The 43,632-nt window shown below is 48.2% G+C and carries 30 protein-coding genes and 2 pseudogenes (1 of these 32 running past the window's edge); 22 read left to right on the top strand and 10 right to left on the bottom strand.

What is annotated here, in order from left to right; translation table 11 throughout:
• From BMW94_RS08510 to BMW94_RS08520, 3 genes are all read left to right on the top strand, one after another.
• Window positions 1–119, top strand: partial view of a DUF1593 domain-containing protein gene (locus BMW94_RS08510; RefSeq protein WP_090996960.1) — the end only. 1,516 nt of this gene lie to the left of the window's left edge; only the last 119 of its 1,635 coding nucleotides appear in the window; its start codon lies off the left edge, out of view; it ends in the stop codon at window positions 117–119.
• 188 nt (window positions 120–307) lie between these two features.
• Window positions 308–1,114 (top strand): alpha/beta fold hydrolase, encoded by an 807-nt coding sequence (locus tag BMW94_RS08515; protein WP_090996962.1) that lies wholly within the window; start codon window positions 308–310, stop codon window positions 1,112–1,114.
• 25 nt (window positions 1,115–1,139) lie between these two features.
• Window positions 1,140–2,123 (top strand): sensor domain-containing diguanylate cyclase, encoded by a 984-nt coding sequence (locus BMW94_RS08520; RefSeq protein ID WP_090996965.1) that lies wholly within the window; start codon window positions 1,140–1,142, stop codon window positions 2,121–2,123.
• A 78-nt stretch (window positions 2,124–2,201) separates the two neighbouring features.
• Here BMW94_RS08520 and BMW94_RS08525 read toward each other — a convergent pair whose 3' ends face one another.
• Window positions 2,202–2,690: a hypothetical protein gene (locus BMW94_RS08525; RefSeq protein ID WP_175480627.1), complete on the bottom strand. Its 489-nt coding sequence runs from the start codon at window positions 2,688–2,690 to the stop codon at window positions 2,202–2,204.
• Between the two features lie 127 nt (window positions 2,691–2,817).
• Between BMW94_RS08525 and BMW94_RS08530 the strand changes: the two genes are divergently transcribed.
• Both BMW94_RS08530 and BMW94_RS08535 read left to right on the top strand, forming a co-directional pair.
• Window positions 2,818–3,474, top strand: coding sequence for a DUF2625 family protein (locus tag BMW94_RS08530; RefSeq protein ID WP_090996968.1), 657 nt, complete (start codon window positions 2,818–2,820; stop codon window positions 3,472–3,474).
• A gap of 42 nt (window positions 3,475–3,516) precedes the next feature.
• Complete coding sequence (locus tag BMW94_RS08535) at window positions 3,517–3,972, top strand: SMI1/KNR4 family protein (protein ID WP_090997116.1); 456 nt, start codon at window positions 3,517–3,519, stop codon at window positions 3,970–3,972.
• A gap of 118 nt (window positions 3,973–4,090) precedes the next feature.
• On the opposite strand, the gene BMW94_RS08540 is transcribed toward BMW94_RS08535, so the two are convergent.
• A complete protein-coding gene (locus BMW94_RS08540) occupies window positions 4,091–5,434 on the bottom strand; it encodes an MFS transporter (RefSeq protein WP_090996970.1) in 1,344 nt (447 codons plus the stop codon).
• 154 nt (window positions 5,435–5,588) lie between these two features.
• Complete coding sequence (locus BMW94_RS08545) at window positions 5,589–8,240, bottom strand: cation-translocating P-type ATPase (RefSeq protein WP_090996973.1); 2,652 nt, start codon at window positions 8,238–8,240, stop codon at window positions 5,589–5,591.
• A 264-nt stretch (window positions 8,241–8,504) separates the two neighbouring features.
• On the opposite strand from BMW94_RS08545, the gene BMW94_RS08550 reads away from it, so the two are divergent.
• The 3 genes from BMW94_RS08550 to BMW94_RS08560 all read left to right on the top strand — a co-directional run bounded on the left by BMW94_RS08550 (window position 8,505) and on the right by BMW94_RS08560 (window position 12,245).
• Window positions 8,505–10,118 (top strand): helix-turn-helix domain-containing protein, encoded by a 1,614-nt coding sequence (locus tag BMW94_RS08550; RefSeq protein ID WP_090996977.1) that lies wholly within the window; start codon window positions 8,505–8,507, stop codon window positions 10,116–10,118.
• Window positions 10,119–10,232: 114 nt separating this feature from the next.
• Window positions 10,233–11,207: an ABC transporter substrate-binding protein gene (locus tag BMW94_RS08555; protein WP_090996980.1), complete on the top strand. Its 975-nt coding sequence runs from the start codon at window positions 10,233–10,235 to the stop codon at window positions 11,205–11,207.
• Window positions 11,208–12,245, top strand: a complete 1,038-nt coding sequence (locus tag BMW94_RS08560; RefSeq protein WP_090996983.1) for an NAD(P)/FAD-dependent oxidoreductase — start codon at window positions 11,208–11,210, stop codon at window positions 12,243–12,245.
• 303 nt (window positions 12,246–12,548) lie between these two features.
• On the opposite strand, the gene BMW94_RS08565 is transcribed toward BMW94_RS08560, so the two are convergent.
• Window positions 12,549–13,319 carry an isoprenyl transferase gene (locus BMW94_RS08565; protein WP_090996986.1) on the bottom strand — a complete coding sequence of 257 codons (771 nt, stop codon included), beginning with the start codon at window positions 13,317–13,319 and terminating at the stop codon, window positions 12,549–12,551.
• Window positions 13,320–13,601: 282 nt separating this feature from the next.
• Between BMW94_RS08565 and BMW94_RS08570 the strand changes: the two genes are divergently transcribed.
• The 3 genes from BMW94_RS08570 (at window position 13,602) to BMW94_RS08580 (ending at window position 17,416) form a co-directional block, all read left to right on the top strand.
• The gene (locus tag BMW94_RS08570) at window positions 13,602–14,144 is read left to right on the top strand and encodes a CueP family metal-binding protein (protein ID WP_090996989.1); all 543 of its coding nucleotides are present in this window, start codon (window positions 13,602–13,604) and stop codon (window positions 14,142–14,144) included.
• A gap of 231 nt (window positions 14,145–14,375) precedes the next feature.
• On the top strand, window positions 14,376–15,371 hold the full coding sequence (locus BMW94_RS08575; protein WP_090996991.1) for an ABC transporter substrate-binding protein: 996 nt from the start codon (window positions 14,376–14,378) through the stop codon (window positions 15,369–15,371).
• On the top strand, window positions 15,368–17,416 hold the full coding sequence (locus BMW94_RS08580; RefSeq protein ID WP_090996994.1) for an iron ABC transporter permease: 2,049 nt from the start codon (window positions 15,368–15,370) through the stop codon (window positions 17,414–17,416). Before BMW94_RS08575 ends, BMW94_RS08580 begins: the two co-directional genes overlap by 4 nt.
• Window positions 17,417–17,547: 131 nt before the next feature.
• Here BMW94_RS08580 and BMW94_RS08585 read toward each other — a convergent pair whose 3' ends face one another.
• Window positions 17,548–18,732, bottom strand: coding sequence for an aminotransferase class I/II-fold pyridoxal phosphate-dependent enzyme (locus BMW94_RS08585; protein WP_090996999.1), 1,185 nt, complete (start codon window positions 18,730–18,732; stop codon window positions 17,548–17,550).
• A 514-nt stretch (window positions 18,733–19,246) separates the two neighbouring features.
• On the opposite strand from BMW94_RS08585, the gene BMW94_RS08595 reads away from it, so the two are divergent.
• From BMW94_RS08595 to BMW94_RS08605, 3 genes are all read left to right on the top strand, one after another.
• Window positions 19,247–21,154 carry a carbohydrate-binding protein gene (locus BMW94_RS08595; protein WP_090997005.1) on the top strand — a complete coding sequence of 636 codons (1,908 nt, stop codon included), beginning with the start codon at window positions 19,247–19,249 and terminating at the stop codon, window positions 21,152–21,154.
• 78 nt (window positions 21,155–21,232) lie between these two features.
• The gene (locus BMW94_RS08600) at window positions 21,233–23,296 is read left to right on the top strand and encodes a beta-xylosidase family glycoside hydrolase (protein ID WP_090997008.1); all 2,064 of its coding nucleotides are present in this window, start codon (window positions 21,233–21,235) and stop codon (window positions 23,294–23,296) included.
• Between the two features lie 283 nt (window positions 23,297–23,579).
• Window positions 23,580–23,885, top strand: a complete 306-nt coding sequence (locus tag BMW94_RS08605; RefSeq protein WP_090997011.1) for a hypothetical protein — start codon at window positions 23,580–23,582, stop codon at window positions 23,883–23,885.
• A 596-nt stretch (window positions 23,886–24,481) separates the two neighbouring features.
• Here the strand turns inward: BMW94_RS08605 and BMW94_RS08615 are convergent.
• On the bottom strand, window positions 24,482–26,767 hold the full coding sequence (locus BMW94_RS08615) for a helix-turn-helix domain-containing protein (protein ID WP_090997016.1): 2,286 nt from the start codon (window positions 26,765–26,767) through the stop codon (window positions 24,482–24,484).
• A 348-nt stretch (window positions 26,768–27,115) separates the two neighbouring features.
• Between BMW94_RS08615 and BMW94_RS08620 the strand changes: the two genes are divergently transcribed.
• From BMW94_RS08620 to nagZ, 8 genes are all read left to right on the top strand, one after another.
• A complete protein-coding gene (locus tag BMW94_RS08620; protein WP_090997019.1) occupies window positions 27,116–27,790 on the top strand; it encodes a hypothetical protein in 675 nt (224 codons plus the stop codon).
• A gap of 879 nt (window positions 27,791–28,669) precedes the next feature.
• Window positions 28,670–29,638, top strand: coding sequence for an ABC transporter permease (locus BMW94_RS08625; protein WP_090997022.1), 969 nt, complete (start codon window positions 28,670–28,672; stop codon window positions 29,636–29,638).
• A 13-nt stretch (window positions 29,639–29,651) separates the two neighbouring features.
• Window positions 29,652–30,521, top strand: a complete 870-nt coding sequence (locus tag BMW94_RS08630; RefSeq protein ID WP_072734581.1) for a carbohydrate ABC transporter permease — start codon at window positions 29,652–29,654, stop codon at window positions 30,519–30,521.
• Between the two features lie 48 nt (window positions 30,522–30,569).
• Window positions 30,570–32,129, top strand: coding sequence for an extracellular solute-binding protein (locus BMW94_RS08635; RefSeq protein WP_090997024.1), 1,560 nt, complete (start codon window positions 30,570–30,572; stop codon window positions 32,127–32,129).
• 68 nt (window positions 32,130–32,197) lie between these two features.
• Complete coding sequence (locus tag BMW94_RS08640; RefSeq protein ID WP_090997028.1) at window positions 32,198–34,474, top strand: Ig-like domain-containing protein; 2,277 nt, start codon at window positions 32,198–32,200, stop codon at window positions 34,472–34,474.
• A 39-nt stretch (window positions 34,475–34,513) separates the two neighbouring features.
• The gene (locus tag BMW94_RS08645; RefSeq protein ID WP_090997031.1) at window positions 34,514–35,296 is read left to right on the top strand and encodes a glucosamine-6-phosphate deaminase; all 783 of its coding nucleotides are present in this window, start codon (window positions 34,514–34,516) and stop codon (window positions 35,294–35,296) included.
• Window positions 35,297–35,298: 2 nt separating this feature from the next.
• Complete coding sequence (locus tag BMW94_RS08650) at window positions 35,299–36,468, top strand: N-acetylglucosamine-6-phosphate deacetylase (RefSeq protein WP_090997120.1); 1,170 nt, start codon at window positions 35,299–35,301, stop codon at window positions 36,466–36,468.
• Window positions 36,469–36,484: 16 nt separating this feature from the next.
• The gene (gene nagZ / locus BMW94_RS30900) at window positions 36,485–39,991 is read left to right on the top strand and encodes a beta-N-acetylhexosaminidase (protein ID WP_254790177.1); all 3,507 of its coding nucleotides are present in this window, start codon (window positions 36,485–36,487) and stop codon (window positions 39,989–39,991) included.
• A gap of 373 nt (window positions 39,992–40,364) precedes the next feature.
• On the opposite strand, the gene BMW94_RS08660 is transcribed toward nagZ, so the two are convergent.
• The 4 genes and pseudogenes from BMW94_RS08660 to BMW94_RS08680 all read right to left on the bottom strand — a co-directional run bounded on the left by BMW94_RS08660 (window position 40,365) and on the right by BMW94_RS08680 (window position 43,529).
• Window positions 40,365–41,228, bottom strand: a complete 864-nt coding sequence (locus BMW94_RS08660; RefSeq protein ID WP_090997034.1) for a type II CAAX endopeptidase family protein — start codon at window positions 41,226–41,228, stop codon at window positions 40,365–40,367.
• 295 nt (window positions 41,229–41,523) lie between these two features.
• Window positions 41,524–42,244: pseudogene (locus tag BMW94_RS08665) on the bottom strand (SDR family NAD(P)-dependent oxidoreductase).
• 44 nt (window positions 42,245–42,288) lie between these two features.
• Window positions 42,289–42,465: pseudogene (locus BMW94_RS08670) on the bottom strand (winged helix-turn-helix transcriptional regulator); the annotation flags it as partial.
• 275 nt (window positions 42,466–42,740) lie between these two features.
• Window positions 42,741–43,529, bottom strand: a complete 789-nt coding sequence (locus BMW94_RS08680; protein WP_090997037.1) for an ankyrin repeat domain-containing protein — start codon at window positions 43,527–43,529, stop codon at window positions 42,741–42,743.
• Window positions 43,530–43,632: the final 103 nt, after the last annotated feature.

Raw genomic sequence — 43,632 nt, forward strand, 5'->3', positions numbered from 1 at the left:
CGTTCAACGTACCTGACGATGCCAAATCGGGCGATACCATTCATATCGTAGCCGAAGTACAGGATGATGGGGAGCATCAGTTGAAGCATTATCAACGTGTGATTCTCACTGTAAAATAGCTAAGGATGAAAAAATAAGAAGAAAGAGCCCTTTCATGATGAGAGGGCCTTTTGGCATACAGAGTGGATCGTTATTTATGTATCCAAAGTAATGAAAATTAATATTTCTTATCCATATCCCAGCATTTTCCGATATAATAACCAGATGGATCAAAGCAAAAAGATACTACCTCAGAGAGGTGATTTGGATGACGATTGACGTCCTCGTGCGTAACAATGTGAAAGTGCTGGGAGCAGGCAGCCAAACGATTATGTTTGCACATGGGTTTGGATGTGATCAGGATATGTGGCGCTATATTGTTCCGAGTTTTACGGAGAACTACCGGGTTGTTTTATTTGATTATGTAGGCTCGGGTGAATCCCAAATTAACTATTATGATGCAGACAAATACAGCAATCTTCAAGGATATGCCCAGGATGTGCTGGAGATTATGGAAGCGCTCGACTTGAGAGAAACTATATTTGTAGGGCATTCTGTCAGCAGTATGATTGGCATGCTCGCTTCCATTCATGAACCTAAATACTTCAAGCAAATTGTCATGCTAGGGCCCTCCCCGCGTTATGTTAATGATCTCCCGAATTATTACGGTGGTTTCGACCGACGCGACATTGATGAGTTGCTGGAGATGATGCAGATGAATTTTATCGGGTGGGCCAGCTATCTTGCACCGATTGTTATGCAGAATCCGGAACGGAAAGATCTGACGGAAGAGTTGGAAAAAAGCTTCTGTTCGAGAGATCCTCATATTGCGAGACAATTTGCAGAAGTGACGTTTTTATCCGACTGTCGTGTCGATCTGGATCAGGCTTCGGTACCAACATTAATTTTGCAGTGCTCCGATGATAGCATTGCTCCGGTTGAAGTAGGAAATTACCTGCATGCTCATCTGAAAAACAGCAGGCTTCAGCAGATGACAGCCAAGGGACATTACCCGCATCTCAGTCAACCGGAAGAAACGATCCGATTAATCAAAGATTATTTAACGATTGCATAAAACTCGGAAGAAAGGCAGTTCATCCATGGATATACAATTAGATATGGCACCCTGTGGATACTTCTCCATTTCTGACTCGGGCATCATAAAAACGGTTAATCAAACCCTGCTGACCATGCTGGGGTATGAACGCAATGAGCTGTTGGGACGGCATATCGAGTCCACCATGTCAGTGACCAACAAGCTGTTTTTTCATACGTATTTCTCCCCCTACATTCAGTTATATGGACATGTGGACGAGATGTACTTTACGTTCCGCACCAGCGATCAGAAGGATGTTCCGGTTATGCTTAACGGGATTCGCCAGACTCGAAATGGAGAAAGTGTAATCGACTGTGTCGTGGTTGTCATGCGCAAACGAATTGAGCATGAGAAGGATATTATGAATACCAAAACGAAGCTGCAAGAGTTGTATCAAGCTACAAATGAGGCGAACAAGGAGCTTGAACGACTGCACGAAGAATATAAGGTGAAGCAGCAGGCGCTAATCAAAGTAAATGATCAGTTGGAGACGATGGCTTCGACGGATCTGCTTACCGGACTCAAGAACCGCAGGTTTTTTCAGGATAAAATGCTTGAAAGCCTGACACTCTTCCGGGAAACTCAGTGTGTATTCTCCCTTCTCGTCGTTGATATTGATCATTTCAAGAGTATTAACGATACGTATGGACATCCGATTGGAGATTTGGTGCTGGGCAATCTGGCAGGCCTGCTGCAATCGGTGTCACGGAGCACGGACGTGGTGGCGCGTTATGGGGGAGAGGAATTTGTCATTATTCTTGCAGATTGTGATCGAGAGCAAGCTGTGATTACAGCGGAGAGATATCGTTCACAGGTCGCCTCTGCCGATTGGGGCGAGTATAACATTACAGTGAGCATTGGTGCGGCTACGGCTTCGCAGGAAGATACAGATCAGTCTTTGTTTCAAAAAGCGGACAATGCGCTCTATGCCTCCAAAACGGGTGGTCGAAATCGGGTAACTCATGCGGCAGCGCTTGTAAGAAATTAAGGGCTGGGTTAATTAGTTAAACAGGAAAGCATTAAGGAGCCTGCATCATACGGGAAATGCCCCTATGCGCAAGCTCTTTTATTTTGTGTGAGCGAGGACAAGCTGACTTGAATGGGATGTTCTTCTTCGGTATTCATTATCGCGGTGCAAGATAGCCGTATCCTTCGGCGAAAGAACCAGTTCGACTTCAATCAAACCCTCTATGCCGCGTACCGACAGACCTTCACCATCAATGATGGCTTTCTCTTGAGGATAGCTGGAAAACAGGGTTGGATTACCCGAGGAATTACCGCTGCGAGTGATTTTGACCTTTTGGTGATAGACACCTTCCCGCAAATAAACGGTGCTTCCCGGGGTAGCATGGTCGGCAGCATGCTGCAACGTTTCCCAGGGAGATTGAAGGGTTCCTTTGTTCAAATCGTTTCCTTGTGGTGATATGTAATACATCTTCTGGGTATCCGGAACCTGTACAGTCTCGGGAGAATGGACGGGTGAAGCCTCATCCTTCTGACAACCGGTTGCGAACAGGATTAGGGCCAGGAGTGCAATTGTAGCTATAAGATACAAGATGATTCCTCCTTCATAAATAGCTATGAAGTTCAATTATAGCAGATTTGAAGGGTGAAATAAGGCGTGATATGCTCATAAAAACAATCATGTGTGGGGGAATAGCAGCCGGAAGGGAGCAATGATCATGCATCAATTATCCATAAGCGAATTAGTGGATCGGGAACATCACGCTTGGGGGGAGCTCAAGGAGCTGTTGGACCATGGACAAAATAAATACACTTATGTTCCTGCACAGCGGGAGGCCGGAGAGGATGCGCTCTATCACCTCCAAGTAAGCACCAAATCCTATTTGGGAGCCGTTGCTTATGAGACAGAGGGAATGGTGTTGGATGATGGCTGGATTACGTTACTTGGATCGGGTGGTGATTGCATCTTTGGGAGTCTGACCCGTTGGAATGGTAAGGGAGACAAGCCGTGTGTGCCAGCACTGGAAGGCATGATGGTCGTCGCCTACGATGCGGCGGGTGGATTTTTTGGAATGGATATGGGCAAGTATGGCCGTACGGGACATGTATACTATTTTGCACCTGACACGCTGGAATGGGAATCGACAGAACTGGCTTATTCAGGCTTCATCAACTGGTTGGCCAACGGTGATCTGGAGCAGTACTATCAGACCTTTCGTTGGAAGGGGTGGCAGAACGACGTGGGACAGCTTCAGACAGGACAAGTATTTGCGTATTATCCACCGCTTTGGACGGAGGAGGGCGGCGGCGAGAGCAGCAGCAAATCTCCTGTAGCGGTGGAGGAAGCCTGGAAAGCAGCATTGGGTGGAAAATGATGTGCGATGACAGGGCTGTATAGGAGGGAGCGTGTGAATAATATGCAGATCGATAACATTCAGAAGCATTACGGCATTGTGTTTCCGCACGAATATCTGGAGTTTCAACAGCAGGCCGACGGTCAAGCATTTGATATGATTGAAAATGGAGAGGTCGTCGATTGGGGAATTCGCTTCTCTGCTCTCGATGATCAGTTCATTGCGAATAACATCAATCTGGTAGACGACGTGAATCCCGATCCACGCCGGATTATTCCAATTGCTTGGAGTGTCAGCAGCGGCAACAACTATTTATTGGATTACCGAACGAATTCAGAATCTCCTGCCGTACTGGTTATGGATCATGAAGAGGCGATGGTGCGCGAAGATGCTGAGTGTGAATCAGAGACACCGGAGGAAGCCCAGCAACTGCTGGAGGAAAATGTACGAGAGATCGCTTCCAATTTCAATGCATTCATAGCTTGTTTAAAAGCCAGACCGAGTGATCCAGTGGAGTGATTCACCGTTTGAATATCCCCGCGAACGACAAAAGGCTCGCGCTATGCGCGGGCCTTTTACTCAAACGAATACATGCATGTTTTGATTGAATGATATAGAATACATCCTTGTTTCCAACCTATCCAGTCTCAGTCATCGTAACCGTAGAAGTTGATCGTGCAGCTCTGTTATGCCAGACCACGATGACAAGCGAGGCCAGACAGACCAAGAGCAGACATCCATATACAACATGATAGGCTTCCTCTACCGGAACACCCGGAATGCCGTGCAGCATCAGCCCGCAGACAGCGACGGATACCGAACCGCCAAAAAACTGGATCAACTGTAACAAGCCCATACCGGAACCGATTTGCGCTTTGGGCAGCACCCGAGACGCTTCGTTATTCAGCGAAGCTATGGAAGCCGAGAGTGCCGGGGAGAAGAAGAGATATCCGCCGGTGATGATCAGGGCAGACTGATTCAGTCCCAGCATGAACAGAGCAAGCACTGCGGCAAGCAAAATATGCCCGATCATCAGAAAACGTATATTGCCATAACGATCGATCCAGCGACCTACAAAACGGGTACAGAATGCCGAGACGATGGCTCCAGGGGCAATCAGCAAACCAATAGCCAGCGACGAACGTCCGAACAGATCAGCGAGTACTAGCGGCATCAGGAACAAATTGCCCAGATTTACGACCAGAACACAGAAGCCGATGATCAGCAGCCGGGTAAACCCGGGTGTTCGGAATACATGTGGATTCACAAAAGGAAGGCTCGCCCTGCGAATATACACGATGTGCACAACAAGTGAAATGACACCGATGGTCAGCCATAACCATGACTGCTGAGTGATGGCAACCAGAAGGGTGGTTGCATTAATCACGGTTAATGCTGCACCGATCATATCAAAAGGATTCTCCGGTTTGGCCGTTTCACGCGGGAGAAAATAGAGCAGTACGGGCAGCGCAAGCAGGACAAGCACCGTAATAGCGAAAAGTCCATTCCAGCCCCAGTACTCACTAATGAGTCCGCCGACAATGGGACCAAGCCCAAACGCCATGGCACTTCCTGATGAGATCAGTGCGATGGCAGCTCCGCGTCGTTCCACTGGGATATAACGGCTCGCGATGACAAGTCCAAGCCCGGCCATGACCCCTGCACCCGCAGATTGCAAAATGCGTGTCAGCAAAAGGATCGCAAAGCTGTGCGCAAATAATCCGAGTAATGAAGATAAGCCTAAGATCAGCAAGCCCACCGTCAGCAGTTTGCGTACCGGAATACGGTCAGACAATCGACTGTAAATCACCGTCGACAAGGCATAACCAATCGAGTAGCTTGAGATGACCCAGGACCCCAGGTCCGATGTAATCTGAAGATCATGAATAATAACGGGTAAAGAGACGTTAAACATGGTGGTATTCATCACAACGATGAACAGGCAGCAAGTCCAGAGAGGCATTACAATTTTATCTTTCACGTAACCATTCCTGTCTATGAATTCAATAAACCATTTTACGCTCAATCTATGTATATGGCAATAATGTCATACGAATTCACTGGGTGGTTAAACAAAAACGGCGTCCTGACCCAGGACGTCGTTTTTGCACATGAGCATTTTCATCTGTTTATTTTTAGGACGCAGCAGCTGGTGTGCCACGATTGCGAATCCACTTGATAACATCCATCAGAATGACCGCGGTAAGAGCGAGTCCTCCTGCGATGAAGAACTCATTCCAGCCAAAGGCTGCCGGGATGGCGAAGATGCTGCGAACCCCTGGAATCAGCGTGATTCCATACAGGCAGAGACAAACCAGGATGGAGCCGAGAACATATTTGTTAGTGGTGAAGCCGACCTGGAAAATCGTCTGTGTGTTGGAGCGAGCTGCAAAAGTTTGCAGACTCCGTGCCAGAATCAGGGTTGTGAAGGCCATCGCCACACTCATTTCCTCTGAGATCCCAAGTCCAATATATTGGGACACGATGACAGCCACCCCGATCAGAACACCACGTGTGATAACAGCCTGCAACGTTCCGCCGGCAAAGATGCCTTCGTTGATATCCCGCGGTTTGCGCCGCATGACATCCGGTTCAGCTTTTTCCGTACCCAGTGCAATAGCTGGCAGGGAATCATTCACCAGATTGATGAAGAGCAGCTGTAGGGCCGTAAATGGATTTACCCAACCGACTACTAGTGCAAACAAAATGGCGATAATCGCCCCAAGATTTCCTGCAAACAGATACGCAATGGCTTTTTTGATATTATCGAATACCATCCGCCCGACACTGACTGCATTCACGATGGAGACAAAGTTATCATCCGTCAAAATCATGGCTGCCGCATCTTTCGCGACATCCGTCCCGCTGCCCATCGCTACGCCGATGTCTGCCTGTTTCAGTGCAGGGGCGTCGTTGACACCATCTCCGGTCATGGCTGCAATCTTGCCTTTGCGCTGCCATGCACGCACGATGCGGATTTTATTTTCAGGAGATACACGTGCATACACCGAGATATGTTCGAGCTGCTGATCCAGTTCTTCATCCGACAGTTTGTCCAGTTCTGCTCCGGTGAGGGCCAGGTCGTCCGGACCTGCAAGTCCGATATCGATACCGATCGCTTGGGCTGTTGTTTTGTGGTCGCCCGTAATCATGATGGTGCGAATGCCTGCCTTCTTGGACTCTTCGATGGAACCATATACCGCTTCACGAGGTGGATCGATCATAGCTGTCAGACCAACAAGCGTTAGATCATGTTCGTCCTCTACCGTGACCTGATTTTTGTCATCAAACTTTTTGTAGGCGTAGGCCAGCACACGGAAGGCACGTTTGGAGAACGCTTCGTTCTTCTCTTCAAATTGCGTGCGAATCTCAGGTGTCAATGGCTGAACTTCTCCGTTCATAAACACATGACTACAGCGACTGAACAGCACATCCGGGCCACCTTTGGTCAGCAAAGCCGTCTGTCCTTCAAATGTGTGCACTGTACTCATTAATTTCCGATCCGAGTCAAAAGGAAGCTCGGCTTCACGTGGAAACTGGTCACGAATTTCATTGTAATCCTTGTTCACCCGGTTGCTGAAGGCAATGAGCGCCACCTCGGTTGGGTCACCAAGTTCCTTGCCTTCCTGGTTAATATTCGAATCATTGCAGAGTACTGCAATATGTAACAAGCGCCGTTCCTCTGCAGACCACTGTTTGGGATCATCGGGGAATTGGTCTTTCGTGCCATGGGGAATGTAATAGTCCACCACGGTCATTTTGTTTTGAGTAAGCGTTCCTGTTTTGTCGGTACAGATAATGCTGGCAGAACCCAAAGCTTCCACGGCAGGAAGACGTCTGATGATGGCGTGCTGCTTGGCCATTTTGTTCGTTCCCAGAGACAATACAATCGTTACAATGGAGGAAAGGGCTTCTGGAATGGCTGCGACAGCGACGGCAACTGCGAACATGAGGGCATTCACAATGGATGGCCCGATATTTTCCGTTCCTTCAGTTAGCCAGACACGTCCTGCTTCGATGGCAAAAATCAAGATCGACAAGCCCAGGATAAAGAAGCCCAGCTTCTTGCTAAACGATTCCAATTTGCGTTGCAGCGGGGTTTCCTTCGCTTCTGCATTTTCAATCAATTCGGCAATCTTGCCGATTTCCGTTTTCAGCGCTGTACCCGTAATGACGAGCGTACCCCGACCATATACCACCAGTGATCCACTGAATGCCATATTGCGACGGTCACCGATCGGAGCTTCTTCCGGGATGGCATCTGCGTGTTTCTCGGCTGCTTCGGATTCTCCTGTTAGCATGCCTTCGTTGATTCGTAAGCTGCCTGATTCTAAAATGCGGCCGTCTGCAGGGACATAGTCCCCTGCATCCAGCAAGACAATATCGCCGGGAACAAGTTCCCGCGCGGGGATCGTTTTTTTCTGCCCGTCACGAATGATTTTGGCTTCGGGAGCAGACATTTGCCGGAGTGCATCCAGAGAACTTTCGGCCTTTTTGGTCTGTACAACGCTGATTACCGCATTTAACAGAATGACGAGAAAAATGATTAGTGATTCGATCAGGTGTCCGAGGACGATCTGAACAGCGGCTGCGATCAGCAGTACGATCACCATGGGATCTTTAAAATTTTCAATAAATAGCCTCCAAATGGGGGTTGCAGCTTTTCCTTTTATCTCGTTATAGCCTTCCGTCTCCAGTCTCTTCGCAGCCTCAGAGGTTGTGAGCCCATTAGTGGAACTCTGAACGTCTTGAAGTGTCTCCTCTGCACTGTGTCTGTAATATTGCAAATGACCAGCTCCTTGGATCATAGATTTCAGATATTAGATTTCTTTGTGTATATAACCTTGCAGGCGCCTAAGAATCAGTGAAACTTTATCAATTTGATGAACTCCATAGGTAGAATCTCCGCGTCTGGCGAATCTCATTCGTTTTGTAAGCTAATTCGAATAGGATATATCCGATTTGAGTTTTGCATCATTACGGTGAAATGCATTCCATTATACAATGTAAGAAACGGAATGAATCTAAACCCATTAAGAAAGGATAACAAAATGCCCAATAACTTAGAGTGGATGGCTCAATGGAAATCAACTAAGCCACTGACAGACCCATGGATGACTGGGGGCAAGCTGCATCACTTTTCAAGTCATGCCTTACTACTTATTCTCGACGGGAAAGCGATCTGGAATATTAATGGTCAGAGGGTCCAGGTAGCTTATGGAGAGTTAATTGCTGTGCAAGAAAACTCTGTGATTGAAGTGATTGAGGGTGGTAATCTGGATCTGGCCGGATGGCTTGTTCAGTTCGATACATACGCGATGTTCCCTGACCGGAATGAAGTGGAGAAATATGAATGGCATGTACCGTCAGGAGACACGTATCAAAAAGTAGAATTAACCGGTGGCACACTGGTGAGTCTTAGCCAACATTGGAATGAAGAGGGTTCTCCTGATCCCAATGCCATCCGGGTTAGAAATCAGCATCTGGTGTATGAACTGCTGCAACATGTATACCGTGAGTTGATGGAAGAGGAGCCGACAGTTGAACAAGGCGTTCTTCGTTCTGTGGATTACATGCAGCAGCATTATGAACAGGTTATCACACGAAAGCAATTGGCTGAGATCGCAGGCATCAGTCCCTGGCATTATTCCCGCAAATTCAGTGAGCGTTATGGAAAGCCGCCTCTGGATTATCTGGCTCATTATCGAATCTATCGTGCTCAAGAGGAGCTGTTGTTAACAACGGCAACATCTCAGGACATTGCGAAGAAGACCGGATTCGAGGATGCTCATTATTTCAGTCGTCGTTTCAAACAGTTAACGGGTGTGTCCCCGAGAAATTATGCACAAACGTTTCCCCAGCGTAAAATCGTATGTCTTTCCCCGCTTTGTGCGGAAGTATTGATTCACTTGGGGATTAATCCACATGCCGTTGTGGTAACTCCCTTGCTTTTGCCTGAACATCAACATGATCTATTTGAAATGTATCAGGTGAAGATGCTGGAAGTGTCGCAATATGAGCTGGATGTGGAACAGATTCGGCAAGTTCAGCCCGAATGGATTGTGGGAAATTTTTGCACAGAAGAGATCAAGCAAAGGCTGCGCACAATTGCACCCATCATAACTGGTTTAAATAACGATGTGGAGACTCTGCTCTATCAACTGGCTGGTTTGTTTCACCGAGAAGATACAGCCCATAAACTTCATATGCAGATGAAAATGGAAGTAAGCACAGCACAGCAGCAACTGCAGCATTTTGTCCAATCTTCCTCTACCGTGATGGTGCTGAGGGTAGAACCGTTTGGTTATCGATATTTGGGTGGTCATTCTAATGGGGTATCCCATTTACTGTACGAACAGCTCCGTTTAACTCTGCCACAGCCGCTGCAAGCAGGGGAGGCGTGGTTTAATCCTTGCTCACTCGACTTGTTGGCCAAAGCCAATCCCGATTACCTGTTTGTGGAGCAACGAGTCATGCAGCACTTTAGTGCTGAAGAAAATATGAAGAAGTTAGTGGAGAGCTTCCAATGGAATGACTTGAAGGCTGTAAAAAACAACAGGGTATTTTTCGTGGATACTCGCCTGTGGGTGGATGGCCGTGGAATTATGGGACACCAAATGATTTTGAATGAAATAGTGAATAGTCTGGTCAGCAATGTATGGTAGAGCACAATAATCCAACTGAATACGCACCATCTCCTATGGAAGGAACGCTTCCTATTTGCTAGTATTTGATAATAATTATCATTATCAATATATTGCATAAGGGGCGAGTAGATCATGTCACGAAGGTTTAAGGGTTTTGGAGTGGTGCTGTTGGCACTAAGTTTGGTGCTCTCCGCCTGTTCCGGTTCTTCTGATAAAGAAGTGGAAGGTTCAGCAAAAACGACAGAGAAAAATGAGACGAAGGTTGTTCGGGATCAGTTTGGAGAGGTGACGATTCCTACGAATCCTCAAAATATGCTTGTACTGGACTCCATCTATGCCGAGTACTTGATTGAGATGGGCGTTACACCGCAGATGGTTATATTTGTTCCGGAGATTGAACCGGAATATCGTGCGTCGTATTTTGAGGAACACGGGGTCCAAATGATTGAAGCGGAACAATATCAATATAATTATGAACAATTGCTGACGTTGTCACCAGATATGATTGTTAGCGCGGGCGAAGGTATGGAACAAGGCGTATATGATGAACTATCCAAGATTGCTCCAACGGTGGCTCTGGATTCCAACAGTGAAATGCAGATTGCCATGCCGAAGCTGGCTGCTATCTTTGACAAGACAGAGGAATCTGCCAAAGTGCTGGCTAAATTTGATGAGAAGGCGAAGCAAGCACAGGAGAAAATCGCTCAGGCCATCGGCGACAAAACCGTACTGGTTCTTCGAGTGGAGCACAATCGTTACCGTTTCATGGGTCCCAAAGGAGGAAGCAGCAGTGTCTTTTTCTATGAAACCTTGGGTCTGAACAGCCCTGAAGTCATCAAAGACTCTACCGACTGGTTTAGCCAGTTTTCCCTGGAATTTTTGCCGGAAATGAACCCGGATTATATTTTTCTAGAGGACAGGACGCTAAAAGGCTATGATACGAAGGAATCCATGGATAATCTGAAAGAAAGCAAAGTGTGGGCGAGTCTGAATGCAGTGAAAGACAATCATGTCTTTCCGCTGAAAACGAGTGATTTTGTAACAGGTGTAGGTCCGATTGGGTCGGCCAAGTTGTTGGATTATGTCGTTGGAAAGTTGGTGCCCTAGATGAATACTGGAGCGGAGCAGCAATTGGACATTTACGATATAACGATCGTTGGTGGCGGACCTGCGGGAATGTATGCTGCATTTTACAGCGGGATGAGAGCCATGCGTACCAAAATCATTGAAGCCAAAGAGGAATTGGGCGGATTTATGCGCACGTACCCGGAGAAACTGGTCTGGGATGTAGGTGGAGTTGATCCGATTCGTTGTGAGAAATTGATCGATTCCCTGGAAAGACAGGCAAGAACCTTCGATCCAACCATTGTATTCGGCCAGGAAATTGCTCAGATGGAACGACGCGATGATCAAGTGTTTGTACTCACCTCAAAGACAGGGGAACGTCATTACACGCGTACGATCTTGTTATGTGCAGGCAGAGGCATGACCCAGGTTCAGAAGCTGGATATTGAAGGTGCGAATCGGTATGAGCTGACGAACCTGCACTATACCATTACAGATCTGTCCAGATTCAAGGATAAGCGTGTGCTGATCTCTGGAGGCGGGGATTCAGCAATAGATTGGGCGAATGAGATGGAGGGATTGGCGCAGGAGGTCATCGTGGTGCACAGACGACAGGATTTTACAGCACATGAGCTGCCTGTTGCCCAGATGAAAGCTTTTGCCCAAGTCCTAACCCCTTACAGCATCTCTCGCTTATATGGTACAGGAGATAAAATAGGCCGAGTTGAACTCGCCCACGTAGACAATGGGGAAGTCCTGCCGATTGAAGTGGATGAAGTGGTTGTAAGTCATGGATACGATCGTGATTTTGGTAACCTGGTCCATTGGGGATTGGAACGTGAAGATTACGGTATCTCGGTTGATCCGCGAATGTGCACAAGTCAGCCGGGGATATTCGGAGCAGGTGATTTCATTACCTATGGAAGCAAAGTCCGTCTGATTGCTGGTGCATTTAATGATGCCGTACTCGCAGTAAACAGCGCCAAGCTCTATCTGGAGCCGACCGCTTCCGATATGGCAGGGGTGTCGTCCCATAACGCAAGGTTCTTTGAGAAAAACAAAGCTATTTCTACCCTGTAGATCAGCATGTGTAGAACGTGAAGTAATAGTAAGAAGTCCGACCCGTGTTGAGAATAATTTCTCGAACATGTGTCGGGCTTTTTTCAGTGATTAATTTGAATCAAGATGTTTCCCTCGCACCAGACACCATGCCGATAAAATTTTGCAATCATTGGGTTTGAGAGATTATGTAGCTTCGGAGATTGTACAACAAACCCATGGCGTGTTATATGATGATTATGTGTGGATTCGATTTTCTAATGAGGAGTTGATCTGTGCCGATGTCCATCCCCGTTTTGCAGGTGAATATAATAAAAAGTTGAATTACTGCGTTACATCGTCTAATGCCCTTTGCTTGCGCTGCTGATAATCCAGAATGGATTCGTATAACAATTGTTCGTTGAAATCCGGCCACATCACGTCCGTAAACCAGAGCTCTGAATAAGCGGCTTGCCATAATAGAAAATTGCTTAACCGTTTCTCCCCACTGGTTCGGATCAGCAGATCGGGTGCAGGATTGAGTCCGGTATACAAAAACTTTTCGAATTCCGCCTCTGAGATTTCCGAGGTTTCTTTGTTTTCTTCATTGTTTTCTACAATGTACGTTTTGATCGCTTGTACAATATCGTTTTTACCCCCATAATTCATCGCAAAATACACAGCCATCCCGCTGTTCGTTTGGGTTAGTTCCACCACTTTGCGCATCGCTTCCTGTGTTTCGTCTGGGAATTTTGAGATATCTCCAATAAAATGAACTTTGATATTATTCTGATTCAGTTCCTGAACGGTTGTATCCTGTACAAATTCGACCACCAGACTAATGATGTAGTCGACCTCTTCCTTGGGCCTTTTCCAGTTTTCCGTAGAAAAGGCGTACAGCGTGAGAGAGGCAATCCCGTTTTTATGGCACATGCTTATCGTTTCCCGCATCGTCTGCATTCCTGCATAGTGTCCGGCACTTCGAGGCAGCCCTTTTCTTGTCGCCCATCTTCCATTTCCATCCATCATAATGGCGATATGCTTCGGGACCAATCCGTTCCAGTCGATGGAATGTATGGTATTAGGTTTTTCTTTATGTACACGGTGCCACTTCAATGATAATTCCTCCTGCTCCTCAAGCTAGAATAAGTTAGACACGTATAATGAATTCAATTGCTCAAAATGATTTCCAGAATTTATAATTATTATATAGGATTGCATAGGGATAAGCCATGATATTTTTACTACATCTATATCGTGCAAAACATGAGTTGACCGTCGTATTCCGGGATTTTTTATATCAAAACCTTTACATTCCAGCTGTATGTGTTTATTCACTTAAATGTTGGTGTATTTTCCCTTATAATGAAATAAGAAGGATAAGGAGATGAGGACTTAATGAAAAAAACCATTTGGATTATTGCCAGTTTTGTTGCTGTGATTGTACTGGGAACGGTCCTGATTGCAAACCTTGTGGGGAAGGAAGAAGCAGGTAACGCGGAAGCACCCAATATTAAGAAATTAGTAGAAGACATCAGTACAGGCAAGGAGAAACCGGAATCGGCCTCCATTAATGCCACACAGTTAATCGTCACGGATAAAGGTAACCAAACCACAACCTACGACTTGCCTGAAAAGGAGTTTTTCCTTTCCATTGCACCCTATGTGGATCAGACTCATCCTTGTGCAATTCATAGCTTGACCGGATGTCAGGGCGAAATGAAGAATAAGAAGTTCATTGTGACGATCCATGACTCCGAAGGGAATACGCTCATGAAGGATGCTGAGATGAAGGCCGGCTCCAACGGTTTTATGGATTTTTGGTTAGCCAGAGATAAGTCATACCTCATTCGTGTGGTGCATGATGGGAAGGTTGCAGAGACACAGCTATCTACATATGAAGAAGATAATACGTGCATCACAACGATGCAGTTGAGTTAAAACGTTGTACACTGCATTCTATCATTATTTCAAAACACTCCATGTGACCCAGGCCCGCCTTGAATGCGGGTTCTTTCATTTTTTTCTGTTAATGCTGTGACAGGGAAGATATTGCAAATGAAAAATAATCACTTTTTTGAATTGACAAAATGGCAATCCTACGGGATAATCCATTAGTGATAATGATAATTGTTATCATATAAATACATATAAATAGGGGAGAAGTAGGATATGAAAAAAAGCTTAAACGGATTTATACTGCTGACGGTTTTGGCGCTTGCTCTGACAGGCTGCGGTAAGGCCAACAGCACAACAGATACAAATGAAAATGTTTCTTCCGGCAGCACACCGACTGAAGAGACAGCAGGTCCTGTTACAGTTAAGCATAGTGGTGGAGAGCTCAAACTGGACAAACCGGCTAAGAGAGTTGTTACGCTGGAATGGACATATACGGAAGATGTAGTTGCACTGGGTGTTCAGCCAGTAGGTAGTGCAGACAACGCCAACTATAAAGTCTATGTGACTCCCGAAGCAGCTCTGGATGACACGGTAACGGATGTGGGAACACGTGACGAGCCCAATCTGGAGGCGATTGCAGCTTTGAAGCCGGATCTGATTATCGCGAATTCGAATTCGAACATCTATGATCAGCTCAATGCCATTGCACCAACGCTTGAATATGATCTGTATGCAGGTGATGGATATACTTATGACAAAATGACGGAAACGTTCAATAATATCGCGGTTGCTCTTGGAAAAGAAGACCAAGCGAAGAAGGTACTTGATGAACTCGATCAGCATTATACAGAAGCCAAAGATAAACTTGCTGCTGCGGACAAATCGGAATTTCATTATGTTCTGACACAAGCATTTACGTATCAAAATGCAGCAAGTCTTCGCATGTTTACCGATAACGCTGTCGTAATTGGCACGTTGGCGAAGGTTGGACTGGTTAACGACTGGAAGCCTGACAAGATTGAAGGATATGGCTTCTCAACGGTGGGTATCGAATCCCTGCCTGCTGTTCAGGACAGCAACTTCATCTACATCACACAACCGGATGATGACGTTTTTGGCACAGCAATGAAAGACAATTCAGTATGGAAAGGTCTGAATTTTGTCAAAGATAAACGCACTTATCAACTGGATAGCACAACATGGACGTTTGGTGGACCTATCTCGTCCAAAGTTCTGGTTGATGGGGTTGTCGGGGCGATTACCCAATGAGTTCGGTCCAACATTCCCGACCAGTGTTTAACTGGCGCACATTAAGCATTTATGGGGGCGGTCTAACCGCTCTCATCGTGCTTTTTTTTGTAAGCCTGTGTTATGGAGAAGCTTCAATTCCACTCCATACGGTTGTGGATTCACTTATGGGCCGACAGGACACACTGGAACATAATATGATCTGGGATCTGCGCATGCCACGTACGGTAATCGGTATACTCGCCGGAGGGGCACTTGCTGTTGCCGGTTCGTTGTTACAGACGATTACACGCAATCCACTCGCGGCGTCGGACACACTCGGCATCAATGCGGGGGCCTATTTTGTCGTGGTGTTGGGAACGATTTTTTTTCCAGGTTTGATGCAGCAATCGCCTTTCCTTTTCGCCGTACTCGGCGGATTACTGGCAGCTGCCGCAGCCTACTTCATGGGCGGGGGGAGAACGTCAAGTCCGGTGCGACTTGCGCTGTCCGGCATGATTGTATCGATGGTGCTAGGTTCTTTTACAAGCGCGCTGCATATTTTCTTCTCTCAGGAAACGCAGGCATTATTTCTATGGGGCTCCGGAACGCTTGTTCAGAATGACTGGAGCGGTGTAATTTACGCATGGCCTTGGGTCATTGGAATTACAATCGTTGCGCTGGTTTTGTCCCGGCAGTGGGATATGTTGGAACTGGATGAATCAACTGCTTCCTCACTTGGGCAGAAAGTAGGCATGGCCCGTGCTACTGGGTTGATTATTGCTGTGTTGCTGGCTGCGATCATTGTCAGTGTGATTGGGCCAATTGGCTTTGTGGGTTTGGTGGCTCCTCATCTGGTTCGATTAAGTGGAATTCGTTCCAACCGATGGTTACTGCCTGGTGTTTTCTTGTGGGGTGCAGCACTGTTGGTCGGTGCAGACGTACTTGCCAAGATGGTTCATAACTCCAGTCTGGAGCTGCCGACAGGGGCCGTGATGGCGATCATTGGTGCACCATGGCTGATCTGGCTTGTACTTACACGCATGAAGGCTGCAAATGGATCAGGCATGTCTACCTCAATGAGTACAGGAGCACGTTCGCGTCGCTGGGCATTCGGCCCTATCGCTATTATCTTTACGGTACTAACGTTAGCATTGGTTCTCCTTAGTACGATGTTTGGTGGGATGCGCATTCCAATGGCCGATCTTCTGCCAAGCCTGTTTCAATCCGATGGGCTATACTCGGCCATTGTGCAGCTTCGCATTCCGCGTACTCTTGTCGCCGCAGGTGCAGGTGCTGCGCTGGCGATCAGCGGTGTGCTTATTCAGATGGCCGTTCGCAACCCGCTGGCTGACGCGTCCATTGTAGGCGTGTCGTCAGGAGCAGGCTTGGGTGCCATGATGGTCATTATCCTGTGGCCTGGTCTTCCGGTGTTCTTGCTGCCCATAGCGGCAATTGTTGGCGCAGGAATCACTGCAGCAATTGTATTCTCCCTGTCCTGGAAGAAGGGTCTCAATCCTTCTGCAGTTGTATTGCTGGGTATCGCCATGTCTGCGATTGCAGGCGCAGGCATTCAGGTTCTCATCGTTCGCGGGGCTGTATACGGCAGTAGCGGCTTTATCTGGCTGACAGGCAGTACCTATGCACGCACGTGGGATCAAGTGAAGATCATTGGAGTGTTTCTGTTGATTTTGATCCCGCTTGCGTGGTGGCTGGCACGAAGATTCGAATTGTTGGTATTCGACGATAATAGTGCTTCAGGTCTTGGCTTGAATGTTCGTCGAACGCGTCTGCTCGCTATGACTGTTGGTGTTCTGCTTGCCGCAGGTGCTGTGGCCTGTGTGGGAACGGTTGGTTTTATCGGGCTAATCGCTCCACATATGGTCCGCCTGTTGACGGGAAACAAATTAAGACGGTCGATGTTTCTGTCGGCTTTGGTCGGTGCAGTGATGCTGGTACTGGCGGATACGATCGGAAGGACCGTTATGGCACCAACCGAGATTCCTTCCGGGTTGTTGATAGCGATCATTGGAACGCCGTATTTCCTCTATTTAATGTACCGCTCCAACTGGCGCAAATCGGCCTAAACATTCGATCCTAAATAAAATATCCCCTCTGGTTTTCAGTGTTGAGTTTATGTAGACATGTTCTCTTTTCTCACTGCTTACCTTGAGGGGATATTTTCTTATGAGAGCTTTGAGAGCTTTTTTTGTTCGTGTTATGAATTAGTTGTTTTTTCTCTTAGCATTCCACTGTCATCTACCGCTAGGATGGCTTGCTGCAACGTCTCTTTATCCTGAACCAAAGCAAGTCTCACATATCCTTCACCCGAAGGGCCGAAGGCACTTCCTGGCGTTACGATTACACCCGCTTGTGTAACCAAATCCATGGCAAACTGTTCTGAGGTATCGTAGTGGTCTGGAATCCGACTCCAGATGAACATGGTGGCTTCGGGTTTGGCGATATGCCAACCGAGGTTGGTGAATCCTTCGCACAGAACATCTCTGCGCTCCTCGTAGATATCTCTGACTCGCTCAACTTCACTCTGATCCCCTGTGATTGCAGCAATGGCTGCCTTCTGAATCGGAAGAAACATGCCGTAATCCATGTTGGATTTCAGCTTTTTAAGCACAGATACCACATCCGGGTTCCCCACACAAAAGCCGATCCGTGCCCCGGCCAATCCATAGGTTTTGGATAACGAGTTGAATTCAATACCAACATCCATCGCGCCGGGATAAGCTAGGAAACTTCCGCACGTTTTCCCATCGAACACCAGCTCGCTGTATGCATTGTCATGGAGAACGATAATGTCATACTTCTTGGCAAACTCAATCAGATCCAGATAGAACTGGTCGGGTGCCATCGCTGTTGTCGGATTGTTCGGATAGGATACAAGCATGAATTTTGCTTTGCGCGCAACAGCTTCGGGAATGTCCTGAAGTTGAATAACATATCCGTTTTCTTCTTTTTGGGGCATATAATACAGCTCGGCTCCTGCCAGTAGAGGTCCATCAGCAAAGACCGGATAACAAGGATCGGGTACAAGGACCAGATCTCCTTCATCAACAATCGCCAACGAAATGTGGGCAAGGCCTTCCTGTGATCCAAGCAAGGAGCAAATTTGGGTTTTCGGGTTCAGTTCAACATGGTAACGCCGCTTGTACCATTCACTGACTGCCTGTAGCAATTCGCTCTGATCATTCACAGCATATGTATAGTTTGAAGCATCTGCTGCTGCCTCGCATAAAGCCGTCATGATATGTTGGGCAGGGGGAATATTGGGTGTGCCTACACTTAAATCGATGACAGGTTCTCCGTTCTCCAGCCGCTGCCTCTTGATTTCCAGCAAACGCGTAAATATCCCTTCACTGAAGTGTTCCATACGTTTAGCAAACTTCATGATCACACAGCCTCCATAACTGATTCACTCTTTCTATTCTCACTATTTCTATCATAAATGGAGAAAGGTCAAATGAGAAGAGAGGCAGACGATCTTCATGGAGCGCAGTTCCAAACGTTGAAGATACCGCTTAAAAAATAGTTGTATTTTGAATAAAGTATGTTATGATATCTCTAATTAAAGGATTATTTTCTATATATAGAAAATAATTACATTATAATTGCGTTCTGCTTCAACTCCGCAACAAACGTTTTTAATTTCATCATATTGAAAGCGTTTGCATTAGACAACCGGAGTAATTATATAACTTGCTCTTATTTCAGTCTCCAGTCTTCAGTTTTATTCAAGGGTTGATGTCTGAGCCATGGAGAACCTTGCAAAACAGGTTGAGAGAGGCTCGGCTTAAACCATACATGCTAACGTTTTTCCAGGAGGCACTTTGCAAGAAGGGAGGTGAGTGGTCAAGGATTTACGTCTTTAACAAAAACTCAATTTCAAATTGGAGGGAAAATGAATGATTCGAAAAGGGTTGATATGTTTGATGGCATTTGTTCTGATATTTAGTGGTTTGCCTATGGGGTTCACCCATGCTGCCAATCAGCCTCTCGCAAAGATTCCTGGAAACGCTAACCCGCTCATGGATCATAAATTGGGAGCCGATCCTTATGTGCTGGTGCACAACGGCAGAGTTTACGTTTACATGTCAAGTGATTCATATGTTTACAACAGTAATGGTACGGTAAAAGAAAATGACTTCAGCATGCTGAACAAAGTTCATGTCATATCCTCTGCCGACATGGTGAACTGGACAGATCACGGGGCCATTCCGGTGGCAGGCAGCAATAATGCCAATAACGGGCAAGGCATTGCCAAGTGGGCCTGGGGCTCCTGGGCTCCCGCAGTTGCCAAAAAAAGCATAGCAGGAAAGGACAAGTTCTTTCTTTATTTTGCGAACAGTGCATCAGGCATTGGTGTATTAACGGCGGATTCACCAATTGGACCTTGGAGCGATCCGCTGGGCAAGGCATTGGTCACACTTAGTACGCCTGGCATGTCAGGCGTGACATGGCTTTTTGACCCGGCAGTGCTGGTTGATGATGATGGTACAGGATACCTGTATGTAGGTGGGGGCATACCGAATACTTCCGATCCGGCCTCGATTGCGAACCCCAAAACGGCACGTGTGCTTAGGCTGGGAGACAATATGACCAGTGTCGTTGGCAGTGCGGTCACCATTGATGCGCCTTATTTGTTCGAGGATTCGGGCATTCATAAGTACAACGGTAAATATTATTACTCGTACTGCATTAACTTTTCGGGCACACACCCGGCTGCCTATCCGGCAGGAGAGATTGGTTACATGGTAAGTGACAGTCCTATGGGTCCGTTTACGTACAAAGGTCATTTTTTGAAAAATCCGTATGCCTTCTTCGGTGTTGGCGGGAACAATCACCACGCTGTATTTAATTTCAACAACCAGTGGTACACCGTCTACCATGCACAAACGGTGAGCAAAGCTCAGTTGGGCGATGGGAAAGGATACCGTTCGCCGCATATCAACAAGCTGGTGCATAATGCGGATGGCACGATCCAGGAGGTGCAGGGCAACCTGGCAGGCATCTCGCAGACAGCCAATCTGAATCCGTACACCAGGGTGGAGGCCGAGACAATCGGATGGCAAGCCGGAATCACAACCGAGGCGACTCAGGCTATCGGTGGGCCGTTCAATAACCAGAATGTCACGAACATCCATAATGGCGACTGGATTGCCGTGGGTAACGTGGACTTTGGTTCTGCAGGCGCAAGCACATTTAAAGCTAATGTAGCTTCCACGGTGGGCGGCAAAATCGAAATTCGTCTCGACAGCGCAACAGGTCCACTTGTGGGTACACTTAATGTGAATCCAACCGGCGGTGCACAGAATTGGAGCGAAATTCAAACGAGTGTTAGTAATGCTACAGGGGTACACCGCTTGTATCTGGTGTTCACTGGCACAGGCAGCGGCAATCTGTTTAATCTGGATTACTGGCAGTTTGGCAACAACACATCCAGTAATCCGGTCACCAAGGTTGAAGCCGAAAGTATGACCATTAGTGGTCCGTATGCGGGAACGATCAGTTCCCCCTTCAACGGGGTAGCCTTATATGCTAATCAGGATGCTGTGGCGTATAATCAATACTTTGGCAACCCAACTCATCAATTCTCAGTTCGTGGAGCTTCCAATAATAGCAGTACAGCGAGAGTGGATCTGGTCATTGGCGGCGTAACACATGGTTCGTTTTATTTCACCGGAACGGCGCCAACGGTTCAAACCCTGCCCAACATTACACATGCAACGGGTAACCAGGAGGTCAAGCTGATCGTGACCACGGACAACGGGACCTGGGATGCGTATGTGGATTATATCGAATATTCCCTGTGATCACTTATTATAGGATCTGTAATTCCAGTGATTGGCATATGTTTCAATGATTCTGTGAATGATCAGGAGGCTATGCGAATGTGGAAAAGGATAGGCATGTTGCTGCTGATTCTGCCGCTGCTTGTGATATCGATTCCAGTTGGTCCCGTATCGGCGGCTGCGACGTTTAGCAATCCGGTGATCCATGCCGATGTTCCGGATAGCGACGTGATCCGGGTAGGCAATGTGTATTATATGACGAGTACTACCATGCATATGAACCCGGGTGTGCCCATCATGAAATCATACGATCTTGTGAATTGGGAGATTGTGAATTATGTATATGATACGTATGCAAACACCGACTCCCATAATCTGAACAATGGTCAGAATGAATATGGAAGAGGCTCCTGGGCGAGCAGTCTGAGATATAACAACGGTGTCTATTACGTTGCCTTTAGCTCGCTCTCTACGGGCAAAACCTATATCTATAAGACGGGCAATATTGAGACAGGGCCATGGACAATATCCACATTGGGCAGTTATTATCACGATGCTTCGCTGCTTTTTGACAACGGACGGGCATTTCTGGTCCATGGTACTGACAATATCAGCATCGTTGAGCTTAATGCGGAGGCAACGGCAGTCAAGGCGGGCGGTCTGAATCAGGTTCTAATTACCAACGCCAGCAATGTGGCCGGTTCGAATTTCATTGTGAAGGCTGAAGGTGCTCATATTCAGAAGATCAACGGGAAGTATTATGTGTTTCTGATCGCTTGGCCTACAGGGGATAGTCGTGTCCAGATTACCTATCGTGCGGATAGCTTGACCGGGCCGTATACAGGCCGCGTTGTACTAAGGGATTCAGGCATTGCGCAGGGAGGCATTGTCGATACAGCCACGGGTTCCTGGTATGCTCTGCTGTTCAGAGACAGTGGTGCTGTTGGGCGTATTCCTTATCTCGTTCCGGTAACATGGTCGGACAACTGGCCTGTCTTTGGCGTGAATGGCAAGGTTCCGCTGACGATGAATGTTCCGGTGGAGGGGTACCCCGCGAAAAAGATTTATGGCTCAGATGAATTTAACGCTGGAACAGGCACCGGCTCAGTGCAACAGTTATTAGTCAACAGCGGTTTCGAAGATGCCAGCCTAAGTCCGTGGACCAGTAACAATACGGCAACGATTGCGGCTACCTCTTCAGAGTTTTTTGGCGGCTCCAAAAGCCTGCTGGTCAGTAGCAGACAACAAACGGCCGCGGGTGTGAAACAAGTGATTACGGGCAAGGTTACGCAGGGCGGCGTGTATACATTTTCGGCCAAAGTGAAATACACAACCGGACCCGCAACCAAAACGTTCAACTTTAGCATCCAGAATGGCCCGAGCTACACAGGCATTTCCATTATGGGCAGTGCGACACTGACCAAGGGACAGTGGGGAACAATCCAGGGAACGTACACGGTTCCGGCTAATGCGGACCTGTCGCAGACCTTCGTATTTCTTGAGACGCCGTACAGCTCGAATCCGGACCCTGCCAATGATCTGATGGATTTCTATGTAGACGATGTTTCATTCAATACGACTGCTGCGACTGGAGGAACAAGCACAGGTCTTGCGAAATTCTGGCAGTGGAATCACAATCCTGATCCGGCCAACTGGTCGCTGACACAGCGCTCCGGCTTCATGAGACTCACAACGGGTAAAGTAAGTCCCAGCCTTCTGGAGGCCAGAAACACACTGACCCAAAGAACGTTCGGACCGAAAAGCACAGGCACGGTGGCGATGGAGACAGCAGGCATGAAGGATGGCGATTATGCCGGGCTTGCCGCTTTTCAAGCGAGGTACGGCTTCGTGAGCGTGAAGTTGTCGGGGAATGCCAAATCCATCGTCATGGCTAATGCCAGCTCGGGAACGATGACCGAGGTGGCCAGTGTGCCGTTGAACCAGAACAGGGTGTACTTCCGGGTGATGTGCGATTTCACCAATCAAACGGACAAAGCCTACTTTGCGTATAGTCTGGACGGCACGAACTGGACAACCATCGGAAACACGCTGCAGATGTCTTATACGCTGCCGCACTTTATGGGCTATCGTTTTGCTTTGTTCAATTATGCGACCAAGTCCACGGGAGGCTTTGTCGATTTCGATTACTTCCGTGTAGAGTAGATGAAGCATGAGGCACCTTCTTGAAAATGCTGAACCCTCGCATGAAGCTATGCGGGGGTTTTGCTTCATTTTATGTTGAAAAAATGTTGTTTTTTAGTGTACCTGTTATTCGTGGTTTTAATTACCCTTAGCGCATGCGAGCAGACTAATACTAGTACCAACGAAGATAAACCTACTGTAGCTGTGGGAGATATTCATGCGAAGGATACAAACACAGAAATTTCGCCGAGCACGAGAGGAGGTTTATCAAAAAATGCCTCCGATTTTGTAGCTGAAGACAAAAGTGAGCTATCTGCTGTGGACTTTGAAACGGCTTATCCAAATGTGTGCGCAAGCTCTATCTGAGTATTATAAGGCGATTTGGAACGGCACGGACATTGATTTGGATACCTACATTGACAATGAAAATCTTAAGCAATATACGCACAATAAAATTACATCTCAATATGGTTTGTTTCTCAAAAACAAGCTTACTTATAACCAGGTGACGGGCGTTGATATTGGTGTTGAAAAAGTAGAGTATGTTGAAGGAGATAAGCGTTTTTTCTACTTTAAATTGGATGCTCATGTTAAAAAGGAATGTGGGTAACTTTGCTGAACCTACTGAATTTCTTGTACAAAATTTGAATGGAAAGTTAGTTATTGTTGATTGGTATACTGGTGCAAAGGATAGCTATGATTCCACTGTACGTGGAGAAAAGGAGAATATCGACAACCCTGATATCTGGAATAATAAGGAATGGGTAAAACAATAACGGAATGACAGCAATGAGCTCTGATTAGCAGTCAGCAGTTCCTGAAGAACAGCGAATCCCTTCGATGGCTCATGTGCAACTGTCCAAAATTTGATTGTAGTAAGATGGGACTGTGTCAAAAGGAATTTCCCTCCCCAAAGCGCTAACGAATGTACCGCATCTTAAAAGGCATACAATCAAGGAATGGAAATTTTAACGAATCTCACTAACGTTATTCTGTAAGAAAATGGCGGTGACAGCCTGAAAATTGACCCAATCGACGAAATAACGTCGCTGTGATTCGTTATACGTCAGACCTGTGCAAATGGAAGCGAATAGCGTGTTCTTGGTTCATTAGAACAAAATAACACGAATCAGGGATGTTCCCCACGCATGACTTATGGGACAACCCTGCCCCTTTTAAATCTTCGTTCCGCCCGCTCAAGCCCGGCTAGCCATGGCTGGAGGAAATGAATGGCTCATCACCTGCATGACGCTTGCGATATTCTCCGGGGGTTAGCCCGTACCGACGCTTGAACATGCGGATGAACGAGTTCACATTTTGATAGCCGACCTGTGTCGCAATGTCCTGAATTCGCAGATCCACATTCACAAGCAGTTCCTTGGCCCGCTCAACCCGCAGATTGTTCAGATATTCGCTGAAGTTGATGTTCGTCTTTTCCTTGAAAATACTGGAGAGGTACCCCGATGTTAAATTCAACTTGTCGGCGACAATATTCAAATTAATATCTTCCCCATAATGATGATCCAGGTAGTCCAGCACAAAGGTGATAACCGGATCACGCGTTTCCAGCTGGCTGCGTACTGCAGCAAGTACAGGTTGAGCCAGCGACTGAAGCCATTCCCTGTATTGCTGCACGGTATGAAAATCGGCAAATGGTTCACCCGGAGCAGAAGAGCGAAGCTCGGTAACCCGATGCGTCAAATTCAGCTTCATCACCGTCTTGCTGATCTGTTCGACTGCGCCGATGGCAAATGTGCGGAAGTCTTCTGCGGCTGCATCCTTGTGCTGCAGTTGTTCCAGCTGGCGATCCAGCCAAGCGAATACGGCCTCTTCATTGCCGGATTGCAGCAGGTTGTGCAGTTCCTCCCCATAGGTGACCTTCACATGGAAGGCATTGGACGAAGAAGCGCGCGGCTCCACAATAACCTGTGTCTCCCCATTCAGCCTGCGCTCTTTCAACAGCATGGACAGATTGCTGTACGCATCGGTAAACGGAATTTCTCCCGTATACACCGGACTTACCGCGATGGTGAGATAAAGGGTTTCCTCGACAGCCAGCAACTCCTTCAGTGTATCGAGCGCTTGAAGAATACCACTCTGCGGACCCGGATCGAACAGCAGCAGGAGCAGCTGGTCCTGCTCGGGCTGAATCGCAACGCTATTGGTTTTGCTGCTGGTGAACAGGCTTTGAATCAGCTTCCATAATAACAGGGTATGCTGCCCGAATTCATCCGGCTGGGATTTGAAGCCCACCTTGAACAGAATGGAGACATAAGGCTGCTCGGATTGCTGGGTATCCTCAAGCTCCGCCAGATAGGAGCTGAGCGGGATATTTTTCACTTTATGGATATAAGCGTACTGGCGCACGAGAGAGTTCTTCTGCGCAAGGTCGCTTTGAATGTAGCGGTTGTTCTCCAAAATAGAGCTCAGGCGGTCGCCGATCATGGCGAATTCTTTTACACTGCTCCATTTGTCTGGTCCGCTGTCCGGATTTCGGTCCAGAGCGGCAATAAGGCGCTGGAGCGGCTGGTTTAATCGTATGCTGAAAAACAGGGAGGAGAGCACGCTAATCAGCACAGCAGCGCCAAGCAGGACAGCCAGCAGCAGCTGCATACCTCGCATTTCCGCGGCGATTACGGCGGCCTGGGTGACTCGGACATAAGTAAACCCTGTTTGTTTACCTTTTTCATAGAAGTAATATTGATCCCCAATGCGTTCATGTTTGCTTCCATTTGCAGGTAGCTGCGGATTCTGCAGTTCCCCCTCCATCGTGGCGAACAGCAGGCGTCCCTCGTTGTCCAGAATGTAGAGCGGATTATGACCGGCATCGCCATATGTGTCCTGCATACGCTGTGGATTCAGCATAACAATACCGTACACATCTTCGTAAGGAATGGCTTTCATCATGACTGGCATCAGTTGACCGAGGGAGCGGGATGAGTGAAGGGTATTTTCCGTAAAAGCTGCGGCAGGCATGACTTTCAGGAACTGGTTGTTCATCGTTTGCGTTTTCCAGTAATCCGGAGGATATTCCTTACTATAATAATATTTGCCGAACATATCGCTGGTACTGCTAAGACCTTCTTTCTCCAGTACATAGTCTTCTTGCTTGAAATAGAGAATGAAATTGTCGATATGCAGAAAAGGATTGGCATACAACGTGGAGAGGTCCGACTTTACCTCTGCGGGAATATCGTAACGGCGATTCTCCTTAATGTGGCTCAAAATGCCCAAGTTGGCCGTCCAGGTATCCGATTGAGTGAGGGCCAAAATCATGTTCTGGGTCAGGCGGAAGTGATTCTCATACCCTTCAACGGTCTGTGCAAGGCCCAGTTCATTTTGTCTCACCATCTCCTGATAGACCTTGTTGCTTAAGTACAGATGGGAGAACAGATTAAATGAAGCCAAAATCAGGATGACACTGAGGAAGCTCAGCATTAGCTTGACAAACAGTCCATTCAGCGCAAATTTGCTTGTAAGCAGTCCCTTCATTATGACATTCCCCCTTGAGTACAGCCCCGGATCGAGTGGTTTAATCCTATCATAGCGGCATAAATCTGACACAAACAATATACACTTTTACTGAATTATACGCGGATATCTGGAAAAAAGGAGTAAAGGCGAAAAGTTATATAACATGTAGATAGCGCTTTCCTTTTAGTAAATGGTATAATGTGGAGATGTACATTGGATATACAAGGGAAGTTACCTCACATTCAAGTCAATTTACAATCTTCTAAGCAAGAGAGGGTGCGCCTCACTCCAAAGTGCTATGCTTCAAAAAGAACTTCCCCTGCTTAATGACAGGCGTTGAACAATATTTTCACTGGAGGAATTGTAATGAAACGTGCTTACTTGTTATTAATGATTGTGCTTACCCTTAGCGCATGCGAACAGATTAATACTAGTACTAATGAAGATAACACTGCCGTAGTTGTAGGTGATACGAATGGGAAGGATTCTAAAAACACAGAAATTTCGCTGAGCACAAAAGGGGATTTATCAAAAGTTCCCACAGAATTTTTAGCTCAGAACGAAAGTGATCTATCTGCTGGGGATTCTGAAATGGCTTATAAAATGTGTGCAGAAGCTCTGTCTGGATATTATAAAGCGATTTGGAACGGCTCGGACATTGATTTGGATACTTATATCGATAACGAAAACCTTAAACAATATACGCAAAAAAAAGTTTCATCTCAATATGATTTATTTCTTAAGAACAAGCTTACATATAATCAGGTGACAGGCGTTGATATTGATGCTAGACAAGTAGAGTATGTTGGAGGGGATAAGAGTTTTTATTATTTGAAATTAGATGCACGTGTTCATAAGGATATAGGTAACTTTGCTGAAACTACTGAATTTCTTGTGCAAAATTTGAATGGAAAGTTAGTTATTGTTGATTGGTATACTAGTAGTAAGGATAGTTATGATTCCACTGTACGTGGAGATACTCAGACTATTGACAATCCTGATATCTGGAATAACAGTGAATGGGTGAGCACAATGAACTGATTGAATTTCCCGTAGCAATTGGATTGTAGTCTTCAATGGTTTAAACGGGTACATATTTTAAAAACGTCGTCAAAGGGCGTGGCTCGCATTTACAAGTGTTAGCCACTGTCCCATATGACGTTTTTCAGTTGCAAAATCCGCTCTACGTCTCTTCATCCGGTGAAGGGCGAAGGTGCGGCCTTCTTACATTTGTTTTTCAGCGGACAATCCGTGCAGTCTGCGCATTTGAGTAATGAAGTTTCGTTCATAATCGCTTTCGGTGGTTGGTTTGCTTTCATATGAGTAAACGTAAGCAACCTGATCGCAGGGCATTTCCACGTATCGCCACTTCCTTCTAGATTAAGTTGCTGATCTTTCTGATGTCACGCGACCTCTTCTTCAGTTTTTCGTTGTAATTGGTACTGTACATAATATCTCTCTGATCTTGCTCTTTCCCAGATGTCTGTAATTTCTTCACTTCTATAGCTGGCGTTTCCCGGTAGTTCACCCAGCGAAACATTCCCTTTTTTCAAAGTGGGCAAAAGAGTGCAGCCCCTGGTGTAACATAATGCCCAGGTTGGCTGTCAGTATCCGATTGAGTGAGGCTAGAATTGTGTTTTGAGACAGTCCCTTCATTATGACATTCCCCCTTGAGTACAGCCCTGGATCGAGTGGCTAATCCTATCATAGCGGCATAAAGCTGACACAAACAATATACACTTTTACTGAATTATACGCGGATATCTGGAAAAAAGGAGTAAAGGCGAAAAGTTATATAACATGTAGATAGCGCTTTCTAAAGGTTTATAGCTATAATTCGAATACGAACCCCGGAATTTCAGGGTAAGTTAGCTGACATACCAGACAATTTAACTCATCTAAGCAAGAGGGGGCATGCCGATGGCTGATGCTAGCGTAACGCAGCGCACACTGCATAAGGAAGCGCACCGACCGCCTCGGCGGAAGTTGCGTTTGATCAGAATCTGGAACAGGAACAAGGCGCTATGGCTGCTATTCCTGCCATGCCTCCTGTATTATTTGATCTTCCGCTATGCGCCGATGTTTGGTCTGGTCATCACGTTCAAGGATTACAATCTGTTTAAAGGAATTTGGGCCAGCGATTGGGTGGGATTCAAATATTACCGGATGTTTCTGGAAAATCCCGATTTTTGGCCGCTGATGAAGAATACGTTTCTGCTCGGATTGTATAAGCTAGTGTTTGGCTTCCCGGCCCCAATCCTGCTGGCCATTCTGCTGAATGAAGTACGAAAGGCAGCATTCAAGCGTTTTGTACAGACGGTCAGCTATCTGCCACATTTCATCTCGAATGTAATCGTGGCGAGTATGGTGATTATGTTCCTGTCCCCAACCGGAGGGCTCATTAACAATTTGCTGGCAGGTATCGGCATTGGACCGATCAATTTCATGAATGAGCCCGGGCTGTTCAGGGGCATCTACGTCCTGTCGGAAATCTGGCAACATATCGGCTGGGAGACCATTATTTATCTGGCCGCGCTAACGGCCATCGATCCGCAGTTGTATGAAGCCGCAGATATGGACGGGGCAAGCCGATTGCGCAAAATCTGGCATGTCACACTACCCGGTATATCTCCCGCGATCGTCATTACACTGATTCTAAATATCGGCAAAGTGCTGGAAATCGGATTCGAGAAAGTCTTCCTGATGCAGAATCCGGCGATCTACGATACAGCGGATATTATCAGCACGTATGTTTACAGGGTGGGCATGGTACAGGGGAATTTCAGCTATGGTGCGTCCATTGATTTGTTCATGGGTGTCATCAGTCTGATTTTCATCTATACGGCCAACTGGCTCAGCCGCCGATTAAGTGAGACCAGTCTATGGTAGAAAGAGGTGTGGCGTGAACTCACTCCGATTTTCCTGGTTTAACGTTGTGGCATCGCTGATCCTGCTGTTCGTTGTGGTGGTTACACTCTATCCGTTCCTTCATATGCTGGCGGTTTCCCTCAGCAGCAACGTAAACGTCATCCAAAACAATATTTCCTTCTGGCCCAAGGGCTTTAATCTGAGCATGTACAAATTGGTGCTGGGCGATCCGCAAATCTGGACGGCTTACCGAAATACGATCATTTATACCGTGCTAGGCACACTGATCTCGCTAGTGGTTACCTCCACTGGAGCCTACGCATTGTCCAGAAAAGACATGGCACTGCGTAATAGCTTCACGGTCTTGATTGTCATTACGATGTTCTTCAGCGGCGGGATGATTCCGACCTTTCTGGTGGTCCGTTCCCTGAATCTGGTGGACACCGTATGGGGCATGGTTCTCCCGGGTGCAGTTAGCACCTGGAACCTCATTCTGATGCGCACATTCTTCTCAGGCATCCCCAAAGAGTTAGAGGAATCGGGAAGGATGGACGGTTTGAACGATATTGGAATCTTCATACGTATTATTGTACCGCTGTCCAAGGCATCCTTTGCCACGATTGCCCTGTTCTATGCCGTGGGTATGTGGAACAACTTTATCTTTCCGCTGCTCTATCTACGGTCTCCCGATTTGTTTCCGCTCCAGGTGCTGCTGCGTAATCTGGTGTTGGCCGGCAGCGCAAGCTCAGGCGACGTAACATCCATTGGGGGTGATAACTTGGTGGTTGAGGAATCGCTTAAGTATGCGACCATTATGGTCTCAACGCTGCCAATTCTGGTCATCTATCCGTTCGTACAGAAGTATTTCGTCAAGGGAGCCATGGTTGGTGCTGTCAAAGGTTAAAGTGAGGCAAGAAATGCACTGCCAATTCAGATTAAGGGAGAGAAGCTTATGGGCAAATGGAAATCGGTAATACTTCCCCTGCTGATTGCAGTAACGATGGTGGCAGGGTGCAGCGGCGGCAAGGGTGCCGACCCCCAAACAGATACCAAGGGGAACAGTACCGGAATAACCGATAACTCCACCGGGGCGGGAAAGACGTTTACGGCCCTGCTGGACAACAATGCCACTTTTCCTTATTCCAAGAGCTGGCCCATTTGGAGCTGGTTGAAGGAAAAGACGGGCGTCACGCTGGAAGTGCAGACACCTTCCGGCAAGCTGGATGAAAGCCTGAACCTGGCGATTGCCTCCAAAACGCTACCTGATCTGATGTATATGCCCAATCGCAAGGATTCGAACAAGTTTGGTCAGCAGGGCGCACTAGTGGATCTGATGCAGTATATGGACAATATGCCGAATCTGAAGGCATGGATGAAGCAGTATCCCGAGGAGGCGAAGGCTGCCCTGTCCGCCGACGGTAAAATGTATATGTTCCCCAATCAGGGTTTCGGCGAGACGAATCGTATGATCTGGATGTACCGCAAGGATGTTTTTGACAAGGAAGGCATTCAGGTTCCAACAACTTATGAAGAGTTGCATGCAGCGCTGAAGACGTTGAAGGAGAAATACCCGGACAGTTATCCGCTCTCCATCCGCTACGGTCAGATCCCGGATGAGATGAATGCCAATATGACGGTGAACTACGGAACGGGTGAGGGTGCCTACTATGATTTTGACCAGAAGCAATGGCGTTATGGACCGACTGAAGATAACTACAAGGCTATGGTAGGGATGTGGAAAAGCTTTTACGATGAAGGGTTGGTCCCACCCGACTTCTTATCATTACAAACGAAGCAGTGGCAGGATATGGTCTCGACTGGAAAATCATTTGTGACCATTGATTATATCAGCCGGATTGACTTTTTCAATAATGCCATGCAGCAGGAGAATCCGGAGTTCAACATGCAGTTTATGGCTCCTCCAGCAGGCATTTCAGGCGGCAAACAGCTGAATCCGTATTTTCATTATATGGAAGGCGGATTGACGGTGGCCTCGACCTCCAAGAACATTGATGATGTGATGAAGTACATGGACTTTTTCTACTCCGAGGAAGGACGTACGCTCAGCAGCTGGGGTGTAGAGGGCGAGACCTTTATAAAGGAAGGCGATACGATCAAGTTCAAGCCGGAGTATAACGATGTCATTGAAATGCGCAAGCAGACCGGGCTTCAGACCAGCGGGACCTATACCTGGATTGATTTCAACGCGCATTTGTCGCTGTTCTCGGACGATCTGAAGCATGCCTATGAAGAAGCGGTCAACTATGATCCTCCTGCAATGCAGCCAAGACCTGCTTTTACAGAAGTGGAAAATGAAGTCATATCCATTACCGGTCAGGCGATCAAGAAGCACCGGGACGAGAGCTTTGCCAAATTTGTTACGGGTTCCCGGAGTCTGGCGGATTGGGAGAAATATGTGGAGGAGATCAACAATCTCGGGGTAGATAAGCTGCTGAACACTTATAAGGAAGCGTATGATCGTGTTCAGAATGTTCAGCTGAGCGCGAAATGAGCGAATGTACGTAAGGTACGGCACGGGAATCCTAGACCATTACAGAATGGCAAAAGGAGGCTTCGCTTATGAAAAAGCAGCATCTGCGTGTGTACTCCGGATTCAAACTGGGATTGTTTCTGTTGATCTGTATGGTGACGATTGGAATAGCTGTCCCTGGCAAGGCATCAGCGGCGGGTTCAATTTCAATAGATGCGCCTGCGGGTGGTTATGTATCGAATGGAGGGCTGGTGGAAATTGGGGGTAGTTTTACCGACCTGTATGACATTCGGCTGTATGTGGACGGAACGGCTCAATTCGAAGTGGTCTTAAATGATCCAGATGGGGATGACAGCGGCACCTGGTCTTACATCCTGGATACCTCAGCCTATAACGGGACTGTGGAACTGGTGGTTCGTGGACTGGATACGTCCACCCGTTACGGGGTATGGGGAGCGCCTGCCATCCTTACCGTTAATAACCCGGCAGGTGCTGTTCCTGTAGTAACCATCACGGGACCATCTGAGGGCGTTTCTCTTAGCGGTCAGGTGGAGATCTCTGTCGAGACCAGCTCTCCACTTCCGATCATGCTGGTAGAGGTTCGGGTGAACCGCGGGCCATGGGAAGAGGCTGTTCAGCAAGGCCCTGCATATGTATACACCTGGGACACGGCGGGACTTGGCGATCGCACGGTCAGTCTGGAGGCCAGAGCGGCCAGTGCCCCGGAGCGTTATGGTTATAGCCCGACGGTGTATGCTCAGGTTGGAACCGGGACGCATGAGACTGCCGCTCCTCTTCCTGTACAGGAGCGGGCCATGTGGATCTGGGAACCGGAGAGTTATAAGCTGCTGCTGAACCCTGGATCGCGCCAGGTGCTGGAGTCATTCATCACCGATACGCAGACATTCGGTCAAACACCGGTCCAGACGCTCTATTTTGCAGTGGGCGGTTATGCCGGATACGATGCGCTGGAAGCGCAGGAAGTGGAGTTGCGTTCTTTCGTGAGTTGGGCGCACAGCAAAAATCTGCAGGTGCATGCGTTAATTGCAGGCGGCACTACGCCGGCCTATATGGGCGCTTACGAGAAATATCACCATCATGCTGTGCAGGAAATGGAACAGGTGATCAATTACAACCTTGCAGCGGGGGATACGGAGAAGTTTGACGGCATCAATGTGGATATTGAGCCTTATATCTCTCCCGACTTTAAAGACCCAAGTCATTTCCTGCAGAAGGAATATCTCGATGGCTTGCAAAAGATGATTGATCGCCGGGATACCGCAGGTATTTGGCTTCCGTTCGGTCCTGCTGTGCCCAAGTGGTATGACACATCGGATCAAGCAGCGAATATTTCATGGAATGGCTCCAGCAAATGGCTTTCTGAGCATGTTCAGGATATATCAGACTATATCTCCATTATGGATTACCGGGATACGGCGGATGGCTCCGCTGGCATTATTGCCGGGGCTGCTGGAGAGCTGGCTTACGCGGATCAGATCGGCAAGCCGAATTCCGTGGTGATTGGTGTGGAAACGCTGGATATCGCCAATAGCGGAGACCCGGAGACCATTACCTTCTGGGAGGAGGGGCGTATCCACATGGAAGCCGAGCTGGATAAGGTATATGCAGCTTACGGGCAGAGCAGCGCCTTTGGCGGTATTGCCGTCCATCACTATGATTCCTACCGGGCACTTCCTTCTTATTGGGGGCCGGGCGGTGTAGTTTGGACAGCGCCGGATGATCAGGAAGCTCCTTCCTCCCTTTCAGGGGTTCCTTCCATTGAGGCGACTGATTATCAGACTGTACATCTGAATTATGGAATGGCTTCGGATAACATGGAAGTGGAACGCTATGTGATATACCGAAGTACCGTGCAGGGGTTCACGCCTGTCGCTACGGATATCGTTGGACTCGCCCGCGCTCTGAATTACCAGGACAAGGGACTGCTGCCGGATACGACATATTATTACCGTATTGCGGCCCGTGATTTGCGTGGCAATATCGGGCCTCTCACCGATGAAGTGTCGGCGACCACCGGTAGTACCCCATTGAAGCCATTGATTGTAACGGACATGAATCTGGTCTATGGCGGATCAGTAGTCTCCGTCACTCTGAAGGTCAGAGATTATGATACAGGTGCGGTACTTGCAGGGGCGAAAGTGGAAGGGAGATTCACTTATTCGGCGGGGCGTTACACCAGCGGGACAACCGGAGTGGATGGGAGCGTGACGCTTGTCTCGGAAGCGGTGGGACCGGGCAGACAGGTTGGTTTTGAACCTCGCAGAATCCGTTACAACGGCTATTACTACGCAGCAGGTCATGATTCGCCGCATACAACGCTGCTGATGTTGAATGTCAGCAACTGAACAAGTAGACGAGAAATGACTTGAAGGAGGAGGAAGCACATGAATGTGAATGACTTGGTGGAACCGCTCAAGACTCAGATCGTTGAGCATATGTCTGTGCGGGTTTATGCTGATCGGAATCAGATGGGGGCAGCGGCTGCAGCTGCGGTTGGGGCCAGATTAAGACAGCTGCTTCAGGATTCGGAGCGTCAGGTACGCATGGTGTTCGCTGCTGCTCCTTCGCAAAACGAATTGTATGAAGGTCTGGTACGGGAGCAAGGTATCGATTGGTCAAGGGTCTGTGCCTTTCATATGGATGAATATATGGGGCTGGCGGACACAGCTCCCCAGCGCTTCGGACGATATTTAACGGATCGGCTGTTCAATCGGGTGCAGCCTGGGCGGGTGGAGCTGTTGGATGGGCTACACGATGTGGAGCAGGAGTGTCAGAGATATGGGGAACTGTTGCGTGCGGCTCTTATTGATATCGTCTGCCTCGGGATCGGAGAGAATGGGCATATCGCCTTCAATGATCCGCCTGTTGCCGATTTTGAAGATTCGAGGATCGTCAAAGCGGTAAAACTGGACGAAGCTTGTCGCCGTCAGCAGGTGAACGATGGGTGCTTTGCCCGACTGGATGATGTGCCTGTGGAGGCGTTGACCCTGACTGTGCCAACGTTGATGGCTGGAAGGCAGCTGTTCGTGATTGTACCAGGAGCATCCAAGCGGCGTGCACTTGCGGCAGCTTTACATGATCCGATCAGCACGGCATGTCCTGCCACCATCCTGCGTACCCATCCCGGGATCACGATGTTCACAGACCGGGAAGCCTACGGCCTGTGAGCATGTCCATAATCGGGAGGCACTATCGGACGGGACTGCCCATAGAGGTTGCAGTTAGAGAGGGACGCATCACTGCCATCACTAACACCATTACCGTAACTGAGCTTGAAGTGTCACCTCGAGTGGAGCATCTACCCTGGCTTGCACCCGGACTGGTAGATTTACAGGTGAACGGCGGATGGGGGCTGGATCTGAACACAGCCCCACTATGTCCAGATACGGTATTGCAGCTGACCCGGAAGCTGCAAAGCCAAGGTGTTACAAGTTATTGCCCAACGTTGATTACGAACAGTTCGGAACAGATCGCTGAGGCGGCTTCTGCGATTGCAAAAGCCGTTCGGCTGAATCGGGATGCGGCCGAGGGAATTGTGGGCATTCATCTGGAAGGTCCATTCCTTTCGCCGGAGGATGGCCCACGCGGCGCCCACCCAAGGCAGCATATCGCTTCGCCTGATTGGGAGGCGCTCAGCCGTTGGCAGGATGCCGCCGATGGGTTGATTCGCATCATTACTCTTTCCCCGGAGTGGCCTGGTTCAGCTTCATTTATTGCCCGGTGCTGCGAATCCGGCATTCTTGTCTCGATTGGACATACGGCAGCAACGCCAGAGCAGATCAAGGAAGCGGTCTCCGCAGGAGCAGTGATGTCTACACATCTTGGCAACGGCGCGCACCTGATGCTTCCGCGTCATCCGAACTACCTGTGGGAACAGCTGGCGGCCGATGAATTGTATGGGTGCATGATTGCGGATGGTCACCATCTTCCGCTGTCCGTGCTGGCCGTAATTCTCCGGATGAAACGAAATCGCGCCATTCTGGTCAGCGATGCCGTCTCGCTGAGCGGTATGCCGCCAGGTTCCTACCACCTGCATATCGGCGGAGATGTGGTATTGACGGCGGAAGGTCGGCTGCACCTTGCCGGCCAGCCTGAGCTGTTGGCTGGCTCGGCGATGATGCTGCCGGATCAGGTGGGGTATCTTGTGAAAGCGGGGTTGTCCGGGCTTCCCGATGCCTGGGACTGTGCATCGGTGCATCCGGCCCGTCTGCTCGGGCTTGAACAGGCTGCTGGCCTTGAGGTCGGAGCACCCGCCGATATCGTTAGCTTCAGCATGGATGGTGGAAAGTTAAGTGTCTTGCAGTGCTGGAAGAATGGCCGGATCAGTCCACAGAGCTGAGAATAGGAGGAGAGCGATGCAGAGCTTGATACCACAACCGAAGCAGATTGCAGCGAGCGAAGGTGAACCCCTGCGGCTGAATGGCGAGGAAAGATGGAGTCTTTTCATGGAGCAGGATGATCCCAGATTGGAAATTCATTGCCGCCGTGCATTTCCGGGGATGGAATATACTTGCTCCAGAATAGAAAAGGGTTATTTGTTAATAATCAGACGTCTCTCAGAGCAGGAGACACTGCAGGTAGTCGATGGGGGGCAACAAGCCCTTGCGGTTTATGAAGCGCAAGAAACGCAAGAAGCGCAAGAAACCGAAGAAATCCAAGAAGTACAGATAGTTTATGGAGCTCTTGAAGTTATGGGCGTACAACAGAAGGGCCTGGTCATCTCTGATGTCAGCTCCATCCCCGGAGAAGATGAGACAGAACCCGTAGGGCTTGCCGGACGTCCACAAGGGTATAAGCTGGAGGTGTCCGCCGGAAGGGCTGAAATCTACGCACTGGATGCGGCGGGTCTATTTTATGGATTGCAGACATTGGTACAACTGCTTGGACCGGATGGTGTCATCCCGGCAGTGTCCATAATCGACTGGCCGGATACACCTATGCGGGCAATGAATTTTGACCTGCGTCAGACGTTCTCGAAGACGGAACTGTTGACGAATTATTTGGCTGAATTCGCCCGTTATAAGACGAACGCAATTTTGATTGAATATGAGGATAAGTTCCCATTTCGGTCGCATCCCGAGTTCGCACATCCACAGCATGCGTTAAGTCGTTCACAACTGGAAGAACTGAAGCGGAACGCCCACGAGCACTTTATAGAGATTATTCCGCTCCAGCAGAGCTTCGGACATCTGGAATATGTATTACGCCATGAAGGTTGGCGGCATCTTCGCGAGACAGAGCAGTCCACCGGGGAGATCTGCCCATCGCATCCGGAAACCTTTGGGTTGATAACCACTTTACTCGAGGAAATGATCGAGGCTCATCCAGATTCGCGTTATATCCATCTCGGGTGTGACGAGGTCTACAGCCTATGCGAGTGCGAACGCTGCAAAATCGAGTTTGGAGGCGTGCGGGAACGAGCTTTTATCGCCTTTTTGAACCGTCTGATTGCATTTACGGCAGAACGGGGGAAACAGCCGATTTTCTGGCATGACATGCTGGACAAATGTCCACCAGAGGAACTCGCTAAGCTGGATCAGCGAAGTGTCGCCATGATCTGGATCTACAACGGGCCCAATATCGAAGCGGAGGTTACTTCTCATGCCAACAAATTCCGGGCGCTCGGCATTGAAGTGATGGGAGCGCCAGCGGTCCGCAGCTTTGATTGGGCTGAGCACCAGAATTACCCGGTATTGCTGAACCGGACAGACAACTTGCTTCAGTGGGCAGAGACGGCCGACAAGCTGGATATTGGCTGTGTTGTTGCTACCAACTGGACGGGGCCTTTCAGCCTCGGTGTTCCGTATGGTATTTTCGAAACGACCTGGTACCCCATGTTGCTGCATGCAGATTTGGCCTGGAACCGCAAGGCAGATACCGCAACCTTTATCGACCGATTTCTGGAACGGTTTCATGGCATTGATCCTGTTACCGGACATAACCTCCTCGGCAATTACAGGGTGGAGGATTATTATGATGTGATCTGGAAGCTGATGGACGAAGTGCGCGAGCACAAGGAAGAAGCGGAACTGATTGCGATCATGCATGATTTTGAGGTGGCGACAGATCGTTCACGGGCAATCCATAAGTATGCTTATCGCTGGGAACTGTATCGCGGAGACGATGCGGAGTGGCGCTCACTCCATAACAATTATACGAGAAACCGCCGTGGACGGGAGGGTGTCCTGCCTCGGATGAAGGCTGCGCTGGAGCGTTACCAGCCCTCTGATATGGCGGAGCATTTTGTGAAATCCAGGTTCTATCTGCATGATTATCTGGAGCGCACGCTTTATCAAGAGCTGGGTCTGAACGCAATCCATCCACAAGCTGATCCGACGGCAATGAGCCTGGAAGACAAAATAGCCCTGATGTGCGTAGTAGGCACACCATCGACTCGAGCCGAGCCGGAGTTTCGCGGCAGAATGGCACAGCACCGATTCGGGGGCATCGGCATCTTCCCCCATAATATTGAGAGCGAGCAGCAGACACATGCGCTACTTGCAGAAGTAAAGAACATAGCTAGAGAGAGTGGTAGTCCTCTGCCTTATTACGTTTCAGTAGATGAAGAGGGTGGAACCCTATCCAAGTTTAAGTCCTTTTTTCCCTACGTCCCTGGCAACAGGGCAGCCGGGTTAAGTGAAGATCCGGAAGCCGCCCGTTTGCTCGGTAAAATCATTGGCAGTGAGCTGCACTCCCTTGGTATTCCCATGAACTGGGCACCAGTGCTGGATGTGAACACGAATATAGATAATCCGGTTGTGGGTGTTCGCTCCTTTGGAGAGGACCGGCAGCTGGTGGCCCGGTTCGGTCGAGCCTATATACAGGGGATGCATGAAGCAGGTGTGGCCGTGACGGCAAAGCATTTTCCCGGCCACGGGCAAGTGAGCGGAGACTCGCATATCGTTCTGCCCGAATGTGAGTTGACGATTGAGCAACTGAAGGAAGGCCCTCTGCTTCCCTTTGTTGAGGCGATTGAAGCTGGAGCGGATTCAATCATGATGGGTCATCTGGTGTTTCCTAACATTGCCGAATCGGGCGGACTTCCGGCCTCACTCAGTCCTTTTTTTGCCACGGAACTGCTGCGGAAGCAGTTGGGCTTTACGGGGGTGATCTGCACGGATGATATCGAAATGGGGGCCATTCGCAAAAATTTCAGCCCGGAAGAGGTGGGAGTGCTGGCCGTTCTGGCGGGGAACGATATGATCCTGATGTGCCATACGCCGGAGTTTCAGAGCCGGGTCATCGCGGGTATTCTGGCAGCTGTACGGGATGGGCGCATCAATGAGGAGCAAATCGACGAATCGGTTCATCGTATTCGGCAGCTGTATGACCAATTCCGGCAGTACCAGGCGGCTGCACAGCCGATTCCTAGAGAGCAGTGGGAAGAGGCGGCACTGAAGCTGGCTCGTATGACCGTGAAAGTTAGCCGAGACCCGCAGAGTCTGCTGCCACTCAATGATTCGCTGAAATATTTGCTTATACTGCCGCAGCAGGAGCAGCTGACCCAGGCCGATAATAGTGGTTCTGCGGAGATCAGGTTAGCCTCCCTATTGAAGGACGAAGGCTTGGCTGTGCAGACGCGCTACTGTGCAATGAAGCCGGAAGCCGAGCAGATAAAGTCCCTGGTTCTACAAGCTGCTGATGTGGATGTCGTTATCCAGGGCACCCTTAATGCACATCTATTCACTGGTCAGCTGGATCTTGCTGAGGCTTTGGCTGCGGTTAAGCCACTGCTGAATCTGGTGCTGCGCAATCCTTATGATGACGCTGCACTGCCACAGACAGCCGCATGCATTCTGCTGTGTTCCACCTCCGATTACTCCCTGCGGGCACTGGTGGAGTGCATGACAGCATCAAAGTGACTTTTCAATGATGAGCTGGTCAACAGGGCAATGAAACATATTCAAAAGCACAAAAGCACAAAAGCACAAAAGCACAAAAGCACAAAAGCTTGCATGTATTTGCCAGCCTTCATTCTTACAAGCGATCTAGTCTGAAAGCCAGAGATCCATGACGAAAAACCGAAAAGCCCGCTACTTTGCGGGCTTTTGTCAATTTTAAGACTTTGATGTTCTTCCCTAGACAACACGTTCACTTAGCTCCGAATTCTGTCACTAGTTTCGGGTTCAAAGACGCTATTAGGATAATGGGCCATAACCCGTTGGCTAACTAGTCTCTAATACAACAAGGTCGTCTTTTCAAAAATGGTTACATATCCTCACCTATAGCAATAGTTTATAGCTGCCTTATGACAAGAGGCTTTCTCGACATCAACCATGCTGCAATCAGCAAGGCGAGAGCCACCAATATTCCCGATTCTCCAGTCCAGAGCAGAACGTTCTTGCCACTGGAAGATATATCAAAGGCATCCTGGATCACGGCATTCCAACAGGCATGGAGCAGAATCGCAGGCCATATGCTGCCCGTTGTTAAGCGCAAGCGACTGATTAGATAACTGAAAGAGGTCACTGAAATCATAAACAGGATAACCGATAAGGCCGGATATGGACCCGAATAATAATTTGCAAAAAGCATTACGGGAAGGTGCCATACCCCCCAAATAATTCCGCTCGTCAGCACGGGTCTAGGTACACGGGCGTTAATCAGTCGAGTGAGCATATACCCTCTCCAGCCGAGCTCCTCTCCTGAACTGCTGATTATACCGATTGCAGTACCCGCAAACATTTGAAAAAGTATCGTTCCTACAAGGATAACACCAGATGGGCCTTCAATGAATGAGTCCGGTGTAACATACTGAACCAGCCCCGTAATCCATGCGATTCCATAAGCAAATAAACCAATGACAACTGGAAATAGCAAGATGAAAGGCAACGATTTCAGTGTCTGCCTGCCACCAATTCGTAGGGAAATATCCGAGATGCCTTCACGCAGCACGATACGGGCGAAGATGGAGGACAAGCCGGGTGTCCACATGAGAAGCAGGCCGAAAATCGGTGCTTTCATGATCAATACATAACTAAGGATCGAGAGAGGGATGAGCATGGCAAAGAAAACGAGCAGTCCTCGCCTGGCTTTTTGAATAAGTACCTTTTCCTCTTCTGAACTCGTGCTGGGCATGGTGCTAAAATCTGTTCTCATTGTGATAGCTCCTTTTATCAAAATATGTATATCGCTTTGCAGTATAGCAGTGGATATATCCTAATCAGAACAAACTCTAGCCCAGTCTTTGTCCAAGACCATAGCCCAGGGAGGACGGGACTAAAGTATAGTGAGGTTTTTTTAAAATTGAATGAATTTAAGCCATCTGTTAGTCCATTTAATAAAATGTTAACTTCCTTTGCGGCAGCACAAAGAGCACGTTTCCAACGCGCTCTTTATGTTTATTCTTCTCTGGTTGTCATGGAAATTCTTTTTAATCCCGTTGAAATTTTAATTAAGCATTCAAATCCGTAATTGCTGGAATATTAATTTCTTTTACACAGGCTGCATTGGACAGGCTGACGATGCATTTTACGATAGAAACCATATCTTGAAGAGGGATGCGTGTACCATTATATTCGGAAAGAGCGCGGTCAATGCCATCGTTATACGGAACTTCGGCTGCGAGTTCTCCCGGGTTGATACACGTAACCGCGATCCGGTCTTTTCTTGTATGTTCTCTCAAGGCTTCTGTAACCCCACGAATAGCAAATTTGGAGGCCACAAAAGATACCTGAGTGCTGTTTGCATTGCTCAGACCCGCAGTCGAGCCAATAAGAATGATTTTGCCTGCTGTTGATTTCCTGAGGTGGGGTAATAAGGCCTGAATACACACAATAGTGGATGTTACATTCACATGAATCAGATTACTGATGTCGGCGGGGGTGTCCTTATCGAACGTATAGTGGTCCTCGAACCCCTCTTTTTCCCAAATGCCCACATTGTAAATGAGAACATCCAAAGTCTCGTTCTGAAGCGCATCGCAGATCTGTTTGGATGCATGGAGATCAGACAGATCTGCCTGTATCCATATGCGTTCTACGCCATCGTCCAGCTTCAAGTTGTCAGGTTTCGTGCGAGACACGACCCAGACTTTATCGCCTTGCTCAGGCACACCCCTGACAAATGCATCTCCTAATCCCTTTGCTAGCACCAAATACCAGATAGTTTTTCAATTCTAGTCACCTTCTTTTCAAAGTGTCGTTCTATGGGTACCAGCTCAAAGAGCAGGCGCTTTATTTTCCAATAATATAATGTCTTCTCCTTGTTGTTGCCTTAATACTATATTTTCCCGCCCCCATGTGCACATCACATCCACAATCTCGTTGGCGGTAACTCCATACTCTATGAGGCTGTATTCGACTTTGGGCGGCATCTGTTGGTAAACATGTCTTCTGACAAGGCCGTCTCTCTAGATGGGCTTGGCCATGTCCATTGGCGACAAGAAGGAAAATTACACGAGGGACGGTTCAGTGTCCTTCCTTCACTGTAGATGAGGTGGTAACGCCTTTCAAAGCCAGCATAAATCATGTTGGCGCCGTAGCGTTACCGTATTTTGCAGTCTTTGGTGCCTCATTTCAAGCTACCAATGAAGAAATTAACCAAAGTGCACAAGATTATATCCGTTATATCTATGAGCAACGTAGTCCTTAACTGCTGTAACCCCAAATATCAATCCAGTTCGCTTGCAGATTTAGCGCCTTGACGGTGAAGCCATTGAATTAGTTCAGCAGAAAAGTTACGTTTTGCTGTGTCCAGTGGTGTTAACCCATCCCAGGTCGATATCCAGTTCAGTTCGGCACCTTGTTCAAGGAGATATTGTGCTGATTGTCGTTGTCCTCCGTGGCAAGCGCACCAGAAGGCGATGGTAACCTCGTCGGGAGGAGAAGAGCTGCTCGCTCCCCAAGGATAGCGCTGAGGAAGCTTGTCCCCTTTAAAATGGGCCTTTATTGCGTCGATCTGTCCAAGCGCAGCCGCATGCCAAAGTGCAATAATCGCTCCCCGTTCAACCAATCGACGTGCTGCACGCCACTGAGCGAATGCTACTGCGTCATCCAATGGCGTGCCACCGGCGATCACTGCACCGGACGCTTCGATATCGGCGCCAGCATCAAGAAGCGCGTCAAGCACGTTAATGTCATCGGAGCTCGCAGCCCAATGAAGTGGTGTCTCGTTGTTCGAACCCATGAAGCGACTGTTCACTTCTGCACCGAACTCAACTAATAACTTCACGGTATCCGATCCATGTGGGAAGTGACCTGGCCAGTCTGTCACCACATGCAACAGCGTTCGAGATATGCTAGAACTCTCACCTTCGTTGCTAGGATTTCTTTCAATAATTCTTGTCATGGCCAACCCTGAATTTTCTGCGAGTAGTCTCCTTAGCGATGAAATATCCCCAGTGTGAATCGCTTGGACAACGCTCACTGCAAGTCGTTCATCTTCGTAAATAAATTCCATACTCAACTCTCCTCGTATAGTATTTTTTGAAGGCAGTTTTGACTGAATTACCAGTTCCCGAGGGAACTGGCGAACGCCTTGTGAATTTCCAGTTTGCTCTTTG

Source organism: Paenibacillus sp. OK003 (assembly GCF_900109515.1).
GTDB classification, from domain to species: Bacteria; Bacillota; Bacilli; order Paenibacillales; family Paenibacillaceae; genus Paenibacillus; species Paenibacillus marchantiae.

What these genes read in the sequence shown, in the direction of transcription:
- BMW94_RS08515 (WP_090996962.1), top strand. Translation starts at nt 308, where the DNA reads ATGACGATTGACGTCCTCGTGCGTAACAATGTGAAAGTGCTGGGAGCA.
- BMW94_RS08520 (WP_090996965.1), top strand. Translation starts at nt 1,140, where the DNA reads ATGGATATACAATTAGATATGGCACCCTGTGGATACTTCTCCATTTCT.
- BMW94_RS08530 (WP_090996968.1), top strand. Translation starts at nt 2,818, where the DNA reads ATGCATCAATTATCCATAAGCGAATTAGTGGATCGGGAACATCACGCT.
- BMW94_RS08535 (WP_090997116.1), top strand. Translation starts at nt 3,517, where the DNA reads ATGCAGATCGATAACATTCAGAAGCATTACGGCATTGTGTTTCCGCAC.
- BMW94_RS08550 (WP_090996977.1), top strand. Translation starts at nt 8,505, where the DNA reads ATGCCCAATAACTTAGAGTGGATGGCTCAATGGAAATCAACTAAGCCA.
- BMW94_RS08555 (WP_090996980.1), top strand. Translation starts at nt 10,233, where the DNA reads ATGTCACGAAGGTTTAAGGGTTTTGGAGTGGTGCTGTTGGCACTAAGT.
- BMW94_RS08560 (WP_090996983.1), top strand. Translation starts at nt 11,208, where the DNA reads ATGAATACTGGAGCGGAGCAGCAATTGGACATTTACGATATAACGATC.
- BMW94_RS08570 (WP_090996989.1), top strand. Translation starts at nt 13,602, where the DNA reads ATGAAAAAAACCATTTGGATTATTGCCAGTTTTGTTGCTGTGATTGTA.
- BMW94_RS08575 (WP_090996991.1), top strand. Translation starts at nt 14,376, where the DNA reads ATGAAAAAAAGCTTAAACGGATTTATACTGCTGACGGTTTTGGCGCTT.
- BMW94_RS08580 (WP_090996994.1), top strand. Translation starts at nt 15,368, where the DNA reads ATGAGTTCGGTCCAACATTCCCGACCAGTGTTTAACTGGCGCACATTA.
- BMW94_RS08585 (WP_090996999.1), bottom strand. Translation starts at nt 18,732, where the DNA reads ATGAAGTTTGCTAAACGTATGGAACACTTCAGTGAAGGGATATTTACG.
- BMW94_RS08595 (WP_090997005.1), top strand. Translation starts at nt 19,247, where the DNA reads ATGATTCGAAAAGGGTTGATATGTTTGATGGCATTTGTTCTGATATTT.
- BMW94_RS08600 (WP_090997008.1), top strand. Translation starts at nt 21,233, where the DNA reads ATGTGGAAAAGGATAGGCATGTTGCTGCTGATTCTGCCGCTGCTTGTG.
- BMW94_RS08615 (WP_090997016.1), bottom strand. Translation starts at nt 26,767, where the DNA reads ATGAAGGGACTGCTTACAAGCAAATTTGCGCTGAATGGACTGTTTGTC.
- BMW94_RS08620 (WP_090997019.1), top strand. Translation starts at nt 27,116, where the DNA reads ATGAAACGTGCTTACTTGTTATTAATGATTGTGCTTACCCTTAGCGCA.
- BMW94_RS08625 (WP_090997022.1), top strand. Translation starts at nt 28,670, where the DNA reads ATGGCTGATGCTAGCGTAACGCAGCGCACACTGCATAAGGAAGCGCAC.
- BMW94_RS08635 (WP_090997024.1), top strand. Translation starts at nt 30,570, where the DNA reads ATGGGCAAATGGAAATCGGTAATACTTCCCCTGCTGATTGCAGTAACG.
- BMW94_RS08640 (WP_090997028.1), top strand. Translation starts at nt 32,198, where the DNA reads ATGAAAAAGCAGCATCTGCGTGTGTACTCCGGATTCAAACTGGGATTG.
- BMW94_RS08645 (WP_090997031.1), top strand. Translation starts at nt 34,514, where the DNA reads ATGAATGTGAATGACTTGGTGGAACCGCTCAAGACTCAGATCGTTGAG.
- BMW94_RS08650 (WP_090997120.1), top strand. Translation starts at nt 35,299, where the DNA reads ATGTCCATAATCGGGAGGCACTATCGGACGGGACTGCCCATAGAGGTT.
- nagZ (WP_254790177.1), top strand. Translation starts at nt 36,485, where the DNA reads ATGCAGAGCTTGATACCACAACCGAAGCAGATTGCAGCGAGCGAAGGT.
- BMW94_RS08660 (WP_090997034.1), bottom strand. Translation starts at nt 41,228, where the DNA reads ATGAGAACAGATTTTAGCACCATGCCCAGCACGAGTTCAGAAGAGGAA.
- BMW94_RS08680 (WP_090997037.1), bottom strand. Translation starts at nt 43,529, where the DNA reads ATGGAATTTATTTACGAAGATGAACGACTTGCAGTGAGCGTTGTCCAA.